At 71.6% G+C, this 57671-nt stretch carries 27 protein-coding genes (1 of these 27 running past the window's edge); 11 read left to right on the top strand and 16 right to left on the bottom strand.

The genetic code is table 11. The features are described 5' to 3' along the window. The 6 genes from ACLJT4_RS33175 to cmdF all read right to left on the bottom strand — a co-directional run. Positions 1 to 169: the beginning of a family 2 encapsulin nanocompartment cargo protein terpene cyclase gene (locus ACLJT4_RS33175; RefSeq protein WP_411128061.1), read on the bottom strand. It extends 890 nt beyond the left edge of the window; only the first 169 of its 1059 coding nucleotides appear in the window; the start codon lies at positions 167 to 169; the stop codon falls past the left edge of the window. An 18-nt stretch (positions 170 to 187) separates the two neighbouring features. After that, positions 188 to 1630, bottom strand: a complete 1443-nt coding sequence (locus ACLJT4_RS33170) for a family 2B encapsulin nanocompartment shell protein (protein WP_411128059.1) — start codon at positions 1628 to 1630, stop codon at positions 188 to 190. A gap of 441 nt (positions 1631 to 2071) precedes the next feature. Then, entirely contained in the window at positions 2072 to 3115 is a 1044-nt protein-coding gene (locus ACLJT4_RS33165; RefSeq protein ID WP_411128057.1) for an alcohol dehydrogenase catalytic domain-containing protein, read from the bottom strand. Between the two features lie 13 nt (positions 3116 to 3128). Beyond that, positions 3129 to 4568, bottom strand: a complete 1440-nt coding sequence (locus ACLJT4_RS33160) for an aldehyde dehydrogenase family protein (RefSeq protein ID WP_411128055.1) — start codon at positions 4566 to 4568, stop codon at positions 3129 to 3131. After that, on the bottom strand, positions 4568 to 5668 hold the full coding sequence (locus ACLJT4_RS33155; RefSeq protein ID WP_411128053.1) for an AMP-binding protein: 1101 nt from the start codon (positions 5666 to 5668) through the stop codon (positions 4568 to 4570). The genes ACLJT4_RS33160 and ACLJT4_RS33155 overlap by 1 nt, the downstream gene beginning before the upstream one ends. A gap of 49 nt (positions 5669 to 5717) precedes the next feature. Then, positions 5718 to 7328, bottom strand: coding sequence for a tyrosine 2,3-aminomutase (gene cmdF / locus ACLJT4_RS33150; RefSeq protein ID WP_411128051.1), 1611 nt, complete (start codon positions 7326 to 7328; stop codon positions 5718 to 5720). Between the two features lie 1284 nt (positions 7329 to 8612). Here cmdF and ACLJT4_RS33145 point away from each other — a divergent pair. The 8 genes from ACLJT4_RS33145 (at position 8613) to ACLJT4_RS33110 (ending at position 22266) form a co-directional block, all read left to right on the top strand. Further along, positions 8613 to 9515: a phytanoyl-CoA dioxygenase family protein gene (locus tag ACLJT4_RS33145; protein WP_053165166.1), complete on the top strand. Its 903-nt coding sequence runs from the start codon at positions 8613 to 8615 to the stop codon at positions 9513 to 9515. A 178-nt stretch (positions 9516 to 9693) separates the two neighbouring features. Continuing rightward, positions 9694 to 10722, top strand: a complete 1029-nt coding sequence (locus ACLJT4_RS33140) for a methyltransferase (RefSeq protein WP_411128049.1) — start codon at positions 9694 to 9696, stop codon at positions 10720 to 10722. A gap of 1668 nt (positions 10723 to 12390) precedes the next feature. Beyond that, positions 12391 to 15033, top strand: a complete 2643-nt coding sequence (locus tag ACLJT4_RS33135; protein ID WP_411128047.1) for a Pls/PosA family non-ribosomal peptide synthetase — start codon at positions 12391 to 12393, stop codon at positions 15031 to 15033. A 111-nt stretch (positions 15034 to 15144) separates the two neighbouring features. Next, complete coding sequence (locus tag ACLJT4_RS33130; protein WP_411128045.1) at positions 15145 to 18366, top strand: non-ribosomal peptide synthetase; 3222 nt, start codon at positions 15145 to 15147, stop codon at positions 18364 to 18366. Positions 18367 to 18444: 78 nt separating this feature from the next. After that, positions 18445 to 19449, top strand: coding sequence for a TauD/TfdA family dioxygenase (locus ACLJT4_RS33125; RefSeq protein ID WP_411128043.1), 1005 nt, complete (start codon positions 18445 to 18447; stop codon positions 19447 to 19449). Continuing rightward, positions 19446 to 20516: a 2,3-diaminopropionate biosynthesis protein SbnB gene (sbnB, locus tag ACLJT4_RS33120; RefSeq protein WP_411128041.1), complete on the top strand. Its 1071-nt coding sequence runs from the start codon at positions 19446 to 19448 to the stop codon at positions 20514 to 20516. The genes ACLJT4_RS33125 and sbnB overlap by 4 nt, the downstream gene beginning before the upstream one ends. Positions 20517 to 20552: 36 nt before the next feature. Beyond that, positions 20553 to 21539 carry a 2,3-diaminopropionate biosynthesis protein SbnA gene (gene sbnA, locus ACLJT4_RS33115; protein ID WP_411128039.1) on the top strand — a complete coding sequence of 329 codons (987 nt, stop codon included), beginning with the start codon at positions 20553 to 20555 and terminating at the stop codon, positions 21537 to 21539. 145 nt (positions 21540 to 21684) lie between these two features. Then, on the top strand, positions 21685 to 22266 hold the full coding sequence (locus ACLJT4_RS33110; protein ID WP_411128037.1) for a methyltransferase family protein: 582 nt from the start codon (positions 21685 to 21687) through the stop codon (positions 22264 to 22266). Between the two features lie 10 nt (positions 22267 to 22276). Here ACLJT4_RS33110 and ACLJT4_RS33105 read toward each other — a convergent pair whose 3' ends face one another. Then, a complete protein-coding gene (locus tag ACLJT4_RS33105; protein WP_233661964.1) occupies positions 22277 to 22756 on the bottom strand; it encodes a MarR family winged helix-turn-helix transcriptional regulator in 480 nt (159 codons plus the stop codon). Between the two features lie 120 nt (positions 22757 to 22876). Between ACLJT4_RS33105 and lgt the strand changes: the two genes are divergently transcribed. Together lgt and ACLJT4_RS33095 are read left to right on the top strand one after the other, a co-directional pair. Continuing rightward, complete coding sequence (lgt, locus tag ACLJT4_RS33100; RefSeq protein WP_411128035.1) at positions 22877 to 23734, top strand: prolipoprotein diacylglyceryl transferase; 858 nt, start codon at positions 22877 to 22879, stop codon at positions 23732 to 23734. 220 nt (positions 23735 to 23954) lie between these two features. After that, positions 23955 to 24608: a DUF4360 domain-containing protein gene (locus ACLJT4_RS33095; protein WP_411128033.1), complete on the top strand. Its 654-nt coding sequence runs from the start codon at positions 23955 to 23957 to the stop codon at positions 24606 to 24608. Positions 24609 to 24700: 92 nt separating this feature from the next. Here the strand turns inward: ACLJT4_RS33095 and ACLJT4_RS33090 are convergent, their stop codons facing one another. Then, positions 24701 to 25726, bottom strand: coding sequence for an aminoglycoside phosphotransferase family protein (locus ACLJT4_RS33090; RefSeq protein WP_411128031.1), 1026 nt, complete (start codon positions 25724 to 25726; stop codon positions 24701 to 24703). 60 nt (positions 25727 to 25786) lie between these two features. Beyond that, positions 25787 to 27052, bottom strand: coding sequence for a M20 metallopeptidase family protein (locus ACLJT4_RS33085; RefSeq protein WP_411128029.1), 1266 nt, complete (start codon positions 27050 to 27052; stop codon positions 25787 to 25789). 120 nt (positions 27053 to 27172) lie between these two features. Between ACLJT4_RS33085 and ACLJT4_RS33080 the strand changes: the two genes are divergently transcribed. Further along, complete coding sequence (locus ACLJT4_RS33080) at positions 27173 to 28240, top strand: Lrp/AsnC family transcriptional regulator (protein WP_411128027.1); 1068 nt, start codon at positions 27173 to 27175, stop codon at positions 28238 to 28240. A gap of 5 nt (positions 28241 to 28245) precedes the next feature. Here ACLJT4_RS33080 and ACLJT4_RS33075 read toward each other — a convergent pair whose 3' ends face one another. The 7 genes from ACLJT4_RS33075 to ACLJT4_RS33045 form a co-directional block, all read right to left on the bottom strand. Beyond that, positions 28246 to 29007, bottom strand: coding sequence for a DeoR/GlpR family DNA-binding transcription regulator (locus tag ACLJT4_RS33075; RefSeq protein WP_411128025.1), 762 nt, complete (start codon positions 29005 to 29007; stop codon positions 28246 to 28248). A gap of 700 nt (positions 29008 to 29707) precedes the next feature. Continuing rightward, positions 29708 to 30289, bottom strand: a complete 582-nt coding sequence (locus ACLJT4_RS33070) for a PAS domain-containing protein (protein WP_016577550.1) — start codon at positions 30287 to 30289, stop codon at positions 29708 to 29710. A gap of 514 nt (positions 30290 to 30803) precedes the next feature. Then, the gene (locus ACLJT4_RS33065; protein ID WP_411128023.1) at positions 30804 to 33584 is read right to left on the bottom strand and encodes an ATP-binding protein; all 2781 of its coding nucleotides are present in this window, start codon (positions 33582 to 33584) and stop codon (positions 30804 to 30806) included. Next, complete coding sequence (locus tag ACLJT4_RS33060) at positions 33574 to 36354, bottom strand: LuxR C-terminal-related transcriptional regulator (RefSeq protein ID WP_411128021.1); 2781 nt, start codon at positions 36352 to 36354, stop codon at positions 33574 to 33576. Before ACLJT4_RS33060 ends, ACLJT4_RS33065 begins: the two co-directional genes overlap by 11 nt. A 101-nt stretch (positions 36355 to 36455) precedes the next feature. Further along, positions 36456 to 39353: a helix-turn-helix transcriptional regulator gene (locus tag ACLJT4_RS33055; protein WP_411128019.1), complete on the bottom strand. Its 2898-nt coding sequence runs from the start codon at positions 39351 to 39353 to the stop codon at positions 36456 to 36458. Positions 39354 to 39763: 410 nt separating this feature from the next. Beyond that, positions 39764 to 40513: a thioesterase II family protein gene (locus tag ACLJT4_RS33050; RefSeq protein ID WP_411128017.1), complete on the bottom strand. Its 750-nt coding sequence runs from the start codon at positions 40511 to 40513 to the stop codon at positions 39764 to 39766. A gap of 303 nt (positions 40514 to 40816) precedes the next feature. Continuing rightward, a partial coding sequence (locus tag ACLJT4_RS33045; RefSeq protein ID WP_411128015.1) for an SDR family NAD(P)-dependent oxidoreductase occupies positions 40817 to 57671 on the bottom strand: 16855 nt, incomplete at its 5' end.

Genomic DNA, 57671 nt, shown 5'->3' with positions numbered 1-57671 from the left:
AGGTTTCCAGCCGGCGGTCGATCTCCTTGGCCTTCTCCGGGTCGGCGGGGGCGGCGGGCCGGTACACGAGGCCGGGCACCGCACCGCTGCGGCGGGCCCGCAGGTCACGGGCGAGGTGGGGCGGCCCGGGCAGCGAGAACCCGGTGTCGGTGTTGGGGGGCGTGCTCATGCTTCAGACTCCACCGGGTCAGTCGGCGCTCCGGCCGAGCTGGACGTTCTCCAGGATGCCGACGGCGTCGGGCACGAGGATGGCCTGCGAGTAGTAGGCGGTGACGAGGTACTTGATGATGGCGGCCTGGTCGATCCCCATGAAGCGGACGTTCAGACCGGGTTGGAACTCCTCGGGGATGCCGGTCTGGTACAGGCCGACGACGCCCTGGTCCGCCTCGCCGGTGCGCAGCGCGATGATGCTGCTGGTGTGGGCGCCGCCGATCGGGATCTTGCCGCACGGGAAGATCGGGACGCCGCGCCAGGCGGGGACCTCGTGGCCGTCGACGTCGGCCGTGCCCGGCACCAGTCCGCGCTTGTTGCACTGCCGGAAGAATGCGGCGATCGCCTTCGGGTGGGCCAGGAACAGTCGGGTCTTGCGGCGCATGGACAGCAACTCGTCCATGTCGTCGGGGGTCGGGGGGCCGGTGTAGGTGCTGATGCGTTGGCCGTAGTCGGCGTTGTGCAGCAGTCCGAACTCGCGGTTGTTGACGAGCTCCCACTCCTGGCGCTCGCGGATCTCCTCGACGGTGAGGCGGAGTTGCTGCTGGGTCTGGTCCATCGGCTCGTTGTAGAGGTCGGCGACGCGACTGTGGACCCGGAGCACGGTCTGGGTGAGGGAGAGTTCGTACTCGCGCGGGGCGAGTTCGTAGTCGACGTAGCCGCCGGACAGCGTGGGCTCGCCGACGTGGCCCGCCTGTACCGGCAGCTCCGCCTCCCCCTTGCGGTTCATGGGGCGCTGCTGCTGCTCCGCGTAGGCCGTGAGGTGTGCGGCCAGGGACGGCGCCCGTTCGGTGAACTCCTCGATCACGTCCCAGGGCAGCACCATCACGACGCCCTCGGTTTCGGCCCGCACGGAGCTCAACCACCGCGGTTCGGGTTGGCCGATCGCCTCGTCGCCCATCTGGTCGCCGTCCGTGACGACGCCGATGACCTCGTCCTCGCCGTACTTGCCGGGCTTGTACCGGGCGAACCGGCCGTGGACGACGAGGTATGCCTCGGTGGCGGCCTGGCCGGCTTCGAAGAGGACCTGGCCGGCCCGGACGTCACGGACGCGGAAGCGGCCGGCGATCTCCTTGAGGACCTCGATGTCGTCGTAGCCGCGCAGGACGGGGAGTTCGGTGAGGGTCTGCGGGATGACCTTGATGTCGTCCGCGCCGTTCTGCTCGAACTGGACGCGCCCCCGGCCGACTCGTAGCTGCAGACGCCGGTTGACCCGGTAGGTGCCACCCTTGACGTCCACCCACGGCAGCATCTTCAGCAGCCACCGCGAGGTGATGGCCTGCATCTGCGGCTCGGACTTGGTGGTGGTGGCGAGTTGGCGTGCGGCCTGTGTGGCGAGGCTGGTGCGCACGCTGTCTGCGGGTGGTTCGAGTGCGGGATCTTCGGTGACGGAACCGGTGACGCTGTCCGGTGTGGACACTTTCCCTCCCGGGACGTGAACAGAGATGAGCAGAACGGCCAGTGGTGCGCAGGGTGGCCGTGCGCAGGGACAAGCGAAACAGGCGGGAGATCATCTCGGTACGGCGCGAAGGGGGGCGCCTTCGCATTCAAGGGGCGCGAACATCAGAATGTTGCAGAAGAGGCTCACTCGCGTTTCCGCGCGCCCCCTCGCTACCACCATTCCCGGGAATGCATGCACCACGAGCAGCACCGACCAGGTCCCTCGTTGGTGAGTGCGTCGCACATTAATCCGAACGTCCTTTATTGCCAAGAGAGTTGGCCGGTGAGCGGAGTGGACGCCGCCTTGGCCTGTCTGCCCGACAACGCCAAGTGGCGCCGCCCAAGGGCACTTTCGCCTTGAGCGGCACCACGAGGAGGGTGCACCGCCGTCCCGATGTCGAGCGCGGCGGGATACCTAACGTCAGGGACGGAGCAGCGGTTTGATGCACTGTCTGGCGTCCATGGCGTGGAACGCCTTCGGTGCGTCGACCAGGTGGAAGGTCGCGTCGAACACGCCGCCCGGCCGGAGGGTGGAGTCGAGGACGTCGCCGACGAGTTCGGGCATGGTGACCCGGACGTTGGCACCGCCCCCACTGAGGGACAGGTTCTTGCCGAAGAGCTCCCAGAGAGGAAGGGAGACGCCCCACGGCAGACCCACGTAGCCGATCCGGCCGCCCGGCCGCGCGCAACCGATCGCCTGGCGCACGGACTGCAGCGTCCCGACCGCCTCGATCACGTGCCCGCTGCCGCCGCCGAGCAGCTCGGCGACCTCGGCCGCCCCCTCGTCCCCGCGCCCGGCGACGACGTCGGTCGCCCCGTGTGCACGGGCGAGTTGTTGCCGCAGCGGGTGCCGCGACATGACGACGATCCGCTCGGCGCCGAGCCGCCGACAGGCCAGGGTCGCGCACTGCCCCACGGCGCCGTCGCCGACCACCACGACGGTGGACCCCGGACCCACTCCCGCGTGCACCGCCGCCTCGTGCCCGGTGGGCAGCACGTCGGAGAGCGTGAGCAGCGCCGGCACCAGGTCGTCGGGCGGCACCTCGGGGAGGGCCAGGAGCGTCGTGTCGGCGAGGGGTACCCGCACGCACTCGGCCTGGCCCCCGTCGAGGGCGGTGCCGTCCGGCCCGAACTCGCCGAAGAACATGCCGCTTTCGCAGGCGATCGGCATCCCGCGCAGGCAGTCGGCGCAACTGCCGTCGGAGGTGCTGAACGGTGCGATGACGAACTGGCCCGGGCGCAGGGTGGTCACCCCGGCGCCCACGTCCGTGACGATCCCGACGAACTCGTGACCGCTGCGGATCGGCCGGGGCAGCGGGGACGTGCCGCGCAGGACGTGGAGGTCCGAACCGCACAGGCCTGCCGCCACCACCCGTACCAACACGTCCGTGGGTTCCTCGATGGCGGGCTCCGGGACGTCCTCGACGCGGACGTCGCCCTGGTGGTGCAGGACCACAGCACGCATCACGAATCCTCCTTCACCTTCGTGCCAGCGCGGTGCTGCGCATGAGGAACTCGGCCAGATACCCGTCGTGCGGAATGCCCGGTGGCAGCCACCAGGTGGGGCGGTCCAGGCCGTAGACGTTGCGGATCGACGGTTCGGCCAGCAGCGCGTCCACCAGGGCGTCGTCCTGCGTGGCGACGCCGACCACCAGTGACCGGCGCAGTGGTGCGGTGCCGCGCTCCGGTGACCAGGGGGCGACCCAGACGCAGGGGAACGGCATTTCCAGGGCGAGCTGTTCGGCGGCGGGGTCCTCCAGCAGGTGCACGGCCGGCCGCAGGGCGGCGCTGCCGTCCTCCAGGTCGTGCACGATGCCGGTGTTCCCCATCGCCCGTGCTCCCGTGGCGCGTTGCCGTAGGAACCCGGCGATCCGCCGCGCCTCGGCCAGTGGCAGGCAGGGGAGTTCGGCGTCCTCGTGCTCCGGTGGCAGCGGCCGCAGTGCGGCCAGCCGCTCCGCCAGGGCCTCGGCGAAACCCCGGGCGTCGCGTGCGACCAACACCGCGGTGGCGTTCAGGCAGGACACGCCGCCCAGTCCGCCGACCGAGTCCGCGATGACGTCGAGGTGCCGCTCCCACTCCCCGGTGACCAGTAGTTTGACCCGCCCGGGCCCCTGGGGCAGCACCGGCGTGCCCGACCAGCCCTTCGTGTAGCGGTCGACCACGTCGTCCCCGCCGAACACCATGGCGAGGTCCCCGCCGCGGATCAGCTCGTCGGCGACGTGGTGGTCGCAGGGCAGCAGGAGCACGTCCTCGTCCGCGAACCCCGCCGATCGGAGCGCGAGGATGAGTCGGTGTGCCGTGAACGGGTCACGCCGGGACGGCCGGACGGCGACGCGGTACCCCAGGGCCAGCGCCTCCAGCCACAACGAGTGGACCGCGGGGTGGTTGCCGGACGCGTTGACGCACAGCAACCTCCCCCGGCGGCGCCACAGGACCGCGCCGCCGTCCGCCACGTCGCCGTGCCGCCAGTCCGCCGGGAGCGCGCCACGGGGGCGGGCCTGCTCGGCGGCGCCGACCGCGTTCGCGGTGGCCGCGGCGACGGTGGCCGCCGCGGCCCGGACCACCGACACCGGGACGCCGGTCGTGCGGGCCACCCGCCGGTGGTGCTCGGCCGGCGTGAGCCCGCCGAGCCTGGCGGTGGTGAAGGCGGTGGCCGCCGCCCGGAACCGCCCGGTGAGTTCGGCCGGTAACCAGCCCGCTGCGACCGCCGGCCGCCGCCGCAGCCGGTCGGTGGTCCGCCCGACGTACAGCGCGGGGGCGAGCGTCAGCTCCGCGACTGGTCTGCCGGACACGTCCCGGACGGTCTCCCGCCGACTGGTGCGGTAGGTGCCGCCCGGGACCAGCGCGTCGATGAGTTCGAGCGCGCCGGCCCCGGACCCGGTCGCGGCGGCGCCGGGTGCGACCGCGTCCGCCGTCATCAGTACGCTCCCACGATCACCGGCACACCGGTGAACGCCTCGACGGGGCGGACGTCGGCGACGGAGTGGCCCGGCCGGCCCGCGGGCGCGGCGACCCGGCGGGCCACGTCGCGTTCGCGGTTGTTGGGGAGCAGGGCCGACTTGCTGAGGTGGTGCATGACCACCTGACCCGTCTCCCCGACGGCGACGGGATCGCCGCCGTCGGGGTCGACGACCTCGTAGGTGACGTTGGCCGAGGGCGAGTCGAAGGCGGAGTCGCCGTCGTCGGTGCCCTTCCGCTCGAAGGCGGCGCCGAGGGCCACGGTGCTCCCGTACAGGCCGTACACCGGGATGCCGGGGAAGACCTCGTCGGTCAGCAGGTCCCGGGTGTCCCGGTCCATGCTGGTGCCGCACCAGGTGATCACCTGCACCTGGTCGCGCACCAGCTGCACCAGCCGTTCGTCCCGTGCCAGTCGCCCCAGCAGCGGCGGCGGTGCCTGGACGGCCCCGATCCGCTGGCTTGCGAGCACGTCGGCGGTCTGCGCGAGGACGTGGTCGAGGTACCTTTCGGCCTCCTCGTCACGGCCCTCCCGCAGGCACCGGCGCACCCAGCGGGGGTCGAAGTCGACGGCGAACCGCACGCCCGCGCGGCGACGCGCGTGCTGTCCGGTGAGTTCGGCGTAGTCGTGCGGGCCGCTGGGTCCCATCGACAGCCAGTTCACGCCGCGTGGGTAGCCCCGCTCGTCCATGGCCCGCATGGCCTGGGCCATCTCGCGTTCCATCCAGTCGGCGAGGTACACCACCCGTTTCGGGGAGCCGGTGGTGCCGCCGCTCTCGAACACCCCGATGACGTCCGCGGCCCCGTCGTACCCCTTGGGCAGCAGGTCCTCCACCGGTGTGTGCCGCAGGTCGTCGATCGTCTGGGGGAACAGGCGCAGGTCGGCCGTGGTCCGCACGTCCGTCCGCGGGTCGAAGTCCAGCCGGTCCAGCCGGTCCAGCCAGAACGGCGTGCCCGTGCGCGGTGAGAAGTGCCACTCCATGGCTGCCTGGACGAGTTCGTCCGGGTCGACGTCCGCGTCGAGCGGAGCGTCCAGGACGGCCAAGGCGTCCGCTGTCTTCATCCCGACTCCCATCCGCTGCTTCGGCAGTCCGATAACGTCCGCACGTCGGTCAGCGCAGCTGGATGCCGGCGGACCGGACGGTGGTGAGGAACTCGCCGCGGGCGACCGCGCCGGCCACGGTCTCGATCTCGTCGGACATGTACCGGTCGTGGTCGAGGGTGGGCGCGAGGGAGCGGACTTTCTCGTAGGTGGCCTTGCCGGCGGTGCTGAGCCCCTCGTACCGGCCGGTGAGGTCCACGGCCTGGGCGGCCGCCAGGTACTCCACCGCGAGGATCTTGGTGTTGTTGGACAGCACTCGACGGGCGTTGCGCGCGGAGATCAGGCCCATGCTGACGATGTCCTGGTTGTCACCGTTGGACGGGACGCTCTGGGTGCTGGCCGGGCCTATGGTCCGGTTCTCGGCGATCAGCGCGGTCGCCGGGTACTGGGCGCCCGCGAAGCCGCTGTTGAGACCCGGTTCGCCGGCGACGAGGAACTCGGGGAGTCCGTAGCTGAGGTGCCGGTTGAACAGTCGGTTGCTCTGCCGCTCGGAGAGCACTCCGAGCTGGGTGAGGGCGATCGTGGTGAAGTCCATGGCGAACGCGACCGGTTGGCCGTGGTAGTTGCCGCCGTGGAAGACCTCCTTGCCCGGGAAGAACAGCGGGTTGTCGGTGGCGGAGTTGAGTTCGGTGTTCAGGGTGCCTTCCGCGTGGCGCAGCGTGTCCCGTACCGCGCCGAGCACCTGCGGGATGGCGCGCAGCGAGTACGCCTTCTGGAGGTAGACGTCGGTGCGGGTCACGTCGTCGCCGGACTTCTTGCTCTGGTATTCCGCACGCAAGTCCGAGTGGGAGACGGCGAGTTGGCTGTCGGCGAGCAGGGTGCGCAGGTTGGCGGCCGAGTCGATCTGGCCGCGGTGCGGACGGGCGAGTTCGTGGCCTTCGGCGAGGAACGGGCTGGTGGAACAGCGCAGGGTCTCCAGCAGCAGCGCGGAGACGATCTCCGACTGGTGGAGCTGGTCCAGGGCCCGGCCGACGACGAGCGAGCCCAGTCCGGTCATGCCGGAGGTGCCGTTGATGAGCGCCAGGCCCTCCTTGAACCGCATCTCCAGCGGCTCGATGCCTCGTTCGCGCAGCACCTCACCGGTCGGGACGCGCTTGCCGTCGCGCAGGACGTAGCCTTCGCCGATGACCGTGCAGGCGATGTGGGAGAGGGTCGCGAGGTCGCCGCTCGCGCCGAGCGAGCCGATCTCCGGGATCGCGGGGGTGATGCCGAGGTTGAGGTAGAGCGCCAGGCGCTCCAGGATCTCGGGGCGCACCGCGGAGTAGCCGCGTGAGAGGGCGTTCAGTCGCGCGGCGAGGATGGCTCGGGCCTCGTCCTCGGCGAACAGCGGGCCGACGCCAGCACTGTGACTGCGGATCAGATTGGTCTGCAGCTCGACCTCCTTGGAGGGGTCCACCTGCATGTAGATCATCTCGCCGTAGCCGGTGGTGACGCCGTACACCGCGGCCCCGTCGCGGACGATGTCCTCGAACTGCTGCCGGCTCGCGGCCGCCTTGGTCAGGACCTCGGGGGTCACGGAGCACGGCACGTAGTGCTCCGCGATGCGCCGGACGTCCTCGATGGCGAGGTTCTCGCCGTCGAACGCGATGGACTCCGTCGTCGTGCTGACTGTCGTGGTCAAGGCACTGTCTCCTTCTGGGGATCGTGGTGCGGTGGACGTGGGCAGGGGGGTGTGGACCGTGGGCCGGTGCGACCGGCGAGGTCCGGGGTTCGGGTGGCCGGCTGGCCACGGACGTGGCGATGCGCCACTCGCGAGAATGGGCACGGGTGGGCCTCATGGCACGGTCCGCTCGCCACCCTTGGGAACTCGTCGCGGTGAATGCAAGCCTCTCCCGGAAAGGTTTGACGCACTGCGCGGCACTGCCTTTTCACCGCGCGAACGAGAGTGCACGAGCGAATGACTTGGCGTCCGCCCGATCGACGCCACAGCGACGTCGACGCTCTTCCGCAGACCGCATACCGCCCGCTTCGCCGGTCAGGGCATCCGCCGCCGACCGAACCGAATACCGCAGCAGCGCGGACGATTTCGGAACGGATTCTTCGCCCGCTTCCCGCTATCGCGGAGAGCAGGAGTGGAACAGGTCGCCTGAAGGTCGGCAACCCCAACTCGGAAAGACCGGCACGGGCGGCTCACGTCCATGCCGTACGTCCTCGGACGATGCGTTCAACACGCTAACCGGCGTTCTCCCTTGGGTCAATCATTACCTTCCGGAAACCTAGCCCCGCGATGGGCTCGGCAGTCCCTCTCGCATCCCACCCACGTACGGATCACGCCACCGTACCCGCCGGTCCATTTTCCCCGCTGAACTCGGGTTTCCAGAAACGTGACGCCAGGTCCGCCGCGGCCGCATGGCCGGTTACCGGCGGCTGGTGCCAATCCATCGAGGCGTCGTCACCTCTCGGAAAATCCCTTGACGGACGGCCCTCTCGTTCACCGAGTGAATGGGGCTTATTCACAGCCGTCGGCCGGGGGCTTGCGACGCGTAATCGCCGTCATGCGGCGTCCGCCGGCCTGGTGCACCCAGGTGATCAACTCGCACCCCGTACCACCGTTGAACTGGCATGACGTAAACCTGAGAGAGCCGTCCCCTGGGCCTCAACACAGGCTGCAGCCACTCCAGTTCACGCCACGGCGCGGTTCCGGGCGGAGCAAAATCCGGCCGATCGGCAGACCCGGCCTTGCTGCCGTGGTGGGCTCCAGGTAATGATTTATTCAGGGATTTCTTCGGCGTAGAAAACCTCGCTCCGCACGGAAACTCACGGCACGCCAGCGTGCCCGGCGGACCGGGCTCCGACCGCTCAGCGTTCACGCCTGCCGTGACGCGTATCCCCTTTCCCACCGGCTTGCGCTCAGGTCGCAAAAAAGCCCAGCAGGCCTCGTACACCCGACGCAGGGAGTACCACCGTGAAACCCAAGGTCAACGATCGATTCAAGAAGGACGCAAGTATCGACGCCATCATGCACAGCCTCCACGAGAACGGTTATGCCGTCGTGGAGGAAGTGCTGCCACCCGAAACGGTGGACGCCCTATTAGGCGAGATGATGCCCCATATCGACGCCACCCCGTTCGGCCCGGACGCGTTCGCCGGGCAGAACACCAAGAGGACCGGCAGTTTGGTCGCCCGCTCGGCGACCGGACGGGATCTCATCGTGCATCCGCTGTGCACCGGCGTGGCGCGGGAGTTGCTGAAGTCCTCGACGGAGTTCCAGCTCTCGCAGACACAGCTCATCAGCGCCCACCCCGGCTCCGTCGCACAGAAGCTGCACAAGGACGAACTGGTCTGGGACTTCTTCCCGTTCGCCACCGACCACCACGTGATGTGCCAGTTCTTCTGGGCGCTCACCGACTTCACGGAGGCCAACGGCGCCACCCATGTGGTGCCCGGGAGCGACCCGCTGGCACCCGAGGACGTCGAGCCGGGCAGCTCGATGCCGGTGGAGATGAAGAAGGGGTCGGTCTTCATCTTCACCGGCAAGGTCGTCCACGGCGGCGGCACCAACCGCACCGACGAGGTCCGGCGGGGCCTGATCCTCAGCTACTGCTCCGGCTGGGTCCGCCAGGAGGAGAACCAGTACCTCGTCGCCCCGCCCGAACTGGCCCGCACACTGCCCGAAGAGCTCCTGAAGGTGATCGGCTACCAACAGGGCTGCTTCGCCATGGGCTACGCCGGCGACATCGAGGAACCGATGGACGTGCTGTTCGGCCGCAAGGCGGCCACCCCCGTCGTACCGTCGGAAGCCACCCGCCGGGCCGCCAACAAGACCGCACGCGAGTGGAGCAAGTCGGTCGCGGAGCAGACCGTCTGACGGCTCCGCCGGCACACACGGCGCCGCTCCCCACGGGCACCGACCGCAGCCGATGCCCGCACGCAGCGCGCCGTCGCCACAACGGACGTGCCGTCGCTCCTCGCCCGATGCCCATGGCCCATCCGATCCACCGGCCGCAGCGGTGACCCCGTCTGCGCCGAACCGACAAGGGGTGACAATGACTTCCGTCCAAGAGCCCGCATCCGTCATGCCGATCATGAACATGGTCTACGGCCTCTGGGTGTCCCAGACGCTCGTGACCGCGCACGAACGCGACGTGTTCGGCCGGTTCGCCGAACGCCCCGGCATGACCGCGGGGGAACTGGCCGATGCCCTGGGCCTCCAGGAGCGTCCGGTCGAGCAACTGATCACCGCCTGCGCGGCGCTCGGCCTCCTGGAGCGCGACGGCGCGGGGTACCGCAACACGCCGATGACCGCCCGGTACCTGCTGCGGGGCGGCGAGGACTACGTCGGCGGCTGGGTGGAGGTGGTCTCCCGGCACGACTACCCCGGTTGGCTGCGCCTGGACGAGGCGCTGCGCACCAACCGCCCGACGGCCTGGGACAGCGAGCGGCGAACCTCGCTGTTCGACGACACCAACCCCGTGATCCTGGAGACGTTCTGGGAGGGCATGAGCGCGATCTCCCGCCCGACGGCACGGGTCATGGCGGAGACCGTCGACCTGTCGACCAGCCGTGCCCTGATGGACGTGGGGGGTGGGGGCGGTGCCTACGCGATCGAGCTGTGCCGGGCCTACCCCGAACTGTCCGCCACGATCTTCGACCTGCCCTTCGTGTGCGACCTGACGCAGAAGAAGGTGGAGCAGGCCGGGCTCACCGACCGCATCTCCTTCACGCCGGGGGACTTCTTCGCCGACCCGCTCCCGGGCGGCAAGGACGTCATCCTGCTGTCCATGATCCTGCACGACTGGGACATCGACCGGTGCCGGAGCATCCTGCGGAGCTGTTACGACGCGCTGGCCCCCGGCGGGCAGTTGCTGATCAGCGAACTGCTCGTCGCCGACACCAAGGACGGCCCGCTCGACGCCACCCTGATGAGCCTGTCGATGCTGGTGGAGACGTTCGGCCGCAACTACACGGGCGAGGAGTACCGGTCCTGGCTGCTGGACGTCGGCTTCACCGACGTCGAGATCCGCCCGTTCGACGCCCCGGCCGCGAACGGGGTCGTCGTCGCCCGCAGGCCGTGAGGAACAGGGGACGCGGGCGGACGTGATCCCGTCGGCCGAGCCGCCTCGTCGTTGACGGTGGCGGGGCGGCGGCACCGCCCCACCGCGAGCCGGACAGCGGGGCGGACTCGCTCCGTCCCGCCCCACCTCGCCTCGCCCCGTACCGAACGACGCCCCGCCCCTGCCGTGGCAGGGGCGGGGCTGGTCCAGTTCAACTGGTGGTCGGGGATGTCTGTACGGAGTTCGCCCAAGCGGTGAGCAGTTGCTCGTACTCGGTTTGCTCCTCGGGCCATAGCGGCCGACCGACTCGGGCGGCCATGAACGCACGTATGCGCTCGTTGGCCTCGGCAGTGGCGTCTGGGACGCATGTGGGCGTCATGTCGCAGATAATAGGGGCATGAGCGGTCTGCGGCTATTACTGCTTTTGGATGACGTTCACAAGCTCTGACCTTGATGTGACGTTTCCTCACCATGGCGAGGCACCACACACCCCACCCGCACCGCCACGGAGCACCGAGCGGGGGACGTCGAGCGCGCCGGAAGAAAAACCGGCGGAATGAGAGTAAAAATTCCCCTCCGAGCAGCCTGGCGACTGGTTTACCGGAGCGTGGCGAGCCCTTGCCGGAGAGCGGCCGAATCTTTAGCGAGGGGGCTCGCCCCGTCGGCTGCTTTGCGCCAGCCGGCTCCCGCGTTGACGCGTATAGCACCCACTCCCCCTTACCACCACCCGTAGCCATTAGCGCCTTTTGGCGTGAATGCGCCCTCTTTGCCTTTTGTGGCATTCTGGGCTTTTGCGGGATGGGGTGCGCCTGCGTGCCGGCGTCCCGGGCGGGGCGGGCGCGGCACGAACCAGCAGGTGGTGAACCTCATGTGAGGCTGCGTCGCACGGTGGCCGAACCTCAGGGGAACGGACGGGTTGATCCTTTTTCGCCGTGTGCAGGCGCGTATTTTTATTGGCCTACACCTGCCTAGTTCGACTTCCGGTCGGGTCCTACGTTCTTCAACGACCCCATTCGATCGGATCGGAAAGGGGGCACAATGCTGGATTCCCTCTGCGCGTCGTTTTGACTTCGGCCGGAAGCGAGCCGGGATGGTCACTGGAAGCCCCCGGCGAGTAGCCGATTGATCGTTGTGAGGTATCCCTTAGTTCTGCCGTCGGCCGGGTTGCGGAAGTGCGCCGAACGGCGAACGCGGGTACGCCTCGATCGGCCTGCCAACCGTGGGTACGAAACGGCTGAGCCCGGGCGAAAAGGTCGAGGATCGACGGCACTCGCGGGCACCGGGAAACCATCGGGGAGCCGTATGTCCTTTGTCATCAACGGTACATCTGGGGTTATGCCCGGAACCGTTGGTGAATTCCCCTGGCTGAGGGCGCGTTGAGGATTTCGGCGTCCTCCGATACGTCATGGGACACCGCTTTCGGGCGATGACTGCTGCGCGTCGTCGGACAGGTGGTGCCCGAGGAACGGCACTTCTCACGGCACTGGCGCCGTTGCGGGTACGCCCGCGACGTCCGCATGCCCGCAACGGCCCGATCCCCCCGCTCAACAGGGCGAACGCGCCCTGACGCACCACACCACGGCACGCCCTCCGCCGGCCCCGCGGCACCCACGGGCCCGCCCCGACCCGCAGGTCCGGCGACATCGGATTCAGTGCGCGGAATGCGCACGAGGCGCTCAAGGAGCTCGCATGGTGAGAGAACCCGTCGACGGCCCGCCCGGCGACCCGCCGGAATCCACCACGCCCCCCGCGGACGACGGTGATTCAACGGCCGGCGTGGAACGCGCCTTCGCCACATTGCTCGCCGAGGTCGTGCGCACCGAACGGGTCGCGGTCGACGGTCATTTCTTCGCTGACCTCGGTGCCGACTCACTGGTGATGGCCCACTTCTGCGCACGGGTCAGAAAGCGGCCGGATTTGCCACCGGTGTCGATGAAGGACGTCTACCAGCACTCGACGGTGCGCAGCCTCGCCATCGCGGTGGCCGGTTCCGCGCCCGCCCGAACCGCTCCCGGCGCCGCGGAATCCGCCCCGCCCGCCGCACCGCCGGAAGAAGCGCCACTCGCCGGCAGCACCCTGCGCTATGTCCTGTGCGGGGCGGCGCAGTTGTTGTTCTTCCTCGGATATTCGGGCCTCGTCGCATTCGCCACCACGGGCGGATACCGGTGGGTGGCCGACGGTTCGGGAGCGAGCGGTGTCTACGGACGGGCGGTCGTCTTCGGGAGCGCCGAATTCCTCGGGCTGTGCGCTTTCCCGATCCTCGCCAAATGGCTCCTCATAGGCCGGTGGACGGCCCGCGCGTTTCCGGTCTGGGGGCTGACGTACCTGCGCTTCTGGATCGTGAAGGTCCTGCTGCACGCCAACCCCGTCGTGCTGTTCGTCGGCAGTCCCGTGTACGTGCTCTACCTGCGAGCCCTCGGGGCGAAGGTCGGCAGACACGTCACGATCCTGTCCCGCACGGTCCCGGTCTGCACCGACCTGCTCACGATCGGCGCCGGGTCGGTGATCCGCAAGGACGCGTTCCTGCTCTGCTACCGGGCCCACGCCGGGCGGATCCAGACCGGGCCGGTCGCCCTCGGCCGGGACGTGTTCGTGGGCGAGCGGACCGTCCTGGACATCGACACCTCGATGGGCGACGGTGCGCAGCTCGGCCACACCTCCGCGCTGCCGCGCGGCACGACCGTGCCCGGTGGCCAACGGTGGCACGGCTCGCCGGCGCAGCCCACCGAGGTCGACTACGTCCGGGTCCCACCGGTGCGGTGCGGCACCTGGCGACGGGCCGCGTTCGGCGTGGTGGGCCTGGCGAAGGCGTTGCTCCTCGGCGTGCCGCTGGTCGTCGCCGGCACCGCCCTGCTGCTGACCCGGGTCCCGGTGCTGGGCGGCCCGGACGACCTCGCCCCGCAGTCCGTCACCGCCGGCGCGCTGCTCCTCGACGCCCTGGTGCTCTCCCTCGTGGGGTTCTTCGGCTTCGTCGTCGTGGGACTGGCCGTGCTGGGCACCGTTCCGCGCCTGTTGCACCGGCTGCTCGTACCCGGGACGGCCTACCCGCTCTACGGCTTCCGTTACTCCGTGCACCGCACGGTCGCGCGGATGACCAACCTCAAGTTCTTCGTCTGGCTCTTCGGGGACAGCTCCGCCATCGTCAGCTACCTGCAACGGGGCCTGGGGTACCGCCTGTCCCCCGTCGAGCAGACCGGCTCGAACTTCGGCATCGGGCTCCAGCACGACTCGCCTTACCTGAGCACGGTCGGCACCGGCACGATGGTCGCCGACGGCCTGTCGCTGCTCAACGCCGAGGTCTCCCGGACCTCCTTCAGCGTCTCCCGCACGACGATCGGCAACCACAGTTTCCTGGGCAACTACATCGCCTATCCGGCGGGCGGGCGCACCGGCGACAACTGCCTGCTGGCGACCAAGGTGATGGTGCCGCTCGACGGGGAGGTCCGCACCGGTGTGGGGCTGCTCGGTTCGCCGTGCTTCGAGATCCCGCGGTCGGTGGAGCGCGACAGCCGCTTCGACCACCTGCGCAGCGGCGACGAACTGCAGCGGCGGCTGGCCGCCAAGAACCGCTACAACCTCCGCACCATCGGCCTGGTCCTGCTCATCCGGTGGGTGCACGTCTTCGGCCTGACGCTGCTGAGCCTGGCGACCGCCAACGGCGACGGCGGCGTCGGACTCGCCCTGGACGCCGGCTTCCTGGCGGGGAGCTTGGGGTTCACCGCCGTCTACTACGCGCTGGTGGAGCGGTGCATGACGCGGTTCCGCCCGTTGCAGCCGCAGGTCTGCTCCATCTACGACCCGTACTTCTGGCACCACGAGCGGCTGTGGAAGGTCCCCGACACCCACTTCAACGCCTTCAACGGCACCCCCTTCAAGAACCTCGTGTGGCGCCTGCACGGCGTCCGCCTGGGACGCCGGGTCTTCGACGACGGCTGCCACCCCTCCGAGCGGACCCTCACCACCATCGGCGACGACTGCACCCTCAACACCGGCAGCCGCATCCAATGCCACTCCCAGGAAGACGGCACCTTCAAGTCCGACCGCAGCACCCTCGGCGCCGGCTGCACCCTCGGCGTCGGTTCGCTCGTCCACTACGGCGTCACCCTGGGCGACGGCGCCACCCTCGCCGCCGACTCCTTCCTCATGAAGGGCGAGGACGTACCAGCCCACGCCCTCTGGGCGGGCAACCCCGCCACCGCGGTGCGCGACCACCGGCCGCATCGCTCCCCCGCGGACACTCCGACGGAACCCCCGGGGACGGTCGCCCGCCCGGCACCGTCACCGCGTTCCCCGCACCACGGCACGACCGTCGCCGAGCCCACCCCGGGCTGACGGGGCACCACAACGGCCCGCCGCCACCGGGCCGCACCGCAACGCCTCGCCCACGCACCGCGCCGAACCGCCGACCGGCACGCCCCGGCCCGAGCCAGCTAAGGAAGTCCGATGAAGACACCGAAGGACGATGACCGCGAGCGCCGGCGCACGGCCCCGACCGGCGCAGGATTCACCGTGGTCCCACGATGGACCGCCGCTCCGGAACCCGGCCTCGCCGATCACGAACTGCCGCTGTCCGACGCGCTGGTGACACGGTTGGAGCAGGTGGCCGACGCGCATGGCGTGCCCCTGGCAGCGGTGTTGTTGGCCGCGCACGCCGCGGTCCTCGCCGCACTGTCGGGGGAACCGGACGTCACCACCGGGTTCCGTGCCGCCGACGGCGGGCCGGCGCTGCCCTGCCGACTGTCCACCACACCCGGCACCTGGCGGGAACTGGCCCGGGAGTCCGCACGGGCGGTGCATGGTCTGAAGGTCGAACCGGGCCCCGAGCAGGCGCCGTTCGAGACCGAACTGGACCTCTCCGACGCCCACGGCGAGCTGGCCGACAGCACGGTGCTCCGGGTGGCGGCGGCGCGGGCCGATGGGCGGCTCACCCTGCGGCTGCGGTACCGCACCGACATGCTGGACGCGGACGCCGCGGCCCGAATAACCGGCTACCACCGCACGGCACTGGCCCGGTTCGCGGCGGATCCGGACGCCGAGCACCGACAGGGGACCCTGCTCTCCGACGCCGAACGCCGTTATCAGCTCGACGGGTTGGCCGGACCCGAGCGCGAGGTGCCCGACCGGCGCTTCCACGAACTGTTCGAGAAGCGGGTGCGCGCCCATCCGGACGCCGTCGCCGCCGTGCACGGCGCCCAGCGGTGGACCTACCGGGAGCTCAACGAACGGGCCAACCGCCTGGGGCACGCCCTGCTGGACCGGGGACTGGCCCGCGAGGACGTGGTCGCCGTCGTCACGGAACGCAATCTGGACTGGCTGGCCGCCGTCCTGGCCGTCTTCAAGGCCGGCGGCGTCTACCTCCCCATCGAGCCGGGCTTCCCCGCCGACCGCATCGCCGCCATGCTCACCCGCGCCGAGTGCCGGTTCGTGCTGACGGAACGCGACAGCACCAGCACCCTCGACCCGGCCCTGGCCACCCTGCCCGACATCCGCACGCTCGACGTCGACTCCGCCCGCCACGGCGGCCACGCAGCCGACGACCTGGGCGTCGCGGTCGGCCCCTGCCAACTCGCGTACATCTACTTCACCAGCGGCTCCACCGGGGAGCCCAAGGGCGCGATGTGCGAGCACGCCGGATTCCTCAACCACCTGCACGCCAAGATCACCGACCTCGGCATCACCGAAGGACAGGTCGTCGCCCAGACCGCCCCCCAATGCTTCGACATCTCCCTGTGGCAACTGGTCGCCGCCCTCCTCGTCGGCGGCCGCACCCACCTCGTCGACCAGCAGACAATCATGGACGTCCCACGCTTCGTCGACACCCTCGCCGACGGCCGCGTCACCGTCCTGCAAGTCGTCCCCTCCTACCTCGAAGCCGTCCTGTCCCACCTGGAACTCCACCCGCACCCGCTGCCCGACCTGCGGTGCGTCTCGGTGACCGGTGAGGCGCTGAAGAACGCACTCGTCCAGCGCTGGTTCGCCGCGCGGCCGGGCGTCCGGCTCGTCAACGCCTACGGCCTGACCGAGACCTCCGACGACACCAACCACGAGGTCATGGACCGGGCCCCCACCGACGGCCGGGTCCCGCTCGGGCCGTGCGTGCCCAACGTCCGCGTCTACGTCGTCGACGAGCGGCTGGAGCCGGTACCGCTGGGCGCCCCCGGGCAGATCGTCTTCTCCGGTGTCTGCGTCGGCCGCGGCTACGTCAACGACCCCGAACGCACCCGACTGGCCTTCCTCGACGACCCCCACCGTCCGGGGCAGCGGCTCTACCAGGGCGGCGACTACGGCCGGTGGCTGCCCGGCGGGAAGCTGGAGTTCCTCGGACGGCGCGACGCCCAGGTCAAGGTCCGCGGCTTCCGCATCGAGATCGGCGAGATCGAGAACGCCCTGCTGCGCGTGCCCGGCGTCCGGGACGGGGCCGTGGTGGTCGCCGGGGACGACCGGCAGGGCAAGCACCTGGTCGCCTTCTACAGCGGTCCGGGGCCGTTGACGGCGGACGTCCTGCGCGGGCGGTTGACCGAGTCGCTGCCGCCCTACATGGTCCCCGGTGCCTTCCACTGGCGGGCCCGGTTGCCGTTGACGCCCAACGGCAAGACCGACCGGACGGCGCTCACCGCCCTGGCCGCCGGGGCCGGGACGCCCGAGGAGGGCCGCCGTGCACCGCGCACCCCCACCGAACGGCGGTTGGCCCGCGCCTGGGCGGAGGTCCTCGGCGTCCCCGCGGACCGGATCGGGCGCGGCGACCACTTCTTCGACCGGGGCGGCACCTCACTGTCGGCCGTCAAACTGGCCATCGCGCTCGACCGCGCGGTGTCGCTGAAGGACCTCACCCGCCACCCGGTCCTCGCCGACCTGGCCGAACTGGTCGACGGCCGCCGCGAGACGAGCCACGATGTGCTGCACACCCTCACCGAACCGGCCGACGAGCCCCTCGGCCACCTGGTGTGCTTCCCCCACGCCGGGGGCAACGCGGTCACCTTCCAGCCGCTGGCCCGGGCGCTCGGGAACGGCGGTTGGGCTGTGCACGCCGTGGAACTGCCCGGCCACGACCCGGCCGCCCTCGACGAGCCGTTCGCGCCGCTGCACGACGTCGTCGAGCGGACCGTCGCCGAGATCGCCCGACGCGGTCTGACCGGGCTCCTGCTGTGGGGCCACTCGTCGGGCGCGGCGCTGGCCGTGGCCACCGCCCAGCGGCTGCAAGCCCGTGGGACGCCCGTGCGGCGGGTGTTCGTCGGCGCCCAGCTGCTCGGTTCGGCGGCCGAACGGCGCGCCGCGGCAGGCGCGTTGGCCATCCGGAGCGACGCCGAGATCGCCAAGGAACTGGGCGCGGACCACGACCGGCACCCGCTCGGCGCGCCCGACTCCGCACCCGCCCTGCGCGCCGGCGCCGCCTACCGGCACGACTGCCTGGCCGCACACCACTTCTTCGCCGAGCTCCTCGACCGCCCGCCGGCCACGAAGCTGACCGCACCGCTCACCGTCGTCGTCGCCGACGACGACCCGGGTACCGCCGACGCCGTCCGGGCGCACGACGACTGGGGACTGCTGGCCGACCGCGTCGCGCTGCACCGGATTCCCGACGGCGGCCACCTGTTCCCGCGCATCCGCCCGACCGAGGCGGCCCGCGCCGTACTCGCCGCCGTCCCCCTGCCGACCTCTTCCTGAACGGCACGCCGGAGACACCGGCCGCGCCGGACACCCACCCGCACCCCCGTACGCACCCACCACAGGAGAGCACCCGACATGTCATCGCCACCGTCAACGACCCTGCCCGGCGTGGAACTGCGGCCCGGGAAACCACCGTTGCTCCTGGCCGACGCCCACGGCGACCCGGCGGACTGGGCGGCCCGGCACAAGGACGCGCTGCGGGCCACCGTCGCCGCACACGGCGCCGTCCTGGTCCGCGGTCTCGGTCTGCACGACGCCGCCGCGGCGGTGGCCACCTTCACGGCCCTGTCCGCCGATCTGATGGCGGAGACGGAGAGCTTCGCCCCCCGGCACAGTTACGGCGCGGGCGTGTACTCGTCGTCCAAGTGGCCGCAGAACCAACCGATGTGCATGCACCACGAACTCAGCTACACGCTCCGCTTCCCCCGCCTGATGCTCTTCGCGTGCCTGACCGCCCCCACCGACGGCGGGGCCACCGCGGTGGCGGATGCGACGAGCGTGTTGAACGCCCTGCCCAGGAAAGTGGTCAAGCGCTTCGAACGGCAGGGCTGGTTGCTGACCCGCAGCTACAACGACGAGATCGGGGCCTCCGTCGCCGAAGCGTTCGGCACCGACGACCGCGAGGCCGTCGAACGCTACTGCCGCGCCAACGCCATCGCCTTCGACTGGCAACCCGACGGCACCCTCCACACCCGCCAACGCCGCAGCGCCGTCGTGCGCCACCCGGTCTCCGGACAGCGCTGCTGGTTCAACCAGATCGCCTTCCTCAACGCATGGACGATCGCCCCGGAGATCCGGGAGTACCTGGTCGACACCTACGGCGCCGACGGACTCCCCTTCAACACCCGCTACGGCAACGGCGACCCGCTGGACCCGGACGTCGTCGAGCTGGTGAACACGGTCTACCAGACCCACACCGCACGCGAACCGTGGCAGGACGGCGACCTGATGGTGGTGGACAACATCCGCACCGCACACAGCCGGGAGCCGTTCGACGGCCCCCGCGACGTCCTCGTCGCGCTGGCCGACCCGATCCGCCTGTCCGACTGCTCCCCCAGCATCGAGGTGACCGCACCGTGACCACCCTGCACCCGCCCGTTCCGCAACCCGCCGATCCCGTGCCGCCCACCGCGCCGTCGTTCGCAGTGATCTCCGGGGCGCAGGTCCAACGCGCCCTCCAGGGCAGGGCACCCGAGATCGTGGACCTGATCGAGGCCACCTACCGCCTGCACGGCACCGGCGACACCATCAACCCACCCTCCTACTTCCTACGCTTCCCCGACCGCCCCACCTCCCGCATCATCGCCCTCCCCGCCTCCCTCGGCGGACCCACCCCCGTCGACGGCCTCAAATGGATCTCCAGCTTCCCCACCAACGTGGCCAACGGAATCCCCCGCGCCTCCGCCGTCCTCATCCTCAACGACCACGACACCGGCTACCCCTTCGCCTGCCTGGAAAGCTCCATCATCAGCGCCACCAGGACCGCAGCCTCCGCCACACTCGCCGCCAACCAACTCACCCACAACCGACCCCGCCCCCGCACCATCGGCTTCTTCGGCACCGGCCTCATCGCCCGCTACATCCACACCTTCCTCACCCAAACCGGCTGGGAATTCGACCAGATCGGCATCCACGACCTGTCCCCGGACAGCGCCGCCGGCTTCCGCCTCTACCTGGAGCAGTCGGGCGCCAAACAGTGGATCACCGTGCACGACAGTGCCGAGCAGCTGATCCGCACCAGCGACCTGGTCGTCTTCGCCACCGTCGCCGCCCGCCCGCACGTCAGCGAGGCCGCGTGGTTCGACCACCACCCGCTGGTGCTGCACGTCTCGCTGCGCGACCTCGCCCCCGAGATCCTGCTCTCCGCCACCAACATCGTCGACGACGTCGAACACTGCCTGAAGGCCGACACCTCTCCCCACCTTGCCGAACAGCTCACCGGGCGGCGGGACTTCCTGCTCGGCACACTCGATGACGTGCTGACCGGGCGGGTGGCGGTTCCCCCCGACCGGACCGTGGTGTTCTCGCCCTTCGGCCTCGGCGTCCTCGACCTCGCGGTCGGCAAACACGTCTACGGCGAGGTGGCCCGCTCCGGCGAACTGCACGTCGTCGACGACTTCTTCCACGAGCTGCGCCGCCATGGCTGACCGGCCCAGAGCACTGTCGCTGATGAGGTGGACGTCATGACGGTCATTTCCGTTCCGATGGAGTTCAACGCCGAGGACCTCTACGTCGACCTGCGGTCGATCGTGGGGCAGGCACTGTTCCTGAAATGCGAGGGTTTCAACTTCGCCGGTTCGATCAAGCTCAAGGCGGCGAGCGAGATGGTGGCGGCCGCCGAGCGGAACGGCGTCCTCAAACCGGGCTGCATCCTGGTCGAGTCCTCCTCCGGGAACCTGGGCGTGGCGCTGAGCATCATCGCCGCCAGCAAGGGCTACGGATTCCTGTGCGTGACCGACGCCCGCTGCAACCTCTCGGCGCGCCGGTTCATGGAGGCGATGGGCGGCCGGGTGCACATCGTCGCCGAGCCGGCGGCCGAAGGCGGTCTGCTCGGCGCGCGGATCGCCCACGTCGGGGCGTTGTGCGCGGCCGACGAACGCTACGTGTGGCTCAACCAGTACGCCAACGCCAACAACTGGCGGGCGCACTACCGCACCACGGCGCCGGCCATCGCCCGCCGCTTCCCGCAGCTCGACGTGCTGTTCGTCGGCGCCGGCACCACCGGGACGCTGATGGGCTGCGCCCGCTACTTCCGGGAGTGGCACCGCCGGGTGCGGGTGGTGGCCGTGGACAGCGTCGGCTCGGTGACCTTCGGCGGCGAGCCGGGCCGACGGATGATCCCCGGGCTGGGGACGAGCGTGCGTCCGGCGCTGCTGGACGAGTCCTACGTCGACGACCTGGTCCGCGTCGAGGAGGCGGACACCGTGCGGGCCTGCCACCGGCTGGCCCGGCGCGGCTTCCTGTTCGGCGGGTCCACCGGCACCGTCGTCAGCGGCGCCGTGGAGTGGCTGTCCCGGAACGACGGCCACGCGGTGACCGCGGTGGCGATCGCCCCGGACCTCGGCGAGCGGTACCTGGACACCATCTACCAGACCAACTGGCTCCAGGCCCTGTACGGCGAGGGGGTGCTGGCCACCGAGGAACTCGCGGCGGACGTGAGGTCGGCCTGAGCGGCGCCGGTCGCGCACCGGTTCCCGGTGTGGATCCACCCGGGCTCCACCCCTGAGTGGATCCACTCCACCCGGCTCGGGTGCGAAGCTGGCGACGCACGACCCCGCATCGGGGTACGGGGTCCGGGAACGACCGGGAGGTGCCGTGCTGCACCACGTCGTACACACCGCGCTCGTCGTCACCCTCTGGGCCTGGGCGGCGGCCGAGGTGCTGCTCCAGGTGCGCCAGCGGTGGCGCAGTGAGCGCACGGAGCGGACCGAGCGGCTCAGTCTGCTGGTCTTCCCGGTGCTGATCGGCGGCGGGATCGCCCTGGCGGCGCCGCTCCGGGCCGCGGTGCCGGCCCTGTCGTACTCCACGCAGTCGCCGACGGTGCGTCTGGCGGTGCTGGTGGTGGCCTGGGCCGGGATCGGGATCCGGCTGTGGGCGATCGTCGCGCTGGGCCGTTTCTTCCGCGGCACGGTGCACATCCAGCACGGCCACCGGGTGGTGGCCTCGGGTCCGTACCGCTACGTCCGGCACCCTGCCTACAGCGGCATGCTGCTCGCCGCCGCGGCCCTGGCGCTGCTGCTCGACAACGCGGCGTCGTGGCTGGTGTGCACGGTGTGCTGTCTGCTCGCCGTGGGCTACCGGATCCGCGTGGAGGAGCGGATGCTGCTCGACGCGTTGGGCGAGGAGTACCGGTCGTACGCGGCCCGGACGCGGAGGTTGGTGCCGGGCGTGTGGTGAGCCGGCGCCGTCATCCGTCGGCGTCCTCCAGGAACGCGGCGAGGTGGAAGAGGGCGGGCAGCGCGGCTCGGACGGCCGCGCGGTCGGGTTCGTCCAACGACGCCAGGGCCGCGTCCAGCCGGTTCTCGTGGGCGCGGGTCCAGGCCGCGAGCTGGTCGCCGCCGGCCGGGGTCAGTGTGACGGCGGAGGCGCGGCGGTCCGCGGGGTCGACGGCCCGGGCGACCAGGCCGGCGGTGATCATCTGCCCGATGAGGCCGCTGACGGTGCTGGCGGCCAGGCGTTGGCGGGCGGCCAGGTCGCCGATCCGCGCGGGTGAGTGCGCGGCGAGCACCTGGAGCAGTTCGACCTGGGCCATGGGCAGCGTCTCCCACGGGTAATCGGTGCGGATCGATGCGCGCAGAGCGCGCCGCAGACGGGTGACGGCCTCGGTCAGCCGGTGGGCGTCCGCCGACCGGTGCACGGGGCGGTGGGAGCGGGGCTGCGGCGGCATGCGGGCACTTTACCTGCGCTGTTCGCCACGGATCCCCGGGGGAATTTCGGTGTCCGATGTAATCTCGGGCCCGTCCTGCCCGGCAGTCCGCCGGGTCCGCCCGTGAGAACGGTCGACCGTATGAACCTGGCGTATCTGCCGAGCCCCTCGCAGGGGGTCTGGCACCTGGGCCCCGTGCCCATCCGCGCGTACGCGCTCTGCATCATCCTGGGCATATTCGTCGCGGTGTGGTTGTCCCAGCGCCGGTGGGCGGCGCGCGGACGGGATCCCCAGGAGATCGCCGACATCGCGATGTGGGCGGTGCCGTTCGGCCTGCTGGGCGGCCGGCTCTACCACGTGATCACCGACCCCGAGCTGTACTTCGCACCGGGGAAGCGCCCCATCGAGGCGCTGTACGTCTGGAACGGCGGCCTCGGCATCCCCGGTGCGGTGGCGCTCGGCGCGTTCGGTGCCTGGCTCGGGTGCCGTCGGCGCGGCATCAAACTGGCCGACTTCGCCGACGCGGTCGCCCCCGGTCTGGTCCTGGCGCAGGGCATCGGCCGCTGGGGCAACTACTTCAACCAGGAACTGTACGGCGGTCCCACGAACCTGCCGTGGAAGTTGCTGATCGACCCCGCCCACCGGCCCCCGGACAGCCCCACCGTCGCGTTCTACCACCCCACGTTCCTGTACGAATCGCTGTGGGACGTCGGCGTCATGGCCCTGCTGCTCTGGCTCGACCGCCGGTACCGGCTGCCCCGCGGCCGGTTGTTCGCCATCTACGTCCTGGCGTACGCGGCGGGCCGGGTCTGGATCGAGGCGCTCCGCATCGACCACGCCAACCACTTCCTGGGGCTGCGCCTGAACGACTGGGTCTCGGCGGCCCTGATCGTCGGCTCGCTCACCTACATCCTCGTCACCTGGCGCCGCTCCCCCGGAAAGGGCCCGGAACCGGACGACGCGGACCGTTCGGACGGCCTCAGCACCGGCACGAAGTAGCCCGCCCGGCGCCGTCCGCCCCCGCGGCGCGCCGACGGCCTTCGTCGTCGGGGCCGGGGTCGGGGGCGGGGCGCGGCGGGCGTCCGAAACAAGGCGTAGGTTCGCCCCAATCCCGGTGAACAGAGCTGTGCAAGCCGAGATCCCCGTGCTGGCATGCGCTCGTCATTCCACTCCTGGTGTGCCCGCGTCGCGGGTCCAGGACGACCGGAAGGAAGAGCCCATGCTCAGCACGCTCAGTGCTGGTGCCGCAGCGGCAGCCTTGCTCCTCGGATCGGCATCCCCCACCACGCCAGCGCGGTTCGGCGACGAACCGCCGACCGGACAGATCACCATCACCGTGGCCACGGTCAACGGATCGGGGTGCAGACCCGGCAGCGCCGCCGTGGCCGTCGCCCCTGACAACACCGCCTTCACCGTCACCTACAGCGAGTACCTCGCCCAGGTCGGCGGCGGCAGCAAGCCCACCGACGCCCGCAAGAACTGCCAGATCGCGCTCAGCGTGCACGTCCCACAGGGCTTCACGTACGCCGTCGCGCGGGCCGACTACCGCGGTTACGCCTCGCTGGCCCCTGGCGCCAAGGGTCTGGAACAGGCGAACTACTACTTCCAGGGGCAGTCGGAGACGGCCCGCAAGAGCCATCCCTTCACCGGCCCCTACGACAACAACTGGCAGACCTCGGACGAGACCGACGTCGACCAGCTGGTCTACGCGCCCTGCGGCGAGGAGCGCTACTTCAACATCAACACCGAACTGCGGTTGGACGGTTCGTCGGCGGATCCCAAGTCCACCAGCTACATGGCCATGGACTCCACGGACGGCAGCATCAACACCCTGTACCACTTCGCCTGGAAGCAGTGCCCCGCGCGGAGGTAGGCGACGTCGAGCACGGCCGGGGCCCGCGCGTCGGTGCGTGCGGGCCCCGTTGCCGTCCCGGACCGCCGGGCGGCCCCGGTGGGCCGGACGGGTCAGATCGGCGGTTCGGAGTCGTCGGAGTGGAGTGCGCACAGCCATGCGGCGCTCTCGGCGGCGCCGGGCGGGGCGGCGTCACCGGGCTCATCGGCGGGCGCGGGGAAGAGGCGGCCCCAGGCACGGACCCGGCCGAGCGTGCCGAGCCGCCAGGCCGGGCGCATCGCACGGCGCAGTTCGGCCGCCGCGAGGCCGCCGCCCGTCCACGGCTCCAGATAGGCGTCCCGGAGGCGCGGCAGGACGTCCGGTCCGTAGCGTTCGCGGGCGGCCAGGGCCGGGACCAGGAAGCTGCAGAACGGGTGGGAGAGCGCGGCGTCGCCCCAGTCGAAGAAGGTGAACCGACCCGGCTGCGGGGCGAAGAGCTGGCCGTCGTGCAGGTCGGCGTGGTCGAGGGTGTCCGCGATGCCCAGGTCGGCGAGGTCCGCGCACCACCTGGCCAGGCGCGGCCGCAGGGCACGCAGCCGGGCCCGGTCGTCCGGTGACAGTGCGGGGTTCTCCGCCACCAGCCGGTCGAAGAGGTCCGGCAGCCGCGCGGTGGGCGCGCCGGGCACGCCGAGGCGTGCGAGGTCCGGGACGTGCGGCAGAAGCGTGCGCTGCAGGGCGGCGTACTGGGCGAGCGGCTGCTCCCAGGCGCGCGGGTCGGTGGGAGCGCGGTCGAGCACGTCCCGGAACAGTTCCCCGCCGTCCGGCAGCAGCAGCCAGGCACGGGCGGCGTCGGCGGCGAGCGGAGCCAGCACGTGGCCGGGCGCCCAGCGGGCCAGGGCCGCGGTCAGCCCCGCCTCGAAGGCGCTCCCCGGCGGGTTGGCCTTGAACCAGACGGCGCCGCGTTCCGCGACGGGCAGCCGTACCAGGACCGACCAGGGTCGCAGCCGTACGCGCGCCGGCCCGCACACCCGCAGGCCGTGTGCGGCCAGCTCGGTGCGGGCCCAGCCCAGGGCGGCGTCCCGCCAGTCCGGGTCTTCCCAGGGCGTGACCGCCGTCGGGTACCGGCCCCGGTCCACCGCCCTCGACGCGTCGTCTCGCATCTGCTCATCCCAGCACGCGGCCCCGCCGGTCACCAGCGGTTTTCGGGGCCGCCGCGCGGGTCACGCCGACGACGCGGGTGCGGGCGCCGCGGGTGCGGGCGCCGCGGGTGCGGGCGCCGCGGGTGCGGGCGCCGCCGTGGCGGCCAGTCGGCGTTCGGCGAGTTCGCTCAGGAGCGCCGCCTGTTGGTGGAGCACCCGGTCGTCGAAGACGGCCAGCGGCGAGTGGTTCATCGGGGCGTGCTGCCAGTCGCTCCCTTCGGGTGCCGCGCCCACCAGCAGCATCGCGCCGGGGACGCGCTGCAGGACGTGCGCGAAGTCCTCGGAGCCGTTGGTGGGTTGGGGGGATTCCCAGACCTGCTGCGGCGGGAACAGTTCGCGCGCGGCGGTCAGGGCGAAGGCGGTCTCGTCCGGGTCGTTGACGGTGACCGGGTAGTGCCGTGCGTAGTCCGCCTCCGCTTCGAGGCCGTGTGCGGCGGCGATCGAGCGCACCAGCCGGGGCAGTCCCTCGGCGAGGCGTTCCCCGGCCGCCTCGGAGTAGCTGCGCACGGTGGCCCGGAACTCGGCGGTCTCGGGGATGACGTTGGCCTGGGTGCCGGCGTGGAAGGTGCCGACGGTGACGACGACCGGGTCGAAGATGTCGAAGGTGCGGGTCACCCAGCTCTGCAACGCGGTGACCATCTCGCAGGCGACCGGGACGGGGTCCTTGGCCAGGGCCGGCGTCGAGCCGTGGCCGCCCCGGCCCCGCACCGTTACCGTCAGCAGGTCGGAGGCGGAGGTGATGGTGCCGGAGCGGGTGATGACCACGCCGCCGGGCACCTGGTTGGCCGCGACGTGCAGCGCGTAGGCCGCGTCGAGCGGTTTGCCCGCCGCGTCCAGGACACCCTCCTCGATCATCGCGCCGGCGCCGTTGTGGCCCTCCTCCCCGGGTTGGAACATGAACACCACGTCGCCGTGCAGGTGTTCCCGGCGTTCGGCCAACAGCCGGGCCGCGCCGACCAGTCCGGCGGTGTGCAGGTCGTGTCCGCAGGCGTGCATCCGGCCGGGGACCTCGGAGGCGTAGGCCACTCCGCTCTGCTCTGCGACCGGCAGGGCGTCCATGTCGCCCCGGAGCAGCACCGCGCCGCCGGGTCGGCCGCCCCGCAGGACGGCGGTCACCGACGTGAGTCCCGTGCCGAGGGTGATCTCCAACGGCAGTCCGTCGAGAGCGGCGAGCACCTTCTCCTGCGTGCGCGGCAGAGCCAGGCCCAACTCCGGTTCCCGGTGCAGCGACCGGCGCAGCCGCGCCAGTTCGGGTTGCAGTTCCTTGGCGCGTTCCAGTGCCGACATGCCGAATCCCACTCCTGTTGGTCGGGGGTTGCCTGGTACGGTCCGCCCGTACCCGGGTCCAGGTTGAAGGTTGAGCCGACCAGCGGCCCGGATCCGCCGGAAAAACCTGAGGAGACGGTTGTGGTGCAGGATTCCGGGCCGTCGCCCCGGTCCCTGGATCATGTGGACCAGGCCCTGGTGCACGCCCTGCAGATCGCACCGCGGGCCAGTTGGACCCGGATCGGTGCGGTCCTGGGACTGGACGCGGTGACGGTGGCCCGGCGCTGGCACCGGCTGACCGAGGCCGGCGCCGCCTGGATCGGTGCGCATCCCGCGCCGGTGCTGGCCGCGTCGGGCCAGGGGTGCCTGGCCTTCGTCGAGATCGACTGCGCGCCGGGGCTGTTGCACGACGTCGCCCGGGCGCTGACGGCCGCACCGCACGTCGCGGCGCTCTCCCACGTCACGGGGGACCACGACCTGCAACTGAACGTCATGGCCCGCGATCCGGCCGCGCTGTCCCGCTGGGTGCGGCAGGACCTCGCCGCGCTGGACGGCGTCCTGGGCGTCCGCACGCACCTGGCCGGCCCGGTCCACACCGAGGGCAGTCGGTGGCGGCTGCGGGCCCTGGACCGGGGTCAGGTCGCCCAGCTCGCCGCGGCCGCTCCGCGCCGGCGGCCGGACACCCCCGCGTTCCCCCTCGACGACCTGGACCTACGGCTGGTCACCGCGCTGTCGGTGGACGGTCGGGCCACCTACCGGGCGCTGGCCGACCAGTGCGGCGTCGGTCCCGACACCGTGCGGCGTCGCGTCGGCCGGCTCTTCGCCGCGGACATGCTGCACGCGCGGTGCGAGGTCGCGCGCCCGCTGTCGGAGTGGCCGGTCACGGTGAGCCTGTGGGGCCACGTGCCGGCGGACCGGCTGCGGGAGGTGACCCGGCGGGTCACCGGGATGCGCGAGGTGCGCCTGTGCGCCAGCGTCATCAGCCGCCACAACCTGCACCTGGTCGCCTGGGTCCGTTCCCTCGACGACGCCCAGGGCTTCGAGGTGCGCCTCGCCGAACGGGCCCCGGACCTGACGGTCGCCGAACGCGCGGTCGCCCTGTGGCCCATGAAGCACGGCGGCCACCTCCTGGACGAGGAGGGCTATCGGGTGGGGGCGACGCCGCTCGCGCTCTGGCCCGGGTCCGGCGCCCGGCCGCGCCGCCCGTAGGGGGGTCAGACTCGGATCACCTTGGGGCCCAGCAGTTGGTAGCGGTGGGCTTCGGCGGCCGGGAGGCCGGTGCCCGTGACGATGGTGTCCAGGTCGCCCACGTCGCCGAACCGGCAGAAGCTCGCGGGGCCGAACTTGGTGTGCACGCCGGCGAAGACCCGGCGGCGGGCGGCCCGGATCGCCTGCGCCTTGACCTGGCCGACCGCGGGGTCGGGCGTGGTCAGGCCGTGGGTCCGCGAGATGCCGTTGGCGCCGAGGTAGGCCAGGTCGACGACGAAGTCGGAGAGCATGCGCACGGCCCAGTGGTCGACGGTTGCCATCGCGCCCTGCCGGACCCGGCCGCCCAGGAGCAGCACGTCGGTCTGCGCGCTCGTCGCCACGGCGCTGACCACCGCGAGTGATGCGGTGACGATCGTCAACGGCCGGTCCCGCGGCAGGGCTTCGGCGATGAGCTGCGGGGTGAAGCCCTCGTCGATGAAGACGGTTTCGGCGTCGCTGAGGAGTCCGGCCGCCGCGGCGGCGATCCGGGACTTCTCCGGGGCCCGGTGCGTCGAGCGGAAGGCGAGGGTGGTTTCGAGGCCCGCCCCCGCCACGGGGTACACGCCGCCGTGCCGGCGCCGGACCAACCCGTGGTCCTCCAGGACGTTCAAGTCCCGGCGGACCGTCTCCCGGCTGACGGCGAACTCCTCGGCGAGCCGGACGACGTCGACCGACCCGGTGCTCCGGACGAGTTCCAGCATGCCCCTGCGGCGGTCCTCAGCGTCCACGGTGTTCCTCCTGCGCTACCGGTCCGACTCCGTGCCGTCCGGCCGAGTGGGGGTGATTCAAACAAGCCTGGGCCATGGCGACCAGGCCTCTGCGTCCGGGGCGGTGGTGCGACGGCCCCGGGCGGGCGCCGGGGTGCGGTGCCGTCCGGGCCGCCCGTGGTGAAAACGGTCACCAGGTACACAGCCCGCGCAGGGGCGTCGGGGGCACCTCCTGGGTTCCGTTTGACCACGTCGCTACGCACGTATGGACGACGCGTCCGTGTGCGGTCTTCCGCCCGTAACAAAGCTCGTGACGGCGAAGGGGAAAACGTGTGAACCGTGGTGTACGAGGTGCGGAAGAATGCGCCTCGACCCGAACTCGCGGCAGCAGAAGAGGGGTTACCGGGAGTATTCCGCCGGCCGTTCCGGTCGCGGTGCGACGGCGGCCGGATCGCATCGCCGGAGCGCCCCGCGCGGGCCACGAAAACGGTCAGCAGAAACGATGCGACGGGCGGCCGAGCGGAACCGGTCGCGGCGTGGCCGAGAGTGGGTGCAGAAATATTGCGGGCGCGTAACACGGGAATGGATAAAGGCGAGCAGGGCAACGAAGCGCCCGTGCCGCCGGGCGCCGCCTCGCGGGAGGCGGACGCCGGGCGGCACGGGCGGGGTGGGGCGGGCGGGCGCACGGCGGCCGGGAGGTGCGGACGGCGGCCGGTAGGCGTCACTTGATGAAGTCGTCCACGACCTTCGGGGGCCAGGCGCCGACGTTGAGGATGCCCATGGAGTAGGCGCGGGAGACCAGCGCGGCGCGGTTGGGCACCCGCAGCTTCCGCAGCAACCCGGTGACGTGGTACTCCACGCCCTGGCGGCTGAGGTAGAGGCGCGAGGCGAGCGGGATGGTGGACAGCCCGGCCGCGATGCCTTCGAGGATGCGCGCGTCGATCTCGGTCAGGAACTTCTTCTGCGGGGTCATGACGTCGGCCTCCGCGGTGCCGGTGCCGCCGGACGAGTCCATGAGCACCAGGATCGCGGCGACGTCCGGGGTTTCGCCGGTGACCGCCGAGGCCGTGAGGGTGCCGGCGAAGGCCGAGTCCCGGGCGCCCACGGCGACCACGTGCGAGGCGAAGCGGTGGCGCTTGCCCTCGATGAGCCGGGAGAACTGGCGCATCAGCGGTTGCTGCACGCTCGGGTGCATCAGGTCGCGGAAGCTGCGCCCGCAGACGTCACCGGCGGAGTCGCCGAAACTGCGGCGGAACTCCTGGTTGGCGTGCTTGATGGTGAGGTCGCGGTCGAGGGAGGCCATCAGCCCGGGGCTCCCGGGCTCGCCCGCCGGGGCGGTCTGCGCGGATATCACCCCGCCGGTCGTACGGTCATGCGAGTCGGTGAGGTGAGTGATAGTCACGAGACCGCCATCCTTTCGGATAACCCCCGAATTTTAAGAACCCACAGAAACGGAATCAGGAATTCGATCAGAGTTCGACGCGATTCGCGTCGGCGAGTTTCGATTTCCTTGAAACGGAGCGTAGTTAGCCGCTGCTCGACGCGTCAACGCACGACATCTGCCCACCTCTAAATCCGTGGTCCGTACTTGCCGAGGTTCGGTCCGCAAGGGCGGAGCCGCGGTGACCAAAGGTGACACATCGGACACGGCGGTCGTGAGGAACGTGACTACCCCCGCTTCCGCTTGAGGTTTCCTTGAGGTTCTTGTCATGACCGTACGGGCGTGCGCAGGACGGCCAGGGACGCCCCGGGCGGGCGGGGGCGCGTGAGGCGCGGGGCGGGGCGCACGACGACGACCGGCGCGGCCGGCCGCGGGGTCACCGGTCCGGGAGCGCGTTCACCAACTCGCGGCGGCCGGAGACGCCGAGCTTCCGGTAGACGCTGGTGAGGTGCTTCTCCACGGCCCGGGAACTCACGCCGAGTTCGGCGGCGATGTTCTGGTTGGTCAGGCCCCGGCCCACGAGGGACACCACGCGCCGTTCGCTGGGGGTGAGGGTGGCGACCGGCGGCACGGTGGCGGTGCCGAGGCCCTGCCCGGCCCGTTCGGCGAGCCACGGCACGCCACAGGCCGCGGCGATCCCGGCGGCCTCCCGTAGTACGGCCTCCGCCTCCGGACCGCCGTGCAGTCGACGGCCCAGCACGATGAGCGTCCGGGCCAGTTCCACCGTGTGGGCCGAGGCACGCAGGATGTCGACGGCCTCGCGCAGCAGGTCCAGCCCGTCGTCCTGCAGCAGCCAGCCCTTCAGGCGCAGGGCGCGGCCCAGGTTCGTCGGTGCTCCCCAGTCCCGGGCCCACGCCAGTTCGTCCTCGGCGAGCCGGAGCGCCGCCGCGGTCTCGCCGAGCCGCTGGTGCAGGCCGATCGCGTACGGGCGCCACGGCAGCAGCGCGGAGTTGCGCCAGCCCGCCGTTTCCAGCCGCCGCCCGCAGGCCAACAGCGCGTCCAGGGCCTCCCGGGAGCGGCCGCGTTGGGTGTCGATGCCGGCCTGGAGGATCTGCCCGGTGGCGGTGCGGGCGAGCCCGGCCCGGCGACGGTCGCGGGTGCGGGCCAGCAGGCGTTCGCTCAGGGTCTGGTCCCGCAGTTCGTAGACGACCGACGCGAGCATCAGCACGGCCGGTTCCAGCCATCCGTCGGGGCCCATGGTCAGCGCGCTCTCGACGTGTTCCCTGGCCGCGGCCGGGCGGCCCTGCGCCATGAGGACGAAGGCCCGTTCGGCGGCCAGCAGCACGTCGTCCGCGCCGGTCGCGTACAGGCGGCGGGTGCGCTGTTCGCTGGCCAGCCAGGAGGCGACGCCGTGCACGGACTCGGCGACGAACAGCGAGATCAGCACGAGCGGCAGGGTGCTGTGGGCGTGGGCGGCGACGGCCGGTTCGCGTTCGAGGATGCGGTTGCCGGTCCGGGCGATCTCCCGGGCGCTGAGCCGGCCGCTCAGGGCACCCGCGCACAGCAGCACGGAGACCAGTTCGCGTTCGGCGACGCTGTCCACCGCGGGGCGCGGTCCCATCCGTCGCAGCCGTTCGACCGAGGACGTCAGCTCGACGGGGTTCTCGTGGCCGGAGTGCCGCAGCCACGCCTCCAGGCGCAGCCCGAGTTCGCCGGCGCCGGCCTCCTCCTCGTCCGGTCGGGCGGGGTCGTCGAGCGTGCGGACCGCCTGCCGCACCAGTTCCACGGCGGACGGGCTGGGCACGGCGAGCAGACTGGGCGGGACGCGCAGTACGGCGGCGGCCCGGTCGCGCGGGGTGGGCAGCAGGGCGACGGCCTGGCCGACGTGGCGCACACAGGCGTCGGGGTCGATGGCGCGTTCGGCGGTGGCCAGGTCGATCAGGAGCCGGGCCCGGCTGTCGTCCTGGGTGCGATGGTGCAGCAGGGCGCGGCGCAGGTACCGGGCGGCGTCGCCGGGCCGCCCGGCGCGCGACGCGTTGCACGCCGCGGCCCGCAGGACGTTCTCCGACCAGGGCCGGCCCGGGTGGACGACGGCCAGCAGATGCCCGGCGACCTGTTCGGCGGGCCGCCCGCAGCGGTACAGCAGGTCCGCGGCGGCGTCGTGGGCGCGTTCGCGTTCGCCGAGGGTGAGGAGGGAGTCCGCGGCGTCCCGGACCACCCCGTGGACGAAGCGGACGTCCCGTCCGCGGGCGAGCAGGCCGGCGTCGACGAGGGCGCGCCGGATCCCGGCGAAGCCCACCTCGTCGACGCCGGCGAGTTGGGCCAGCAGCGCCGGGTCGCTGTGGTCGCCCAGGGCGGCGAGGGCCACGGCGACGTCACGCACCGACTGGGGCTGGATCCGCAGGTGCCCCGCGATCCGGTCACGCAGCACGGTGGGGCTCAACTCCCCCACAGCGAGGGATGGTTCAGTGTGGTCCGGCGGGCCGGTCCGGTCCAAGGCGCGCCGGAAGGCGGTGACGAACAGCGGATTGCCGCCGGACGCGTCGTGCAGGGCCCGCACCAGCGCCTCCGGCGGCGGCTGTCTGTGCGCTTCGGTGAGCAGGGTGCGGACGGCGTCCCGGGACAGTGGCGCCGGGCGGAGGACGTCGCGGGCGGCACCGACGACCTCGCGCACCAGGGGATGGCGGGCCCGGTGGTCGCCGTCGGCGAGCGTGCACACCAGGAGCGCGCGCAGCCCGTGCAACCGCCGGGTGAGGTGCGCCACCCAGCGCAGCGAGGGGCCGTCGGCCCACTGGAGGTCGTCGATCAGGATCAGCAACCGCCGGTGCGCGCCGGCGTCGGCCAGCAATGACTGGGCGCCGTGCAGGACGACGTCGGAGACCTCGCGCTCGGGGCCCGGTCCGCTGTGGCGGTCGTCGGCGTCCATCGGGTCGCCGAACTGCTCGGCGCCGGTGGCGCGCCGGGCGGGTCCGGCGCCGTTCAGCAGGTGGTCGAAGAGCTGGCGGGCGATGCCGAACGGGAAGTCGCGTTCCCGCCAGGCGGCGCAGGCCCGCAGCACCCGGGCGTCGTCGCCGGCGAGCTCCGGCACTCGGCGCAGCAGCGTCGAACGTCCGCTGCCGAGCGGGCCGGTGACGAGGAGGAGTGAGGAGTCACCCGCCGCCGCGGCGTCGAGGGCGGTCCGGATCCGGGCCAGTTCGTCCTCCCGCTCAACAAGCATCCGCGATCGGCCCTTCCACCGCTTCCAGGAGCCGGTACAGCTCCTTGCGGCCGCCGATCTGCAGCTTGCGGTAGGCGTTGCTCAGCCGGAGCTCCACGGTGCGCCGGCTGACGGCGAGTTGTTCGGCGATCTGCCGGTTGCCGTGGCCGCGGGCGGCGAGCAGCACGGTGCGCCGCTCCGCCTCGGTCAGGGCGCGCCAGCCGGGTGGGACGAGGGCGGTGCGCGGCACGGCGCCGACCTGATGGGGCACCGCGGCGACGGACAGGGTGCGGGCGGTCGTGGCGAGGCGGCTGGTGGGGAGGGCGGCGACCGTCCGGGAGACCTCTTCCACGCAGCGTGCCGCCGCGGCCGCGTCCCCCAGGGCGGCCTCGGCACCGGCCTGGTACAGCCGGCTCCACAGGTAGGCGAGGCGGGCCGGCGAGTTCCGCAGCAGTTCGGTGGCCTCGCGGGAGCGGCGGACGGCCTGGTCCCGGTCGTCGGCGAAGAGGGCGCGCGTCCACAGACGGGCGGCCCCGCGGGCGCTCGCGGTGCCCCACCGGTCGGCGAGGGCGAGTTCCTCGTCGCGCAGGCGTCGCGCCTCCGCCGGGTCGCCGGTCTCCACGGACGCCTCCGCGGCCAACGGGCGCCAGCTCAGCAGGGCCGGGTTGACCCACTGTCGGCGCAACAGCCGACGGCCCGACTCCAGGGACAACCGCAGCGCTTCCGCCCAATCGCCGTCGGCCGCGGCCAGCCGGGCGCGGGCGAACAGCAACGAGGGCCACCACACGCCCTCTTCGCCGCCGGCGGGCACCGGGGCGGTGGCGAGTTGCCTGGCCCGGTCCGGGCGGCCGGCCTCCACGCTGAGGAGGATGCGGGTGGCGATCAGGTTGGGCAGGGCCCGCGGGTGCCAACTCGTCGGTGGCAGCGCGCGTTCGGCGCCGTCCAGGTCCCGTTCGGCGGCGTCCAGCCGCGCCGCGCACAGGTGCAGGCGGGCCCGCAGGTTGAGGACGCGGGCGGCCAGACTGCGCAGGTGGGCGCGGCGGGCGGTGACGAGCATCTCGTCGAGGCCGTGCACCGCCTCGTCGTGGTCGTCGGTGGCGAACAGCGCGGCGCAGGCCGCCAGTCGCGGCATCATCAGGCTCTCGCCCGGGTCACCGGTCAGGGCGATCCGGGCCAGTTTCCTGGCCTTGTCGGCGTCCTCGCCCTCGGTGGCGAGTTGCCAGGCGCGGGCGCCGGCCTGGGCCGGTGGTGCCGGGCGGTCGGGCAGCGGGGGCACCACGGGGATCATCGGCGCGTCGTCGTCCCGGACCGCGGCCAGCCAGAAGAGTGCGACGAGCTCTTCCCGGTCGGCCGGTCCGGCGTCCGGGAGGGCCTCGCCCGCCGTGCTGCGCGCCCATTCGCTGTTCCCCCGGGCCAAGCCCAGATCGATGGCGCGCACGCCCAACCCGGCTCCGGCCGAAGGGACTTCGCCGGTGGGCGGTGCGTTGCGGACCAGTTCCCTCAGACGTCGGTCGCCGGCGTCGGGCCGGGCGACCGCTTCGGCGGCGGCCAGCTCCAGGGTCAGCCGGCTGCGTTCGTCGGGGTCGAGGGGTTCTTGCAGGGCCCGGGAGAGACAGGCACAGGCACGCTGGTGGTCCTCCCTGCGCAGGGCCGCGACGAAACCGCGGCGCAGCAGCGGCACGACCCAGGGTGCGCCGAGCGGTGGCGAGCGCAGCAGGAGGTGGGCGACGTCCTCGTCGTTGACGCCGGCGCCGTGGGCGAGCGCGGCCGCGCGGCCGTAGAGGTCGGCGCGCTCCGCCGCCGGCATGTCCTCGATGACGCGGGCCTTGGAGGCGGGGAAGCGGATGTGGACCTTGTCGCCGACGGACACCGTCAGGCCGACGTTCGACAGCAGGGTGCGGATCCGGTCCTGCGACAGGGAGCGGGCGCCGGCGAGGGCGTGGACCCGGGTGAAGTCGAGCAGGTCGCCGCAGACGGCCAGGGCCCGCAGCACGGAGTTCACCTCGGACGGCAGACCGTCCAGGGCGCGCACCGTGTGGTCGCCGACGACGCCCGCGGTGAGGGCGTGGAGTTGGGGGAGGTGGGCGGCGTCGGGCTGGTGGCCGAGTGCGGTGAACTGGCGCAGCACGTCCCGCAGGACGGCCGGGTTGCCGGCGGTGGCGGAGGTGAGCGCGGCGACGAACTCCTCGTCGCCGGGGGTGCCGCAGTAGGCGCGGACGGTGGCGGCGACCCCGCGGTCGGTGAGCGGGGGCACGACGACGTGCCGGGCCGGCACGTCGTCCCGGTGTGCCGGGCCGGCGGCGTCGTCCGCGGCGTCGAAGGCCCCGGTGCCTCCGCAGCTGCTGGCGAGGGCGGCGAGCGGCAGGTGCGGGCCGAAGTGGCGCAGCAGGGTCTGCAGCCAGGTGTGGGAGGCCGGGTCCAGCCATTGGACGTCCTCGACCACGAGGAGCGTGGGTGCGGTGCCGGCGCACCTCAGCACGTCCGCGATCCCGGGCAGTGGCGGCGGGCCGGCGTGGCCGATCAGGGCGTCCAGGGTGCGGCCGTCGTTGCCGTCGAGGGGGGCCAGCAGTTGGAGGACGGCGCCGTGTCTGAGGTCGCGTTCGGTGGGTGTCGCCTGGGCCCGCAGCACGCGCAGTCCGTGGTGTCTGGCACGACAGGCACCCCAGCGGACCAGCGCGTTCTGGGCGTGGCCCGGCCGTCCGGTCAAGGTGAGGATCGATCCGGCTCCCTGGCCGAGTCGGTGCAGGACGTCACCGATGAGGCGCTGTTCCCGGCCGCATTCCAGGAGCATGGCGGGGTCGCCGTGGGCGTCGGGTGCACACTGCGGCGTGCAGGTGGTCGGATGGTTCCGCGCCTTGCTCGGGTGCACCGCTACCTCTCGTCCTGTTCGTGTCAGTCGCGTCCGCGTGCCTGGGAGACCCACGCCGGTGGCTTGCGGCCGGAGGGGTTCCTGGTTGCCAGGACGGTGGACAGTTCGGTGCGTCCGCCGACCCCGAGCTTCCGGTAGACGCTGGTGAGGTGCGTCTCGATGGTCCGCACGGTCACGAAGAGGCTCTCCGCGATGGCCCGGTTGCTGGCGCCGGTCACCGCGAGGTCCGCGACGGTGCGTTCCATCCCGGTCAGCATGTCGAGCGGCGAGGTGGTCATCCGGCGCACCCGGCCGCCTGCGGCGACCAGCAGTTTCCTGGCGCTGTCGCCTAGCGTCAGGGCGCCGCAGCGCTGGGCCAGGCCGGCGGCGGCGCGCAGGTGTTCGCGGGCGGCGCGCGGGTCGTCGGCCTTGAGGTGGGCGTGTCCCAGGAAGAGTTCGGCGCGGGCCTCGGTGGCGCGGGCCGGCGAGTCACCGAGGAGGGCGACGGCTTCGGTGAGGTGCCCGATGCCGGTGCTGCCGGGGGCGGCCACGCCCCGGGCCATCCGGGCCAGTCCGAGACTGCTGTTCGTGCCCCACCGCTCGGCCAACTCTCCTCCGAACGCGGCCAGTTCGCGCGCCTTCCCGGGGCGTCCCAGCAGTGTCAGGAGCACCGCGCCCTCCGCCCACCACGGCAGGAACGCCGGGTTGCTGATGCGGGATTCCTCCAGGGACCGGCCGCAGGCGAGGAAGAGGTCGAGGGCGCCTTGGAGGTCGCCGCGGGCCCAGCGGGCGAAGGCGCGGGCCGCCAGGTACCAGTGGTACTCGATGGCGAACCGTTCCAGACGGCCGCGTTTGATGCCGTCCAGGACCTGCTCGGCGCGTTCGGGTTCCCCGCGGTCGACGAGGGCGGTGGCCAGGGCCACGCGGGGCAGCACGGCGGTGTCACCCCAGCGCTCCTCGCCGATGATCTCCATCGCGGTCTGGGCGTCGGCCAGCGCGTCCGGAAAGGCGCCCACCCCGTGGTGGAACAGGGCGCGCGTGGAGAGCCCCAGCACGTACGTCCACACGGCCGCGTTGGCCTGCCCGTACTGGAGCATGAGGTCGAGCGCGTACTGGGCGTCCGCGATCTCGTCGGCGAGGGTCAGCGCGAAGGAGGCGGACAGCAGCGACCAGGGCTCCAGCTCGACGCCCGGCACCCGGAGCGCGCGGCGGGCCTGGTCGACGGTCGCGCGGGCGTCGCGGCCGTCCATCGCGGTGAGCACGGTGGTCATGGCCAACATCTGGCGCTGCGCCGGGGTGTCGCCGGGCGGGACGGTGAGCCGGGCCGCCCGGTCGCGGACCGCGCCGATGGTGGCCTTCTCGTCGGCGCCGACGATGAGCAGGACGGATTCCACGAGGGTGCGCAACTCACGGTCGGCGGGGCCGGGTTCGGGTCCGAGGGTGGCGGACAGCTCGGTGAGCACCTCCTCCAGCACCCGCACGCCGGACGGGGATTCCTGCACGGCGAGGCAGGTGAAGCCGTATTGGACGGCGACCTGGGCGCGGGTGCGGACATCACCGGCGAGGGACAGGGCTTCCTGGAGGAGGCGGATCGCCTCGGGCGGGTTGCTCTCGGCGAGCGCGCGGGCCATCCGGATGCGTACGGCGACATCATCCGGCGTCATCTCCAGGACCCGGTACAGGCACCGCACGCCGGCTTCCGGGGCGCCGCGCCCCTCCGCCTGCGCGGCGGCGTCCCGCAGCACCCCGGCCATCCACGGTTGGTCGAGCACCGGCAGCAGCATGAGTTGGCCGGCCAGTTCCTCGGAGGGCCGGCCGGCGTCGCTGAGCAACAGTGCGGCGTTGGTGCGCAGTTCGGCGAGGTCGGTGGGGGCGACGTCGTCCAGGACGGCGGCGCGCACCACGTCGTGGACGAAGTCGATGCGGTCGCCGGCGACGATGCCGGCCCGGCGCAGCACGTGCAGGGCCTCCTCGACGGTGCCGGCCGGAACGCCGGCGAGCGCCGCCACCAGTTCGGTGCACTCCTCGCCGAGCACCGCGCTCGCGCGGGCGACGTCCCGCACCCACGGCGGCCGGCGTTCCAGCAGACTGCGCACCGAGCGGGCCAGGACGTGACTGCCGACCTCGGCGGCCCGGCGCTCCCCGTCGGCGTCCGGCGACACGCCTTCGGCACGGAGTTCGTCGAGGAGGCGGGCGAGCGTGAGCGGGTTGCCGCCGGACACGGCGGTAACCCGGGCGACGAAGGTCGGTGCGGCCGTGGTCCGGAAGACCCGGCGCGCCATCTCACCGACGTGGTCGCGGTCGAGCGGGCGCAGGCGCAACACGGTCGGGCACCGTTGGGAGGCGAGGTCGGCGAGCACCGCGGGCGCCAGCGGTTCGGCCTCGCTGCGCCGGGCCAGGACCACCAGCAGCGGCAGTTCCTCGGCGCGCCGCAGCAGGAAGTCGATCCAGGTCAGGGACCGTTCGTCGCACCAGTGGACGTCGTCGAGGACGAGCACGAGCGGCTGCTCGGCCATGAGGCGGGCGGCGAGCCAGTACAGGCCGTGCAGCACCGGGTAGGCGGCGGTGGCGGCGTCATGGCCCACGGGGTCGGCGGTGAGCGCGGGCAGTGCGCGGGCGGCCAGTCCGTCGAGCAGGGGCGAGCGGTGGGCGTCGCCGCGGCCCAGGCCGAGCCCGCCCAGGAGTTCGCGCACACCGCTGTAGCCGGCGCCGGCGTCGGTCTCGCGGCAGGTGCCGTGGAGGACGGTCATGCCCCGGCAGGCCGCGCCGGTGGTGAAGGCGCGCAGCAGGCTGGTCTTGCCCATGCCGGCCGGCCCATGGAGCATCACCAGGCCCGCCTGTCCGGCGCGGGCGGCTTCGGCGTGCCGGGCGAGGGCGCGCAGTTCGTCGTCCCGTCCCACCAGCGTGGTCAGTAACCCGGAAGAACCGGACTGGTTCCGCATCACGCGTTCCTCCAGATGGGGGGTGACAACTGAAGCCGATCGCGCCGCAGTGCTCCGGAACCGTGGCCGGCCGGCTGCGCGCAAGCCCGGACGGCCAGGGTTGACAGGTGCGGAAGGGATGGCGACACCCTCCGTACATGCCCCATCACAAGATCATATAGCGCAGCGTGAGGTGAACGGGCGGCACCTGTAAGACATTTGACGTTCTCCGAACGGTCCGCCTACGGACACGCGCCGGACCTCGCGCGCCCCGTGGCAGGCAGACGCACCGACGCCCCGCGCGCACCGGTCGCGGAGGAGTGCGCCACCGGCGCGCGGCGCGCGCCGCGCCCGGATCCGGAGGTCCCCCGGTCGGCGGCGCGGGGCATGCCACGGCCCCGCCGCCAACCGCTCGGACGACGGGTTGGGCCCTAGGAGGTGAAGTGCTGGCGCAGCAGGTCGATGACGGCCGGGGCCTCGGAGCTGAGGAAGAAGTGCCCGCCGGGGAAGACCTTGAGGTCGAACGTGCCGGTGGTGTGGCCGCGCCACGCCTCGGCCTCGTCCATGGAGGTCTTGGGGTCGCGATCGCCGGTGAGGACGGTCAGCGGGGCCCGGACGGTGGCGTCGGGCGGGCAGCTGTAGGTCTCGATGGCCTGGTAGTCGGTGCGGATCGCAGGCAGGACCATCCGCAGGATCTCCTCGTCGCCGAGCACCGCGGTGTCGGTGCCGGCGAGCAGCTTGAGCTCCTGGACGATGCCGTCGTCGCTGCGCCGGTGCACGGACTCGTCACGCACCCGGGAAGGGGCGCGGCGCCCGGAGGCGAAGAGATGGGACAGCTCACCACCGTCGGCCTCGAAGCGCCGGGCCACCTCGAAGGCGAGGGCCGCGCCCATGCTGTGCCCGAAGAAGGTGCTCGGCCGCTCCGTCAAGCGGGGGCGCAGCGCGTCGTAGACCTGGTCGGCCAGGACGGAGAGGTTGCCGACGCCGGGCTCCTTGTGCCGGTCCTGGCGACCCGGGTACTGGATCGCGATCACCTCGGCGACGGAGGAGAGTTGAGCGGACACCGGGAAGTAGAAGGAGGCCGAGCCACCCGCGTGGGGGAAGCAGAAGAGCCTGGTCCGGGCGGCCGGTGCCGGGTGGAAGCACCGGGACCACAGGCTCTCCTCGGTGGACGTGGTCATGGGGGGACCTCCTAGGGACGAACCGAGTGTCACGCGTCGTCGGGCAGCATCAGCTGGACGTCTCGGCCGGGGACGAGCCGTGACGTCCGTGCACGCCGCCACCGCCGGACGAACACATGGTCACACCGTAACTCCATGACTCGCGCAGGGGTTTCCGAGTCACGGAATTCATTGCACATGATCGGACTGTGGGTAATTCCCTAGTTCTTCACGTGTCGCGAGAAGAGGCCGGTAAGGCCCTCCCGGTGGCCGGAATCGAGCGTCCGACCACCGGGAGCCGTGGTGTTCACCGCAACGAGGGGCTCAGTTGAGCCCGAGTTCATCGTCGAGCAGCGCGAACATCGCATCGTCCGAAGCATCGTCGAGATCGATGTCCGCGCCGTCCCCCGCGGACGCGTCCGCCTGCCGCAACTGGGCCCACTTGGCCTTCAGCACCTCCAGCCGACCGGCCACCAACTGGTGCTCTCCCGAGTCGTCGAGGGCCAGTCCGGCGATGACCGTCTCCAGGTGGTCCAGCGCCGCGAGCACGGAGCCGGTGCCCGTTGCCTCGTCCGCGCAGAGTTGGCCGCGCAGGTGCCGGACGACGTCGGCCGGCGTCGGGTGGTCGAACAGCAGGGTGGCCGGCAGCCGCAGCCCGGTGGCCGCGTTGAGCCGGTTCCGGAACTCCACCGCGGTCAGCGAGTCGAAGCCGAGCTCCTGGAACTGCCGGCCCGCTCCGATCGCCGACCCGTCGGCGTGCCCGAGCACCGCCGCCGCCTGGCCGCGCACCAGCGTCAGCAGGACCTCGTCCTGCTCCGCCCCGCCGAGCCCGGCCAGCTGCCGGGCGAGCCCGTCGACGGACGGCGCCGCACCGGTCGCCGCGGCCCGTCGGGCGGGCGTGCGCACCACACCGCGCAACAACGCCGGGACGTCGCCGCGCCCACGCAGCGCGGTGAGGTCCAGTTGCACCGGCACCGCCACGGCCCGGTCCCCGGCCGTCGCCGCGTCGTAGAGAGCGAGACCCTGTTCGACCGTGAGCGGCGGCATTCCGGAACGCGCGAGACGCTCGGCCTCGGCATCCGACAACGTGCCCGTCATCCCGCCCGACCGCTCCCACGGCCCCCACGCCAACGACACACCCGGCAAACCAGCGGCCCGCCGCTGCACCATCAACGCGTCCAAGAACGCATTCGCCGCCGCATAGTTGCCCTGACCAGGACTACCGAACGTCCCCGCCACCGACGAGAACACCACGAACGCGCCCAAGTCCATCCCACGCGTCGCCTCATGCAAATGCCAGGCAGCATCCGCCTTCGGCCGCAGGACCACGCCGAGCCGATCCGCGGACAGCGAACCGATCACGCCGTCGTCCAACACCCCGGCCGCATGCACCACCGCCGACAACGGACGCTCCCGCGACGCATCGGCAACGAGCGCCGCCACCGCCGCACTCTCCCCCACGTCACACGCCCGGACCACCACTTCGGCACCGAGCGCTTCGAGAGCGGCGACCAGTTCGCCGACGCCCGGGGCGGCCGGCCCGCGCCGGCTGACCAGCAGGAGGTTGCGTACACCGTGCTCGTCGACGAGGTGGCGGGCGACCTGCGCGCCGAGCCCGCCGGTGCCACCGGTGATCAGCACCGTGCCGTGCCCGAGTGCCTGCCCGGTCGTGCTGCTCCCGGTGTCCGCACTGGGCTGCGGGGCGGTGGTCCGGGCCAGCCGGGCCGCCCACACCGTTCCGGCACGCAGGGCCACCTGCGGTTCGTCGGCCGTCGCGTGCAGGGCTGCGGCGAGTCCGGAGGAGGTTGTGGAGACGGTGGAAGCGGAGGCGGTGGGAGTGCTGGACGGGGTGCGGTGCGCGTCGGTGTTCTGGTCGGTGGGCGGGTCGACGTCGAGCAGACCGAAACAGCCCGGGTTCTCCGACTGGGCGGACCGCACCAGGCCCCAGACAGCCGAGGCCGCCAGGTCGGTGCTGCCGGTGTCGTCCACCGCCACCGCGCCGCGCGTCACGAACACCAGCCGAGAAGCCGCGAACCGGTCGTCGGCGAGCCACTGCTGGAGCTGCTCCAGCACCTGAACGGTGCACTCGCGCACGACGTCGGGCACCTCAGCCGGTCCCGCGCCAGCCTCACGCCCCGCCGTCGATGCTCCCGAGACCGGAACGAGGACGAGGTCCGGCACCGGCTTCGCGGAGGCAGCGAGCGCCGTGAGCCCAGCGGGTTCGCGGATCACGTCCCAGGAACCCGCCAGGGCACCGGCGAAGTCGAGCGGGTCGGTTCCCAGTACGGCCACGGAGGCGGGCGCACCGGACGCAGTGGGGTGGGCAGCCGGGATGGCCGTCCAGTCCACGTGGAAGAGCGAGTCCTGGTGCGTGCTGCCGTCGGCCGCCTTCAGTTCGTCGTTGGTGAGGGTGCGGGTGTGGAGGGCGTCGACGGCGATGACCGGGGCCCCCGCCCGGTCCACCGCGGTCACCGACACCGCCCCCTCCCCCGCAGGCGCCAACCGCACCCGCAACACGGACGCCCCCGCAGCGAACAGCGACACGCCTTCCCACGAGAACGGGAGGGCCGGGCCCGCGCCATGAGCAGCGCCGTCACCCTCCCCATCGGACTGGAGGACGGTGAGCAGGACCGCGTGCAAGGAAGCGTCCAACAGTGCGGGGTGAACGCCGAACCCTACTGAGCCGTGGTCGACGTCGTCCGGTAGTGCGACCTCTGCGAACAACTCCTCACCACGACGCCACACCGCACGCAACCCACGGAACACCGGACCATAACCAAACCCAGCCCCCGCGAAGACCTCGTAGCACCCCTCAACATCCACCCGCACAGCATCCCGCGGAGGCCACACCCCACCATCGAAACCCACGTCACCCGGCGACGCCCCCGGAGCCAACACACCCGACGCATGCAGCGACCAAACACCCTCACCGACCCCATCCGGGCACGAGTACACCCCAACGGTCCGACGACCCGCCCCATCCGGATCACCCACCGCCACCTGCACCCGCACCCCGCCCACCTCAGGCAACACCAACGGAGCAGCCAACGTCAGCTCCGCCACCCGATCACAACCAACCCCATCCCCCGCACACAACACCATCTCCAACAACGCAGTCCCCGCAACAACCACCCGACCCAACACCACATGATCCGCCAACCACGACTGCGACTGCGACTGCACAGAGAGACGACCGGTGAACAACACCCCCTCACCAGAAGCCAGTTCCACCGCAGCACCCAACAACGCATGCTCCGTCACACCAAGCCCCACAGCCCGCACATCACCACCACCGCCAACCCGACCCACCGGCCAGAACCACTCATGCTGGAACGCATACGTCGGCAAGTCGGTCCGCTGCGGATCCGTGCCGGCGAAGAAGTCCTGCCAGTCGTCGGTGAGGCCGCGCGCGTGCAGGCGGGCCCGGGCCGTCATGGCTGCGGACTCCTCGCCGCGGTCCTTGCGCAGGAGGGGTACGGCGCTGATGGCATCGTCGTCGAGGGTCTGCCCTGCCATGGCGCAGAGGACGCCGTCCGGGCCGAGTTCCAGGAAGGTGGTGGCGCCGTGGTCGGCGAGGGTACGGACGCCGTCGGCGAAACGGACCGCCTCGCGGACGTGCCGCACCCAGTACTCCGCCGAGCCCAGTTCTTCAGACGAGGCCAGTTCACCCGTCAGGTTCGACACCACGGGGAGGGACGGCGCCGCGTAGGACAGTCCTTCCGCGACGGTGCGGAAGTCGTCCAACATCGGGTCCATCAGCGGCGAGTGGAACGCGTGCGAAACCCGCAACCGGGTCGTCTTCCGACCGTCCGCCGCGAGCCGCTCCGCCGCCGCGAGGGCCGCGCTCTCACTGCCGGAGAGGACGACGGAGGTGGGCCCGTTGATCGCGGCAATCGCCAGGTCGTCCGTAAGGTGCGGGAGGACCTCGTCCTCCGTGGCCTGGACGGCGATCATCGCACCGCCCGACGGCAGCGCCTGCATCAACCGAGCACGGGCCCCCACCAAACGGCACACATCCGCCAACGACAACACACCCGCGACATGCGCCGCCGCAATCTCACCGATCGAGTGACCAGCCACAAAATCCGGCCGCACACCCCAACTCTCCACCAACCGATACAGAGCGACTTCCACGGCGAACAACGCCGGCTGCGCCCAACCCGTCTCATTCAACCGATCGGCATCATCACCCCACATCACCTCCCGCAACCCGACCTGCCCGGACAGTTCAGCATCCAGACCGTCAACGACCTCGTCCAACGCCTCCGCGAACACCGGGAACCGGCCATACAACCCACGCCCCATCCCCAACCGCTGCGAACCCTGGCCCGAGAACAGCACGGCCGAACCACCGGCGGACACCGAGTCGGTGACGACGGTCGGATCGGGTGCTCCGCATGCCAGCGCGTCCAGGGCGCCCAGGGCGTCGACGGGATCCATCGCGTCGCCGACGAGGACGACCGCGCGGTGGTCGAACGTCGAACGGGTCGTCGCCAGCGAGTGGCCGACGTCGATCGGTCGCGTTCCCAGGCGCTCAGCCAGGAGGGCGCGCAGGCGTGCTGCCTGGCCGCGCAGGGCCTCCGGCGACTTGCCGGACAGTACCCACGGCACCATGGGCAGCTGCACCTGGGCCTTCTCCGGTACTGCGTGCTGCTGGGCCGTCGGCTGTTCGAGGATGACGTGTGCGTTGGTGCCGCTGATCCCGAACGAGGAGACACCGGCGCGCCGGGCCCGGCCCGTCTCGGGCCACGCCGTCTCGTCCGTCAGCAGCTCGACCGCTCCGGTGCTCCAGTCCACGTGCGAGGACGGTGCATCGACGTGCAGGGTCCGTGGCAGGACGCCGTGCCGCATCGCCAGGACCATCTTGATGATGCCCGCGACACCGGCCGCGGCCTGGGTGTGACCGATGTTGGACTTGATCGAACCGAGCCACAGCGGCTGGTCGGCATCGCGGTCACGGCCGTAGGTCGCGAGCAGCGCCTGGGCCTCGATCGGGTCACCGAGCGTCGTCCCGGTACCGTGCGCCTCGACCACATCCACGTCGAGGGGCGACAGGCCGCCGCTGGCGAGTGCCTGGCGGATGACTCGCTGCTGGGAGGGTCCGTTGGGCGCCGTCAGGCCGTTCGACGCACCGTCCTGATTGACCGCCGAACCGCGCACCACCGCCAGGATCTCGTGACCGTTGCGGACCGCGTCCGACTGACGCTCCAACACCAGCATGCCGACGCCCTCGGACCAGGCCACGCCGTCGGCGGCCTCGGCGAACGCCTTGGATCGGCCGTCGGGGGCCAGGCCGCGCTGGCGCGAGAACTCCACGAACGTGCCCGGGGTGGACATCACCGTCACACCACCGGCCAGTGCGAGGGTGCACTCGCCGGCCCGGAGGGCTTGCGCCGCGAGGTGCAGGGCGACCAGGGAGGAGGAGCAGGCGGTGTCGACGGTGACGGCCGGGCCTTCGAGACCGAGGGTGTAGGAGACGCGGCCGGAAGCGACGCTGCCGGCGCTGCCCTGGCCCTGGAACCCCTCGAACTCCCTACCGCCCAGGATGCTCCCGTAGTCCCCATACATGACACCGGCGAACACTCCCGTAGCACTGCCCCGCAGGCTCAACGGGTCGATGCCGGCCCGCTCGACCGCCTCCCAGGACGATTCCAGAAGCAACCGCTGCTGCGAATCGGTCGCCAGCGCTTCCCGCGGACTCATCCCGAAGAAACCAGGATCAAACTCCCCGGCCTCGTGGAGGAAACCGCCGGAACGCGTGTAGGACGTACCGAGGTGGTCGGGATCGGGGTGGTAGAGGGACTCGACGTCCCAACCACGATTGGTCGGGAAGTCACCGATCGCATCAGCGCCCTCGCGCACCAGACGCCACAGGTCCTCCGGAGACCCCACCCCACCCGGATACCGGCAGGCCATCCCCACCACCACGACCGGATCATCCGCCAACGACACCAGCCCCGGAACCACCTCCCGCACCTCAGCCTCCACAGAACCGAACAACTCGGTCTGCAAGTGATCGGCCAGGGCGTCGGTGTTCGGGTAGTCGAAGACCAGTGTCGCGGTGAGGCGGAGGCCGGTGGCGGTGCTCAGGCGGTTGCGGAGTTCGACGGCCGTCAGGGAGTCGAAGCCGAGGTCCCGGAACTGTGCGGTGGTGTCCACGGAGGCCGGTTCGGCGTGCCCGAGGACGAGGGCCGCCTGGGTGCGGACCAGGTCCAGGAGTTCTTGCCGGCGTGCGTCGGCCGGGAGTTCGGAGAGGCGGCCGACCAGTCCGGCAACGGTTGCGGAGCCTCCGGCCGCCGTGCGGCGGGTACGGGTCCGCACCAATCCGCGCAGGATCGCGGGCACCTCGCCCCGTGTGGACAGGGCCGCGAGGTCGAGCCGGACCGGAGCGACGAGCGCGCCATCCGTGCCGTCCGGCGTGCGGGCGGTTCCGGATGCGCCGGCGCCTGCTCGTCCTGATTCAGCCGTCGGAACGCTGCCGAGGGTAAGTGCGGCGTCGAAGAGGGCGAGGCCCTGTTCGACCGTGAGCGGCGGCATTCCGGAACGGGCGAGACGCTCGGCCTCCGCGTCCGTCAACGTACCCGTCATCCCACCTGACTGTTCCCACGGCCCCCACGCCAACGACACACCCGGCAGACCCGAAGCCTGCCGCCGCACCATCAACGCGTCCAAGAACGCATTCGCCGCCGCATAGTTACCCTGACCAGGACTACCGAACGTCCCGGCCACCGACGAGAACACCACGAACGCGCCCAAGTCCATCCCACGCGTCGCCTCATGCAGATACCACGCAGCATCCACCTTCGGCCGCAACACCGCCGACAACCGCTCCGGCGACAACCCAGCGACCAACCCGTCATCCAACACCCCGGCCGCATGCACCACAGCCGACACCCGATGACCAGCCACCAACCCCAACACCGCAGCACGATCGGACACATCACACGCCCGAACCACCACCTCGGCACCCAGCCCTCTGAGATCAGCCACCAACTCGGCCACACCCGCGGCTCGTTCACCACTGCGACTGACGAGCAGCAGGTTGCGTACGCCGTGCTCGTCGACGAGGTGTCGGGCGATCTGCGCGCCGAGCCCGCCGGTGCCGCCGGTGATCAGCACCGTTCCCTCGGTGTTCCACACGGTAGGTGCGGTAGGTGCGGTAGGTGCGGTGGCACCGGTCTGGGGCGTGAGACGGGTAAGCCGGGCGGCGTGTGGGCGTCCGTCGCGCAGCAGCAGTTGCGGTTCATCGGAGGTGAGGGCCTGGGTGAGCGCCTCGGCGGAGTCGTCGGAGCCGTCGAGGTCGATCAGGCCGAAGGCGCCCGGATTCTCGGTCTGGGCGGATCGGACCAGGCCCTGAACGGCCGCGGCTGCGGGATCCTGGCCGCCGACCGCACCACGGGTCACGAAGACCAGGCGCCCGGCCGCGAGACGTTCATCGGCCAGCCATGCCTGGATCGTGAGGAGTGCCTCGGTGGTGAGTCGGTGCGTCGCATCGACGGTCGTGCCTTGGCTGAGGGCTTCTTCGTCCGTGCCGACGGCGACGAGCGTGATCGCGGATGCCGGTGCGTCCGGCCCGGCCTCGGTCAGCGCGGTGACGTTCGCGTAGGTGTGCACGGTCGTCCCGGGCGAGCGGACGAGCGCCTCGGCGAGGCCCAGGCGGTCGGGGCCGAGCAGCGCGACGCTGGTGGCCGGGGCCGCCGGCGAGAGAGGGACAGCGGTCCACCGGACGCCGAAGAGCGCGTCGCGCAGCCGGACGTCCGTGCCGCTCGCTTCCTCGTTGGTGAGGGTGCGGGTGTGGAGGGCGTCGACGGCGATGACCGGGGCCCCCGCCGGGTCCACCGCGGTCACCGACACCGCCCCCTCCCCCGCAGGCGCCAACCGCACCCGCAACACGGACGCCCCCGCAGCGAACAACGACACGCCCTCCCACGAGAACGGGAGAGCCGGAGCAGCGTCCTCACCCTCTCCATCGGACTGGAGAGCCGTCAGCAAGAGGGCGTGCAGAGCGGAGTCGAGCAGTGCCGGGTGCAGGCCGAAACCGGCCCCGGACTCGGGGGCGTCGTCCGGTAGTGCGACCTCGGCGAACAACTCCTCACCACGACGCCACACCGCACGCAACCCACGGAACACCGGACCATAACCAAACCCAGCCCCCGCGAAGACCTCGTAGCACCCCTCAACATCCACCCGCACAGCATCCCGCGGAGGCCACACCCCACCATCGAAACCCACGTCACCCGGCGACGCCCCCGCAGCCAACACACCCGACGCATGCAGCGACCAAACACCCTCACCGACCCCCTCCGGACACGAGTACACCCCAACGGGCCGACGACCCGCCCCATCCGGATCACCCACCGCCACCTGCACCCGCACCCCGCCCACCTCAGGCAACACCAACGGAGCAGCCAACGTCAGCTCCGCCACCCGATCACAACCAACCCCATCCCCCGCACACAACACCATCTCCAACAACGCAGTCCCCGCAACAACCACCCGACCCAACACCACATGATCCGCCAACCACGACTGCGACTGCGACTGCACAGAGAGACGACCGGTGAACAACACCCCCTCACCAGCAGCCAGTTCCACCGCAGCACCCAACAACGCATGCTCCGTCACACCAAGCCCCACAGCCCGCACATCACCACCACCGCCAACCCGACCCACCGGCCAGAACCACTCATGCTGGAACGCATACGTCGGCAGTTCCACCCTCCGCGCACCAAGTCCAGCGAAGATCGCGGCCCAGTCGACCGGGACGCCCGCCGTGTGGAGTTGGGCGAGCGCGGCAAGTGCCGCATCCTCTTCTGGCCGGTCTTTGCGCAGCAGCGGGACCAAGACGGAGGACTCGGTGAGGGACTGCCCCGCCATGGCGGAGAGGACGCCGTCCGGACCGAGTTCCAGGAACGTGCGGACGCCCGCGGCCTCCAGGGCTCCGATGCCGTCGGCGAAGCGGACGGCCTCCCGGACGTGCCGTACCCAGTACTCGGCCGAGCCCAGTTCTTCAGACGAGGCCAGTTCACCCGTCAGGTTCGACACCACGGGGAGGGACGGCGCCGCGTAGGACAGTCCTTCCGCGACGGTGCGGAAGTCGTCCAACATCGGGTCCATCAGCGGGGAGTGGAAGGCGTGCGATACCCGCAGGCGGGTGGTGCGGCGCCCCTGGTCGGCGAAGTACTCCGCGACGGCCCGTACGGCTTCGTCAACACCGGAGATGACCACCGAGGTGGGCCCGTTGATCGCGGCGATCGCCAAGTCGTGGGAAAGATGCGGGAGGACCTCGTCCTCCGTGGCCTGGACGGCGATCATCGCACCGCCCGACGGAAGCGCCTGCATCAACCGAGCACGGGCCGCCACCAAACGGCACGCATCCGCCAACGACAACACACCGGCAACGTGCGCTGCCGCGATCTCACCGATCGAGTGACCGGCCACAAAATCCGGCCGCACACCCCAACTCTCCACCAACCGGAACAGGGCGACTTCCACGGCAAACAGCCCCGGCTGCGCCCAACCCGTCTCATTCAACCGATCGGCCTCATCACCCCACATCACCTCCCGCAGCCCAATCTCCGACGACAACTCCGCATCCAGGCACCCGAGCACCGCATCCAACGCCTCCGCGAACACGGGGAACCGGCCGTACAACTCACGCCCCATCCCCAACCGCTGCGAACCCTGGCCCGAGAACAACACCGCGCGACGACCTGTACGGAGGTGGTCGGTGACTGCGGCGGAGTCCGCCTCGCCGGCCGCGATCGCGGTCAAGGCCCGGGCCGCCTCAGCACGGTCCGCAGCAAGTACCACTGCCCGGTGGTCAAAGGTGGAGCGGCCGGTGGCAAGGGCCATGCCCACGTCCACGAGGCCCAGCTCCATGTCGTCCTCGATCGACAACCGCAACTTCGCTGCCTGGTCGCGCAGGGCATCCTGCGACTTCGCGGACAGCACCCACGGCACCACGGTGGGGTCCGTGGTGGGGGCCTCCGGCACCGGACGCCGCAGCCCTTCGGGTCGTTCCAGGATCACGTGGGCGTTGGTGCCGCTGATGCCGAACGAGGAGACGCCCGCGCGCCGGGCCCGGCCGGTCTCCGGCCACACCGTCTCGTCCATCAGCAGTTCCACCGCGCCCTCGGACCAGTCCACGTGCGACGACGGGGCGTCCACGTGCAGGGTCCGTGGCAGGACACCGTGCCGCATCGCCAACACCATCTTGATGACGCCCGCGACACCGGCCGCGGCCTGGGTGTGACCGATGTTGGACTTGATCGAACCGAGCCACAGCGGCTGGTCGGCATCGCGGTCACGGCCGTAAGTCGCGAGCAGCGCCTGGGCCTCGATCGGGTCACCGAGCGTCGTACCGGTACCGTGCGCCTCGACCACATCCACGTCGAGGGGCGACAGGCCGCCGCTGGCGAGTGCCTGGCGGATGACTCGCTGCTGGGAGGGTCCGTTGGGCGCCGTCAGACCGTTCGACGCACCATCCTGATTGACCGCCGAACCGCGCACCACCGCCAGGATCTCGTGACCGTTGCGGACCGCGTCCGACTGACGCTCCAGCACCAGCATGCCGACGCCCTCGGACCAGCCGACACCGTCCGCCGCGTCAGCGAACGCTTTGCACCGCCCATCAGACGACAAGCCCCGCTGCCGGGCGAAGTCCACGAACACCGCCGGCGTCGACATCACCGTCACCCCACCGGCCAACGCCAACCCACACTCACCACTGCGCAACGCCTGCATCGCCCAGTGCATGGCGACCAGCGAGGACGAGCAGGCGGTGTCGACGGTGACAGCGGGGCCTTCCAGACCCAGCGTGTACGCCACCCGACCCGACGCCAGACTCGGCGAACTCCCACTCCCCTGAAAACCCTCGAACTCCGGACCCGCCAACATCGCGCTGTAATCGCTGTACATCACCCCGGCGAAAACGCCCGTCGCACTGCCCCGCAGACTCAACGGGTCGATACCGGCCCGCTCCACCGCCTCCCACGACGACTCCAACAACAACCGCTGCTGCGAATCCGTCGCCAACGCCTCCCGCGGACTCATCCCGAAGAAACCAGGATCAAACTCCCCGGCCTCGTGGAGGAAACCGCCGGAACGCGTGTAGGACGTACCGAGGTGGTCGGGATCGGGGTGGTAGAGGGACTCGACGTCCCAGCCACGATTCGTCGGGAATGCGGAGATCGCGTCGGTGCCGCCGGTGACGAGCTGCCAGAGGTCGTCCGGAGAGGTGACCCCACCGGGGTAACGGCAGGCCATGCCGACGATGACGATCGGGTCGTCCGCGACGGCCACGGCGTCGTCCCGCCGCATGATCGTGGCCTCGGCGTCGGCGCCCAGTAGCTCGTCCAGGATGAAGGAGACCAGGACCTCGATGGTCGGGTAGTCGAACACCATGGTCGCCGGCAGTCGGAGGCCGGTGACGGTGTTGAGGCGGTTCCGGAGTTCCACTGAGGTGAGGGAGTCGAAACCCAACTCGCGGAAGGCGCGGGCCGGGTGGACGTCCGTGGCGTCAGCGTGACCGAGGACCAAGGCCACCTGGCCGCGTACGAGGTCGATGAGGACCTCTTGGCGTTCGACGGGGTTGAGGCTTGCGAGGCGTTCCCGCAGACCGGTGGCGATGGTCGAGTCAGCGGCGGCTGCGCGGCGCGAACGGCCACGGATCAGCGAGCGGAGCAACGGCGGCACCTCTCCCTGGGCGCGCAGCGCCGGCAGGTCGAGACGTGCGGGCACGCTGGTGGCGTCGCCGGTGATCAGTGCCGCGTCGAAGAGAGCCAGCCCCTGCGCCACCGAAAGCGGCGGAACACCGGAACGACTCAACCGGTCCACCTCGGCATCCGACAACGAACCCGTCATCCCACCGGACCGCTCCCACGGCCCCCACGCCAACGACACACCCGGCAAACCAGCGGCCCGCCGCCGCACCATCAACGCGTCCAGGAACGCATTCGCCGCCGCATAGTTACCCTGACCAGGACTACCGAACGTCCCCGCCACCGACGAGAACACCACGAACGCACCCAAGTCCATCCCACGCGTCGCCTCATGCAAGTGCCACGCAGCATCCACCTTCGGCCGCAACACCGCCGACAACCGCTCCGGCGACAACCCCGCAACCAACCCGTCATCCAACACCCCGGCCGCATGCACCACCGCCGACACCCGATGACCAGCCACCAACCCCAACACCGCAGCACGATCGGTCACATCACAGGCAACCACCCGCACCATCGCACCGGTCTCCGACAGCTCGGCGACCAACTCGGCCGCACCCGGCGCCCGTTCACCGCTACGACTGACCAACAGCAACTCCCGCACACCGTGCTCAACCACCAGATGACGGGCCAACACCGCACCCAAACCACCCGTACCACCAGTGATCAACACCGCACCCGCACCACCGGCGAACCCCGCACCCACACCCACCGCCGACTCCCCCGCAGGCGACGGCCGACGGACCAGGCGCGCGGCGAGCACGTCACCCTCGGAGAGGCGTAGTTGCGGTTCTTCGCTGGTCAAGGCGGTGAGTGGGAGCGTGGCCGGATCGTTCGGATCGGTGTTCGGATCGAGGTCGAGGAGGGCGAAGCAGCCCGGGTTCTCGGACTGGGCCGAACGCACCAGGCCCCACACCGCAGCACCGGCCACGTCGTGCCCGGTCGTCGCACCTCGGGTCACGAACACGAACTTCGAGTCCGCGCAACGTTGCTCCGTCAGACGGGTCTGCACGAGTTCCAACGCGCTGTGCGTCAGCTCGTGCGTGGCGGCCGGGGTGTCGACGGTTTCCTCGGGTCCGCTCGGCGCGGGCGTCGCGAGGGGCAGCACGACGAGTGCGGCGGCCGGTTCGTCGGTCGGCAGGGCGGTGCGGACGTCGACGTCCGCACCGGACGCACCGAGACTGGCGGCGACGTCGAGGAGGTCCTCGCCGACGACCGTCACCGGCACGGATGCGATCGCGGTCGAGGTCGGCGCGTCGCTCGACCGGGGAGCGTCCCCGGAGATCGAGGCCCAGTCGAGGCGGAACAGCGCGTCGCGGGCGAGCGCCGCGCCGGCGCTCAGCGCGTTGGCCGAGATGCTCCGCATGGCGAGGGCCTGGACGGTGGCGACGGGTGCGCCGGTGGGGTCGGCGATCGCCAGGGTGAGCGTTTGGTCGGCGTCGCGGCCGAGTCGGACGCGGACCACGGATGCGCCGGAAGCGGCCAGGGAGACCCCGTGCCACGAGAAGGGCACGCCGGCCGCCTGCGTGTCATCCCCGTCCGGGGCCACGAGCCAGGCGGCGTGCAGACCCGCGTCGAGCAGCGCCGGGTGCAGTCCGAACGCCTCGGCGTCGGGACGTCCGGCCTCCGGCAGGGCGGCCTCGGCGAACACCTCACCGTCCCGCCGCCACACCGCCAGCAGACCTTGGAAGGCGGGCCCGTAGTCGAATCCCTCGGCCGCACGGGACGCGTAGAAGTCGGTCAGTTCGACGGGCTCGGCGCCCGGCGGCGGCCACACCGTGGCGTCGAAGGGGACGGTCGGCGCCGTCGGCGGGCCGCTGGCGAGGACACCGGTGGCGTGTTGCGTCCACGGGGTGTCCGTGGCCCGCTCGGGGCGCGAGTGGATGGCGAGGGTGCGCCGGCCGGCGTCGTCGGCGACGCCCACCCGGACCTGGGTCCGGACCGCTCCGCGCGCCGGCAGGACGAGCGGGGCGGCGAGCGTCAGCTCCTCGACGTGGTCGCAGTCGACCTCGTCGCCGGCGCGCAGGGCGAGTTCCAGGAGCGCGGTGCCGGGCAGCAGGGCCTGGCCCATGACGGTGTGGTCGGCCAACCAGGGGTGCGACTGGAGCGAGAGGCGGCCGGTGAACAACATCCCTTCTTCCTCAGCGAGTTCGACGACGCCGTTGAGGAGCGGATGGGCGGCTCCGGCAATGCCGAGGGCGGTGGCGTCGCCGGTGCCACGGCTGGCGGAGGGCCAGAACGGGCGGTGTTGGAACGCGTACGTCGGCAGGTCGACCGGGTGGGCGCCGGTGGGTGCCAGGAAGGCGGGCCAGTCGAGCGGGGAGCCGGTGGTGTCCAGTCGGCCCAGTGCGGTGAGCAGGGTGCGTTCCTCGGATGCGTTCCTGCGGAGCGCGGGGACGGTGACCGCCTCGTCGGCGAGCGATTCGCGGGCCATGGCGGAAAGGACCCCATCGGGGCCGAGTTCCAGGAAGGTGCGGACGCCCTCGGTCTCCAGGGCCGTCACACCGTCGGCGAAGCGGACGGCCTCGCGGACGTGCCGCACCCAGTACTCGGCCGAGCGCAACTCTTCGGGCGAAGCCAGCCCGCCCGAGAGGTTGGACACCACGGGAAGGGACGGCGCCGCGTAGGACAGTCCTTCCGCGACGGTGCGGAAGTCGTCCAGCATCGGGTCCATCAGCGGGGAGTGGAAGGCGTGCGATACCCGCAGGCGGGTGGTACGGCGCCCCTGGTCGGCAAAGTGCTCCGCGACGGCCCGTACGGCTTCGTCGACACCGGAAACGACCACCGAGGTGGGCCCGTTGATCGCGGCGATCGCCAAGTCGTGGGAGAGGTGCGGGAGGACCTCGTCCTCGGTGGCCTGGAGGGCGATCATCGCACCGCCCGACGGAAGCGCCTGCATCAACCGGGCACGGGCCGCCACCAACCGGCAGGCGTCCGCCAACGACAGCACGCCCGCGACGTGCGCCGCGGCGATCTCACCGATGGAGTGGCCGGCGACGAAGTCGGGCCGCACACCCCAACTCTCCACCAGCCGGAACAGGGCGACTTCCACGGCAAACAGCCCCGGCTGCGCCCAACCCGTCTCGTTCAACCGGTCGGCCTCATCGCCCCACATCACCTCCCGCAGCCCAATCTCCGACGGCAGCTCCGCATCCAGGCACCCGAGCACCGCATCCAGCACCTCGGCGAACACCGGGAACCGGCCGTACAGCTCACGCCCCATCCCCAACCGCTGCGAACCCTGTCCCGAGAACAACACCGCGCGCCGGCCCGGGTGTGGCGTGCCGGTGAGGGTGGAGGGGTTCGGCTCGTCCGCCGCGAGGGCGGCGAGGGCGCGTGTCGCCTCGTCGCGGTCGGCGCTCAGGACGACTGCGCGGTGGGTGAATCGGGAGCGTTGGGTGGCGAGGGACAGGGCGATGTCGGCGGGTGCGAGGTCGGGGTGCCGCTGCACGTGGGCGAGGAGGCGTGCGGCCTGGTCGCGCAGCGCTTGTGGTGACTTGCCGGACAGTGGCCAGGGCACCACGGTCAGGTTCACGGACGGCGTTGTGGTCGGCATCGGGGTCGACGCCCTTGTCGACGCCGTTGTCGACTCTGCGGTCGGCGCGGCCCCGTGCGGCTCCGACGCCGGCAGCGCCGGGTGCCGTGTGCCGTCCGGCTGTTCCAGGATGACGTGGGCGTTGGTGCCGCTGATGCCGAACGACGAGACAGCGGCTCGCCTGGCCCGGTCGGTGGCGGGCCAGGCGGTTTCCTCGGTGAGGAGGGTGACGGCGCCCGCGGTCCAGTCGACGTGGGAGGACGGCGCGGTGATGTTCAGACTGCGGGGCAGTACGCCGTGCCGCATCGCCAGCACCATCTTGATGACGCCCGCGACGCCGGCAGCGGCCTGGGTGTGGCCGAGGTTGGACTTCACCGACCCCAGGAGCAACGGGCGGTCCGGGTCGCGGTCCTGACCGTAGGTGGCCAGGAGCGCCTGGGCCTCGATGGGATCGCCGAGCGTGGTGCCGGTGCCGTGCGCCTCGACGGCGTCCACGTCGGACGGGGACAGGCCGGCGCTGGCCAGAGCCTGGCGGATCACTCGCTGCTGGGACGGGCCGTTCGGCGCCGTCAGGCCGTTGGAGGCACCGTCCTGATTGACCGCGGAGCCACGCACCACCGCCAGGATCTCGTGACCGTTGCGGACCGCGTCCGAGCGGCGTTCGAGCAGCAGCATGCCGATGCCTTCGGACCAGCCGACGCCGTCGGCGGACTCGGAGAACGGCTTGGAGCGGCCGTCGGGGGCGAGTCCGCGTTGCCGGGAGAACTCGATGAAGGTGTCGGGGATCGACATCACGGTGACACCGCCCGCGAGGGCGAGGGTGCATTCGCCGCCGCGCAGTGCCTGTGCGGCGAGGTGCAGGGCGACCAGCGAGGAGGAGCACGCGGTGTCGACGGTCATGGCCGGGCCTTCGAAGCCGAAGGTGTACGAGACCCGTCCGGAGGCGACGCTCAGCGCGCTGCCCTGGCCTTGGAAACCTTCGAACTCGGCGCCGTCGAGACGGGTGCCGTAGCCGCTGTACATGACGCCGGCGAAGACGCCGGTACGGCTGTCGCGCAGGGTCAGCGGGTCGATGCCGGCCCGTTCGACGGCCTCCCAGGAGGACTCCAGCAGCAGTCGCTGTTGGGAGTCGGTGGCCATCGCCTCGCGTGGGCTCATGCCGAAGAAGTCGGCGTCGAACGAGGCGGCGTCGTGGAGGAAGCCGCCGGCGCGGGCGTAGGAGGTGCCGGGGTGCGCGGGGTCGGGGTCGTAGAGGTTGTCGAGGTCCCAGCCGCGGTTGGTGGGGAAGTCGGAGACGACGTCGGCGCCTTCGCCGAGGAGCTGCCACAGGTCCTCGGGCGAGGTGATGCCGCCGGGGAAGCGGCAGCTCATGCCGATGACGACGATCGGGTCGTCGGTGGCGTCCGTGGCGTCGGTGATGGACGGCGCGGACTGGTCGCGGTCCGACTCGGCGTCGGGGCCGAGGAGTTCGGCGAGGAGGTGGTCGGCCAGGGCGCCGGCGGTGGGGTAGTCGAAAACGGCGGTGGCGGGCAGCCGGAGGCCGGTCGCGGTGCCGATGCGGTTGCGCAGTTCGACCGCGGTGAGCGAGTCGAAGCCCAGGTCGCGGAAGGCGCGGGCGGGGTCGACGCCGTCGCCCGCGGTGTGGCCCAGCACCATGGCGGCCTGGTCGCGGACGAGGGTGAGGAGGGTTTCGCGTCGTTCGGCGCGCTGGAGTCGGGTGAGTTGTTCGGCGAGGCCCGTGTTGCCGGGCGTGGCGGCGGTCGTGCGGCGGACGGGTGCCTTGACCAGGCCGCGGAGGACGGGCGGGACGGTGGGCTGATTGCGCAGCGCCGTCACATCCAGACGCACCGGCACCAGAGCCGAACCACCCGTCGCCAAGGCAGCGTCGAACAACGCCAACCCCTGCTCCACCCCCAACAAC

The organism is Streptomyces sp. x-19 (assembly GCF_046549115.1).
In the GTDB taxonomy this organism is placed as follows: domain Bacteria; phylum Actinomycetota; class Actinomycetes; order Streptomycetales; family Streptomycetaceae; genus Streptomyces; species Streptomyces albulus_C.
The sequence above is the reverse complement of the archived record's forward strand: the minus strand, read 5'-3'. Positions and strand labels throughout refer to the sequence as shown.

What these genes read in the sequence shown, in the direction of transcription:
- ACLJT4_RS33125 (WP_411128043.1), top strand. Translation starts at nt 18,445, where the DNA reads ATGTCATCGCCACCGTCAACGACCCTGCCCGGCGTGGAACTGCGGCCC.
- ACLJT4_RS33065 (WP_411128023.1), bottom strand. Translation starts at nt 33,584, where the DNA reads ATGCTTGTTGAGCGGGAGGACGAACTGGCCCGGATCCGGACCGCCCTC.
- ACLJT4_RS33055 (WP_411128019.1), bottom strand. Translation starts at nt 39,353, where the DNA reads ATGCGGAACCAGTCCGGTTCTTCCGGGTTACTGACCACGCTGGTGGGA.
- ACLJT4_RS33070 (WP_016577550.1), bottom strand. Translation starts at nt 30,289, where the DNA reads ATGGCCTCCCTCGACCGCGACCTCACCATCAAGCACGCCAACCAGGAG.
- ACLJT4_RS33050 (WP_411128017.1), bottom strand. Translation starts at nt 40,513, where the DNA reads ATGACCACGTCCACCGAGGAGAGCCTGTGGTCCCGGTGCTTCCACCCG.
- ACLJT4_RS33095 (WP_411128033.1), top strand. Translation starts at nt 23,955, where the DNA reads ATGCTCAGCACGCTCAGTGCTGGTGCCGCAGCGGCAGCCTTGCTCCTC.
- ACLJT4_RS33085 (WP_411128029.1), bottom strand. Translation starts at nt 27,052, where the DNA reads ATGTCGGCACTGGAACGCGCCAAGGAACTGCAACCCGAACTGGCGCGG.
- ACLJT4_RS33155 (WP_411128053.1), bottom strand. Translation starts at nt 5,668, where the DNA reads ATGAAGACAGCGGACGCCTTGGCCGTCCTGGACGCTCCGCTCGACGCG.
- ACLJT4_RS33130 (WP_411128045.1), top strand. Translation starts at nt 15,145, where the DNA reads ATGAAGACACCGAAGGACGATGACCGCGAGCGCCGGCGCACGGCCCCG.
- ACLJT4_RS33140 (WP_411128049.1), top strand. Translation starts at nt 9,694, where the DNA reads ATGACTTCCGTCCAAGAGCCCGCATCCGTCATGCCGATCATGAACATG.
- ACLJT4_RS33165 (WP_411128057.1), bottom strand. Translation starts at nt 3,115, where the DNA reads ATGCGTGCTGTGGTCCTGCACCACCAGGGCGACGTCCGCGTCGAGGAC.
- ACLJT4_RS33160 (WP_411128055.1), bottom strand. Translation starts at nt 4,568, where the DNA reads ATGACGGCGGACGCGGTCGCACCCGGCGCCGCCGCGACCGGGTCCGGG.
- ACLJT4_RS33105 (WP_233661964.1), bottom strand. Translation starts at nt 22,756, where the DNA reads ATGCCGCCGCAGCCCCGCTCCCACCGCCCCGTGCACCGGTCGGCGGAC.
- lgt (WP_411128035.1), top strand. Translation starts at nt 22,877, where the DNA reads ATGAACCTGGCGTATCTGCCGAGCCCCTCGCAGGGGGTCTGGCACCTG.
- sbnA (WP_411128039.1), top strand. Translation starts at nt 20,553, where the DNA reads ATGACGGTCATTTCCGTTCCGATGGAGTTCAACGCCGAGGACCTCTAC.
- ACLJT4_RS33135 (WP_411128047.1), top strand. Translation starts at nt 12,391, where the DNA reads ATGGTGAGAGAACCCGTCGACGGCCCGCCCGGCGACCCGCCGGAATCC.
- ACLJT4_RS33060 (WP_411128021.1), bottom strand. Translation starts at nt 36,354, where the DNA reads ATGCTCCTGGAATGCGGCCGGGAACAGCGCCTCATCGGTGACGTCCTG.
- ACLJT4_RS33090 (WP_411128031.1), bottom strand. Translation starts at nt 25,726, where the DNA reads ATGCGAGACGACGCGTCGAGGGCGGTGGACCGGGGCCGGTACCCGACG.